Genomic DNA, 57671 nt, shown 5'->3' with positions numbered 1-57671 from the left:
ATACAGGAGAAGAAGAATGCCGAAGCCCACCAAGGGTGCCCGTCTGGGCGGCAGTGCCGCGCACGAGAAGCTGCTCCTCGCCAACCTCGCGAAGAGCCTCTTCGAGCACGGCCGTATCACCACCACCGAGGCGAAGGCCCGTCGGCTGCGCCCGTACGCCGAGCGTCTGATCACCAAGGCGAAGAAGGGCGACCTGCACAACCGTCGCCAGGTGCTCCAGGTCATCACGGACAAGGGCATCGTCCACACGCTCTTCACCGAGATCGGCCCGCGCTACGAGAACCGTCCCGGTGGCTACACCCGCATCACCAAGATCGGTAACCGCCGTGGCGACAACGCGCCCATGGCCGTCATCGAGCTGGTGGAGTCGCTGACCGTCGCGCAGCAGGCGACCGGTGAGGCCGAGGCCGCCACCAAGCGTGCGGTCAAGGAAGACGTCCTCAAGAAGGAAGAGGCCGTCGAGGCCCCGTCCGACGAGGCCGTCGAGGCTGTCGAGGACGCCAAGCCGGAGGCTGCCGCCGAGGGCAAGGACGCGTAAGCGTCTGCGGGGTGCTGTCCGGCCGGCGGCTGCGGCTTCGTTGTGGCTGGTCGCTCCCCCAAGTTCTCGGCTTCGCTCGAACAGGGGGGACCCCCACCGCGGCGGAGCCGCATATCGATGCAGCCCCGCGCCCCTTCGGGGCGTGTGAGCGGGCCCGTTCCCTTCAAGGGGCGGGCCCGCTTTCGCGTTGAACGACCGTGCACACCCTGTGTGAGGATCTGTTTGTGAGTGACGAAGTACAGCCCGGTCAGGTGCGGGTGCGCCTCGATCTGTCCTACGACGGGACCGAATTCTCCGGGTGGGCCAAGCAGGCCGGGGGACGCCGGACCGTGCAGGGGGAGATCGAGGACGCGCTGCGGACCGTCACCCGGTCCGGGGAGAGGACGTACGAGCTGACCGTGGCCGGGCGGACGGACGCCGGGGTGCACGCGCGCGGCCAGGTGGCCCATGTGGACCTGCCCGCGGGGCTGTGGGCCGAGCACCGGGAGAAGCTGCTGAAGCGGCTCGCCGGGCGGCTGCCGAAGGACGTGCGGGTGTGGGCGCTCACCGAGGCTCCGGCCGGGTTCGACGCGCGGTTCGCCGCGCTGTGGCGGCGCTATGTGTACCGGGTCGGGGACCAGCCCGGCGGAGTGGATCCGCTGCTGCGCGGCCATGTGCTCTGGCACGACTGGGCGCTGGACGTCGCGGCGATGGACGCCGCAGCGAAGTCCCTGATCGGGGAGCACGACTTCGCGGCGTACGCGAAGCGGCGCGAGGGGGCTACGACGGTCCGCGAGATCCTTGACTTCGGGGTGCGCAGGCGGGCGGACGGCGTCGTGGAGATCGAGGTGCGGGCGGACGCCTTCTGCCACAACCAGGTGCGGTCCATGGTGGGTGCGCTGCTGTTCGTGGGCGACGGGCACCGTGACGTGGACTGGCCGCGGCGAGTTCTGGACGCCCGGGTCCGCGACAGCGCCGTCCATGTCGTGCGCCCGCACGGGCTGACCCTGGAGGAGGTCGGCTACCCGGCTGACGGGCTGCTCGCGGAGCGACAGCGGCAGGCCCGCCGGGTGCGGGGCACGGTGCACTGAGAGGGCTCGGCCGGGGTGCGGCAGAGCCCTCTCGGCGGCGGGCGGTGTGCGCTATGCGTCGCTGAGGATGCCTTCCAGGGTGGGCTTGAGGAAGGGCTTGAGCGACTTGGAGTAGCCGGAGGTGATGTGGCTGTTGTCGTAGTAGACGAGCTGATCGCCGATCACGGAGGGGCAGACGTCCAGCGAGCAGAAGGCCGGCGTGGTGTCGATGATCTCGGCGCCGTGCTCCTCGGCCACCTTTCGCTCCATGGCGCGGAATTCGGTGTATTCGAGGGCCTGCCACTGCTTGCGGTTGCAGGGGGTGATGTCGTCGGTGTGGGTGGCCAGGCAGTCGGGGACGTTCTGGCCCGGCTGCGGGGTGTCGGTCATGTAGACGAGGCGGGCGCCGGTCTTCTCGAACACCTTGAACGCGGCCTCCGCGCCGTCGCGGGTGGCTTCCTGCCGGGCGCGGTCGGCGATGATCAGGACGTCGGGCTTGAGCTTCTTCAGCTCGGCGAAGGCGGAGTCACGCCAGCTGTCGCACTCCCGGTACTCGCGGCCCAGAGTGGGGCTGGCGATGTGGTAGATCTGCGGCGAGCAGCCGCCCTTGGCCATGGTGACCACCTTGACGTGGAGTTCGCGGCCGAGTTCGTCGTAGAGGTCGTTCCACTGCCAGGCGTGGGAGTCCCCCAGGAGGACCACGGTCTTCTTGCTGCCGCGGTCCCCGATGACGCAGCCGTCCCGCATCACGAACTTGGTGATCTCGGTGTTGTCGATGCAGCCCTTGGAGGCGTGGTTTTCGGTCGCCTTCAGCAAGGTGCTCTGCACCCTGGCGGACAGTTTCCGCTGGTGGACGGCCTTCTCGACGGACGCCGTGCTGGTGAATCCGGGGGCCGGCCGGGCCGAGGCGGGTGCGGTGGCCAGGTTCAGCGGCACGATCGCGGCGAGCACCATCGCCCCCGCGGTGCCGGCGGTGGTGAAGCCGCCGGCGAGGACGCCCTTCCAGGGGCGTGCCACCAGCTGCACGTTGTTCTTGAACCGGCGTTCCACGAGGTAGTGCATGGCGGTGGCGATGAGGAACGACAGGACGACGACCCGCATACGCTCCTGGAAGGTGAACTCGCGGTCGACGATGTGCGGCCACATCACCAGGATCGGCCAGTGCCAGAGGTACCAGCCGTAGCTGACGTTGCCGATGAAGTTGAACACCGGGTTGAACAGGACGCGTTCGGCGCCGAAGCCGGGGTTGGCGCAGCCGCCGGCGATGACCAGGAGGGCGCCGAGGACCGGTCCGGCCACCGCGTAGCCGGGCAGCGGGGTCTCGGCGGTGATCAGGAGCGAGGTCACCAGGATGGTGCCGAGCCCCAGCCAGCTGACCAGTGCCGCCACCGTGGTGTTCATGCGCGAGACGAACGGTGCGAGGAGGGCGAGCAGGACGCCGGAGGTGATCTCCCAGATCCGGGTGTGGGTGCTGAAGTAGGCGAGCGGCTGGTTCACGGGGGTCTGCGACCAGCCCATGTAGAACGAGCCGGCGATCACGGCGAGGAGGGCGACGCCGACCAGGGCGCGGTTGCGCACGATCTTGCGGCTGAGCCAGACCAGGGCGACCAGCACGATCGGGGCGACGAGATAGAACTGCTCCTCGATGCCCAGCGACCAGAAGTGCTGGTAGGGGGACTGGGTGCCGTCGTTGGCGAAGTAGTCGGTGCCGTTCTCGACCAGCCGCCAGTTCAGGAAGCTCAGGGAGGCGCTGAGGCCGTCGGCGACGAAGTCGCGGAACTTCAGGGGGCTGGCGTAGAGCCAGGCGATGGCCGCGGTGCCGACGATGGTGAGGGCCATGGGGGGCGCGAGGCGGCGGAAGCGGCGGGCCCAGAACTTGGTCAGGGACACCTTGCCCGTCTTGTCGATCTCGGCGAGCAGCTGGCTGCCGATGAGGAAGCCGCTGAGCACGAAGCTGACGTCCACGCCGCCGTGGATGTCGAGGATGCCGCAGTGCATGCTGACGACCATCATGATGGCGACGGCACGCAGGCCCTGGATGTCCGGCCGGTACTTGCGAAGGCGCTCTGCCTGCGCGGCCGATGAGCGGTGGCGGGTCACGGTTCTCCCGTAGCAGGTGGTCAGTGGGCCGTCAGGCAGGCGGCAGCCGTTCCGCTGACGCGCACCCCTTGGGCGGGAATGCGGATGCCGCACGACAGCCGCAGCTGGGCCGGCAGCTCGTTGTCCGCACCGACGTGGGAGTGGCAGCCCACGACGACTTCGCGCAGCAACGACTCGCTGCCGATCGAGGAGTCGTGGTCGACGACCGACTCGTGGATCCGGGTGCCTTCGCCGACGGTGACGCGTTCGCCGATGATGGAGCGGTCGATGACGGCGTGGGCCCCGACGACGGCGTGCGGGCCGACCGTGGAGCCGCCCGTGACGCGGGCGGTGGGGTCGATCGTGGCCGTGGGGTGGATCAGGGCTTCGGCGGGCGGTCCGACGAGCGGCGAGGTCGCCACGCCCGTGACCAGGTCGGCGGAGCCCTGCACGAAGGCCAGGGGCGTGCCGAGGTCGCGCCAGTAGTCGTCGGTGGTGTGGCCGAGGACGCGCGCGCCCCGGGCGACGAGCTGCGGGAAGGTCTCCTGCTCGACCGAGACCTCGCGGTCGGCGGGGATGGCGTCCAGGACCGAGCGGCGGAAGACGTAGCAGCCGGCGTTGATCTGGTCGGTGACGCACTCTGCCTGCGTCTTCGGCTTCTCCAGGAACGCCAGCACCCGGCCGTCGGCGTCGGTGGGCACCAGGCCGAAGGCGCGCGGGTCGGCGACCCGGGTGAGGTGCAGGGTCACGTCGGCGTCCCGGGCCTCGTGCTGCCGTACGACGTTCCGCAGGTCGACGCCGGAGAGGATGTCGCCGTTCAGGATCAGCACCGGGGCGTCGGGCGAGTCGCCGCGCAGCCGCTGTCCGGCGTTGCGGATCGCGCCGCCCGTGCCCAGGGGGACCTCCTCGACGGCGTAGGAGATCTCCAGGCCGCCGGAGAAGTCCCGGAACTCGTCCTCGAAGAGGGAGGCGAGGTAGGAGGTGGCGAACACCAGGTGCTCGACGCCCGCGTCCAGCAGCTTGGCCACCTGGTGGCGGATGAAGGAGGTGCCCGCGACGCCGAGGAGCGGCTTCGGGGTGTGGTTGGTGAGGGGGCGCAGACGGGTTCCCTTGCCGCCCACCAGGATGATGGCTTCTCGCATGGTTGCCTCGCTGGTCAGTCGGCGGTCCCGGGGCCCGCGTAGCCCGAGGAGAAACAGTTCTTGACGGCCCGCTCGGTGAGGGGGCGGCCGGCGAAGTCGAGCCGGGAGGCGGTCTTGTCGTCCGGCGGGGTGTTGGGGTCGTCGTCGAAGTGGATCGACCACCAGTAGACGCCGCTCATCCGGCGTTCCTGGACGACCTTGCAGACGGCCGTGTACCAGTTGGCCTGCACCTTGGGGTTGACGGCCCTGCGGGCGTAGAAGTCGCCGGGGGCGTGGTAGGCGCCCTTCATCGCGCCGATGCCGGCCTCGGCGACGGTGATCTTCGGCAGGGGTCCGGTGGCCTTCTTGTCGAGCCACTCGTTCCACCCGGCGACCAGGGTCTTCACGGGGGCGTTGTCCGGGACCTTGACGGGGAAGTAGGCGTCGACGCCGAGGTGGTTGACCGGCATGTTGATCCGGCCGGAGACGTAGTTGTCCCAGTTGGCGTCGTAGGAGATCTCACCGGAGAACGTCTTCTCGGCGGACGCGACGAGGTTGTCCCAGCCCGGCTTGCCCTCCATGGAGTTCAGCTCGGTGGCGATCACGAAGGTGTTCGCCTTCTCGGCCTCGGCGATCTTCAAGTAGGGGGCGAGGAGCTTCGCGTACGAGGCGAACCAGGCGGAGTCCGAGTCGGGCACGATGTTGCCGCGCCAGTCGCCCGTTCCAATGAGGGCGGTCTCGTCCATGACCGGGCGGATCGTGGTGCGGAAGCCCGCCTTCTGGAAGACCCGCAGGACCCGCTGGAGGCGTTCCGGGGAGGGGGTCTTGGCGCCGGTCGCGACGGTGTCGGAGGTGGGGCTCTTGGTGAAGAAGGGGAAGGAGATCGACACGGAGTTGGCGCCGAGGCCGACCAGGTACGCGGCCTGCTTGTTGGCCTGCTTCTCGATGAACTCGTCGGAACGTTTCTGTGGCTCCTCCTCCCAGTAGATCTGGACGCCCCACTGGGGCATGCCGGCCTTCCAGGGTTTGGCGACCTGGAGAGTGGAGGGCTTCGTCGCGTCCGTGGGCTTCCCGGACGGGCTGGGGGAGTCCGATTTCTCGGGGGAGCCGTCCAGGACGAGTCTGGGCAGGGCCGAGCCCGCCTCCCAGCGCACGGGGTGGTCGCCGAAGAGGAGGGGGGTGCCCAGGACGACGGTGAGGACGGTCACCGGGAAGATGGCGAGCAGGGGTAGGCGTGAGCGCATGGTCAGGTGTCTTCTGTCTTCAGTCTTGGCCCAGGGTCAGGCGGGCTTGGCGATCACGACGAACTTGTTCTCCTCGCGCCGGGCGAACTTCAGGAAGCCGCGCAGGCCGCCGAGTCCTTCGAGCACCGAGAAGACGGGGATGAGCGCGACCACCACGACCGGCTCCCACCACTTGCGCCGCCCGCTGAGCGAGGCGAGCGCGTTCAGCCGCAGCCCCTCCCAGTAGGTCCAGATGACGTAGGCGAAGTTCAGGGCCCACAGGATGACGACGGACTGGGTGGCGGGCGAGGTGTTCATGTCGTTGATCAGCCAGCCGAGGAGCAGGACGGCGCCGATGTGCTGGAGCGGGCCGAGGATCCAGGTGGTCACGCAGACCGACAGGAACCAGCGGTAGCGCAGCGGTACCTGGCGGTTGAAGCACAGGGCGACCAGGCCCCAGGCCCACCGCTCGCGCTGCTTGACGAAGTCGCGCGCGTTGGCGGGGGAGGCGCCGTAGCAGCGGCCGTTGAACCAGTCGCTGCGGCCGGGGTACTTGCGGCAGAAGGTCAGCGCGAGCCGGGCGTCCTCGACGATCTCCTTGGGGCCGAAGTCCCAGCCGATCTCCGCCTCGATGGAGGCGCGCAGCACCAGCAGCTCACCGTGGACCCCGGCCGCCGGGGTGCCCATGCCGGTCAGCGCGCGGAAGCGGGCGATGTCGTCGGCGGGGCGTACGGCGTCGGCGAGCCAGGTGAAGAGGCTGACCGCGTTCTCGCGCGGGTAGGTCAGGATGCCCTGCGCCATGTGCTTGGCCTCGTCGGGGTGGGCGCGGCGCTGGCGGTTGATGAACTGGGCGAGCGAGGTCGCGGTGTCGGGGCCGACGCCCGTGTCGTCGTCCATGTGGAGGACCCAGACGTAGTCGAGGGCTTCGCCTTCGGCGATGCGCAGCTCGTGGGCGTAGTGGTTGGCGCGGGCCTTGAAGCGGGTGCCGTTCGCCGGGACGTAGTCCTTCGGGACCGTGATGACCCGGATCAGCGGATGGGAGTCGGCGAGCCGGTCGATCTTGTCGGCCGCCTCGCAGCCCTCCTCGGTGAGGATGTCGACCCGCATGTACGGGAACCAGTCCGGCAGGTGCTCGACGTAGGACAGGACGGAACGTTCCAGCGCCGGGTAGGTGTCGTGGCGGCCGATGGTCGGGCACAGGACGATCATGAAGTCCTGGTCGGCCGGGGCGGGCGGGGTCATCCGGTCGCTGCGGCGGACCCGGCGGCGGATCAGCAGGGCGCCCTGGATGCCGACCAGCACACCGGCCACGGGCAGGGACCACACGACGGTGAGGATCCAGCTCAGCAGGGAGGAGCTGGGCTGGTAGCTCCACAGGCCGAAGAAGACCAGCAGGACAAAGGGCAGCAGGAACGGCAGGACACCCGGCTTCCAGGCGGCCGTACGCTTCGCGAGCTTCGCGCCTTGACGCGAGAACGAAGGGTCACCCTCTACCAGAGTCGACGTCATGACAGGTAAACAGGACTTCCCGTGAGATCGGTGGCGCGTTGAGGCAGCGACGGATCTCCGTTGCGGCGCGCGTGAGCGCACCGCTACGACTGGCTTGTTCCGGGTGCCATCCCCCTCAACGCCTTCGCTGGCGCCTCGGTCAGCGGAGCCTCTGCCCCCCCGGGCTCCGAACCACTGACCGAATAGGGGATCCACTCTCGCATATATGCACGAGATAAGGAACAGTTGTGAGGAAGGCGACATCAGTCGTTCACCGTGTGGCGCCTGGTGTGTGCCCCGTCCCGTGTGCTGTGCACGGGCCTCGGCCTATGCGGTGTGCGGCGCCTCGATCTCGCGCCCGCCCGTGATCACCCTCGCCGACCCGTAGGTCCGCTGCACATCCGCCGGGGCGTTCTTCTGCCGGGGCGTGGAGACGTTGTCGTACGTCAGTGCCTGGCCCCACACGGTCCACAGCACCCACGGTGTGCGGGCCAGGGTCCGGGGCTGCGCCGCGTTGAGCGGTACATGGAAGGACTCGGCGACGATCCGCGGCCTGCGGTACGCCTCGAGGCCGCGGTACCAGACCTCGGTCCAGGCGCCCGCGCCGAAGGGCCTGGCCGGGCTGTCGCTGTAGTCGTCGACGCCCACGACGTCGACGTAGTGGCCGCCGGGGTAGTACGCGTCGGGCTCGCGCCCGTACGTCCCGTCCCAGGAGTTCGGCGACCAGACGAAGATCAGGTTGTGCAGGCCGCGACGGCGCACGAGGTAGTCGTACGTCAGCCGCCACAGCCTGCGGAACGCCGCCGGGTCCTGCCCCGCCCACCAGAAACCGTGCCCCGGGACCGTGTTCATCTCGTGGTACGGCCGCAGCAGCACCGGCACCCCGCGGCCGGCCAGATAGCCCAGGTGGTCCGCGAGAAAGGCGAGGTCGTGCAGCAGCGCCCGGTGCTCGGCGCTGCCCTCGGTGACCACCCGGCCGAACCAGGCGGGGTCCGTCGCGCCGGGGGAGTTGCGGTGCAGCGTCTGCTGGAAGCCCTTGACCCGGCTGCCCGGATAGGGCTGATGGAAGGAGAAGCCGACCAGGCCCGCCGGGCCGCCCCCGTTGTGCGGCAGGGAGACCTCCGCACCGGAGAAGCACTCGCGGTGCGTGCCGGAGGGCCGGTACGAACCGTCGGCCGCCCGGGGCAGACCCGCCCACACGCCGACGGCGAGGTCCACGGCGTCCTCCACATAGCCCCAGGAACGCCGGCAGGACGGCCAGGCCGCCGAGTAGGAGCGGGCCTCGCCCACCGCCCAGCCGGGCCGGTCGTAGCCGGGGCCGAGGTCGAGCTCGACGAAGCCGGGCAGCCGCCCGGTGATGTCGCGGGCCTTGCGGTAGTAGTAGCCCGGCTGTTTGGTGCCCCGGTAGTCGCCGTACCGCGCGTTGTACCGCTCGTTGTGCAGCTCCACGTGCTGGCCGATCACCGTACGGCTCGGGCGGCCGCGGCGGGCGGCGTTCTCCAGCCCGGCCAGCAGCGTGTAGACGCGGCGCGCGGCGGGTGTCGCCGCGGGGTCGCGCCGGCGCAGATCGGTGGGGACGAGGCGGGGACCGTGCGCCCCGCCCTCGCCCTCGGGCCAGGCCCACACGCCCAGCGGGGCCAGCAGGGCCGCGCCGGCCGCGGCCGCTATCAGCCCGACGCGGGCACGTCTGTCCAGGTCCAAGGTGTCACGCCGGTGCGGTGCGTCACTCGCCGGCCGCGGCCGACGCCTGGGCCTCGCCGCGGCGGCGGATCTGCCGGAAGGTGAACTCGGCCAGGTCGTCCCCGGTCGAGAAGACCTTGGTGTCCTTGGTCGTCACGTTCTTGCCGTTGGTGAAACCGGCGATGGTGAAGTAGGCGTAGCGGCCGTAGGAATTGGTCGTCGAGCGGCAGACCGCCGAGTCGCAGAAGGCCGTGACGCCCTTGCCCGCGAGGGACTTCACGATGCCCTTCTTGTCGGTCTGGCCCTTCGCCTTGACGGCCTGGGCCTCCGTCTCGAAGACGGCGACGCCGACGGTGACCGCGACCCCGTCCTTGAGGTAGCTGACCCGCAGCAGCCGCGTGCAGTCGTTGCCGGTGAGGACCTTGGGCAGGGTGCCGCCCGCGGCCGAGGCGCAGTCCTTGGTGTCGGCGGTGGCGCCCTTCTTGTAGACGGTCTCGCCCATGGTCAGCTGGGTGCCCGGGAAAAGGGTCTCGGCGCTGAGCGGCGCCGTGTCCTTCTGCGCGCTGGATATGAAGTCCTTCGGGTCCAGCGGCGGCGGCGCGCTGGTCGGATCGAAGGACGGCGCGGGCGCGGCGGAGTCACTGGGCAGGGAAGCGCTCGCGGGCAGGTCGGCGGGCTGCCCCGAGGCGTTGTCGCCGTTGTCACCGTTCGCCGAGACCACGGCCATGGCGACGGCCGCGCCGACCACGACGGTGGCGACCGCGCCGCCGCCGATGAACAGCAGTCTGCGGCGCTTGTTCCGGGTCTCCGAGGCCTCCGCCAGGGCGGCCCAGTCCGGGGTCTGGCTGCCGCCGCTGTTCCAGGGCTGCTGAGAATGCGGTTTCCAGGGATCCCACTGGGACTGGGGTCCCCCCTGCCCATAGCTCATGGGGCGCATCCTAGACGGGGACCGGCGGTGCCGGTGCGCCCCTGCCGGGACCGATAGGGGACCTATCGGCGCAGGGTGGCGCATCTTCGCCGCCGGAGGTGTCGCAGGCCACTCGTTTTGACCCGTCCGAGGCACCCCGGTATCCTGCATGTTCGTTGTGTATTGGCTTGCTCATTCTCACGGGACGGGCCCTTACACCGGTCCACCGGGCCGATGACCAGCGACCAGCACGCGGTTTGCGTCACCGCAGTGCGGTCAGGGCTGTCGTGATCGTCTTCGGTGACCTTGTCAGGACCACTCACTGAAGATAGCGAAGGCTACGAACCGTGCGTACGTACAGCCCCAAGCCCGGCGATGTGACGCGTCAGTGGCACGTCATCGACGCTCAGGACGTCGTCCTGGGTCGTCTCGCCACGACCGCCGCCACCCTCCTCCGGGGCAAGCACAAGCCGATCTACGCCCCCCACGTCGACGCTGGTGACTTCGTCATCATCATCAACGCGGACAAGGTGCACCTCTCCGGTAACAAGCGGACCCAGAAGATGGCGTACCGCCACTCCGGCTACCCGGGTGGTCTGCGCTCCATCCGCTATGACGAGCTGCTGGACAAGAACCCCGAGAAGGCCATCGAGAAGGCCGTCAAGGGCATGCTCCCCAAGAACTCCCTGGGCCGTCAGATGCTCTCGAAGCTGAAGGTCTACAAGGGTGACCAGCACCCGCACGGCGCGCAGCAGCCGGTGCCGTTCGAGATCACCCAGGTCGCGCAGTAAGTCCGGCCACCCCCTAAGACTGAAGAGAATCTGAGGAGAATCGTGGCCGAGACCACTGCCGAGCAGCCGCTCGAAGAGCTTGACATCGACAGCTACACCACCGAGTCCGAGACGCCCGTCGAGGGCGAGTACACCTCGGAGTCCCTGGCCTCCCGCTTCGGCGAGCCCCAGCCGGCCGCCGGCCTGGGCCGCCGCAAGAACGCCATCGCCCGGGTCCGGATCGTTCCGGGCTCCGGCAAGTGGAAGATCAACGGCCGCACCCTTGAGGACTACTTCCCCAACAAGGTGCACCAGCAGGAAGTCAACGAGCCGTTCAAGGTTCTGGAGCTGGAAGGCCGTTACGACGTCATCGCCCGCATCGCGGGCGGCGGTGTCTCCGGTCAGGCCGGTGCGCTCCGTCTCGGTGTCGCCCGCGCGCTGAACGAGGCCGACGTCGACAACAACCGCGGCCCGCTGAAGAAGGCCGGCTTCCTGCGTCGTGACGACCGTGCGGTCGAGCGCAAGAAGGCCGGTCTGAAGAAGGCCCGCAAGGCTCCGCAGTACAGCAAGCGCTGACCGCAGCTGCCCGCTCGTACTCCGAACGCCCCGGCGGCACGCCACAGTGCCGCCGGGGCGTTCGTATATCACAGGCCAAGGGCGTATAACGGCACAAGACGCTCAAAGGCTTGTGTGATCGGATATCCAGGCATGCGATGCCTGGGATGCGGAGCCGCACCGACCCGGCAGCGAACCGTCGCATGCGCTACGGCTTCGAAACTGACGCTTCCTCAGGAGGACAAGTGGGACGACTCTTCGGCACGGACGGCGTGCGCGGTGTCGCCAACGCGGATCTGACGGCCGAGATGGCGCTCGGCCTCTCCGTCGCGGCGGCGCACGTGCTGGCCGAGGCGGGCAGCTTCGCGGGCCACAAGCCGACGGCAGTGGTCGGGCGGGACCCGCGTGCGTCCGGGGAGTTCCTGGAGGCCGCGGTGGTCGCGGGGCTGGCCAGCGCGGGCGTGGACGTGCTGCGGGTCGGTGTGCTGCCGACGCCAGCGGTGGCGTATCTGACCGGCGCCCTCGGGGCCGACCTGGGTGTCATGCTCTCCGCAAGCCACAACGCGATGCCCGACAACGGCATCAAGTTCTTCGCCCGTGGCGGCCACAAGCTCGCCGACGAGCTGGAGGACCGGATCGAGGGCGTCTACGAGGAGCACCGCACGGGCGCCCCCTGGGACCGACCCACCGGCGCGGGCGTGGGCCGGGTGCGGACCTACGACGAAGGGTTCGACCAGTACGTCGCCCACCTCCTCGGCGTGCTGCCGAACCGGCTCGACGGACTGAAGATCGTCCTTGACGAGGCGCACGGCGCCGCCGCCGGTGTCTCGCCTGAGGCGTTCTCCCGGGCCGGGGCGCAGATCGTCACCATCGGTGCCCAGCCGGACGGGCTCAACATCAACGACGGCTGCGGCTCCACCCATCTCGACCAGCTGAAGTCCGCCGTCGTTGAGCACGGCGCCGACCTGGGCATCGCGCACGACGGCGACGCCGACCGCTGCCTGGCCGTGGACCACACCGGCGAGGAGATCGACGGCGACCAGATCCTGGCCGTGCTCGCGCTGGCGATGCGGGAACGTTCCGCTCTGCGCTCCGACACCGTCGTCGCGACCGTGATGTCGAATCTGGGCTTCAAGCTGGCCATGGAGCGCGAGGGCATCCGCCTCGTGCAGACCGCGGTCGGCGACCGCTACGTCCTGGAGGAGATGAAGGAGCACGACTACGCCCTCGGCGGCGAGCAGTCCGGGCACGTCATCGTCCTCGACCACGCCACCACCGGCGACGGCACGCTGACCGGGCTGCTGCTGGCCGCACGGGTCGCGGAGACCGGCCGTACGCTGCGGGAGCTCGCGGCGGTCATGGAGCGGCTGCCCCAGGTCCTCATCAACGTGCCGGACGTGGACAGGTCCCGGGTGAAGACCTCCGCGGACCTCGCCGCCGCGGTCGCCGAGGCGGAGCGGGAGCTGGGCTCCGCCGGACGGGTACTGCTGCGCCCCTCGGGCACCGAGCCGCTGGTGCGCGTCATGGTGGAGGCGGCCGACATCGACCAGGCCCGCTCGATCGCCGCCCGCCTCGCCGACGCGGTGAAGTCAGCACTGGGGTGACCCTCGGCTCCACCGCGCCCGGCTGACGGCCGGCGCCACCCCGCTCACGAAGCCCCCGGCGCCCACCCGAAACGGCCGCCGGGGCCCCACCCAAGCAGACAACCGACCTCCGGGCCGCGTGGGTTGCCGACGCGGTGGTGTCGGTGCCGGGGTTCTTCTCGAAGGCGGTGGCCTGGGCCGGGCGGGTTTGGGGCGGGCCGGTGGTCGGGCGGAGTCTGTGCCGGGGAGTCGGCCGGGAGACTTGCCGGGCCGTCCGGGCGGGCAGTCGACGGGGCCGAGCCCGTTCGTTCGGGTGGAGGGCGGTGCCCTCGGCTGGGCGGTCCGCCGGGGCGGGAGCCCGGGTGGGGGTGTTGGTCAGGGGGATTTCTGGCGGCGGCGCTGTGCTGCCCACAGGAGTTTCTGGGCGAGCAGGGTGAGGGTGCCCGCGAGGACGATGCCGCCCAGGTTGGCGAGCAACTGCCAGACGGAGCCCCAGGTCTGCGAGTAGTCCGCGTAGCTGAAGGCCACCGCGGCGTTCGCGGCCGCCGGGACCGTGGTCACGGAGATCGCCACCCCGATCAGCGCGCCCGATTTGGCGGACGTCAGGGACAGGGTGCCGGCGATGCCGGCCAGGAACGCCACCACGAACGACATCGCGTCCGGCTTCCAGATGAACGCGGTGTTCGGCCGGGCCGCCTCCACCATCGACCTCTCGAACAGCCCGAGCACGTCCATCAGCCCGCTGAACCCGGCCGTCACCACCATCGCGACGGCGAACCCGGCGAGCAGCGCCCACAGCGACCGCCACACCAGGTGCGGCGCCCGCTGCACGAGCGCCGTCGAGATCCCCGCGAGCGGCCCGAACTCCGGGCCGACGGCCATCGCGCCGACGATCAGGATCGCGTTGTCCAGCATCACACCGCACGCGGCGAGCATCGTGGCCACGGCCAGGAACGCCACATAGGTGACGGTGAGCGTCGACTCCTCGTGGGTCGCCTCGGCGAGGTGTTCCCACAGCACCGCGTCCGCGCCCTCGCCGGGCGCCTCCTCCTCGGCCTTGTCGGCCCGCCTGGACAGGGACAGGTCGATGTTCTCGACGGCGATCGAGCCGGTCTCCTCAAGGCCCGACGCCCGCAGCGCGGTGAGCAGTTCGTCGCCCGCCTCCCGGGCCACGTCGCACAGGACGACGTCCCCGACGGGGTTGCGGGCGGCGCCGGGCAGCACCACGAGGTGCGTGGCGCCGACCGTCCGCTCGATGAGGCGCACGATGTCGTCGGTCGCGCCGGACGGGACGATCAGCCGGAGGTGAAGCATGGCGGCAGGGTAGCGGTCACAGTTTGCGCAGCCGCAGCCGCTGCACCTTGTGGTCCGGGCCCTTGCGCAGGATGAGGGTGGCGCGACCGCGGGTGGGGGCGATGTTCTCCACCAGATTGGGCTTGTTGATGGTCCGCCAGAGCGTGCGGGCGTAGTCCAGGGCCTCCTCCTCGGACACCTGCGTGTACTTGCGGAAGTACGAGGACGGGTCGAGGAAGGCGGTGGCCCGCAGCTTGCGGAAGCGGCTGAGGTACCAGCGCTCGATGTCCTCGGCGCCGGCGTCGACGTACACGCTGAAGTCGAAGTAGTCGGCGAGGCCGACCCGGGTGCGGCCGTCCGTGCCGGGCAGGGCCTGCTGGAGGACGTTCAGGCCCTCGACGATGAGGATGTCCGGGCGGCGCACGGTGAGCCGCTCACCGGGCACGATGTCGTAGATCAGATGGGAGTAGACGGGGGCGGTGACCTCGTCCTTGCCTGCCTTGATGTCGGCGACGAACCGGATGAGGGCGCGGCGGTCGTACGACTCCGGGAAACCCTTGCGGGACATCAGGCCGCGCGCCTCCAACTCCTTGGTGGGGAGCAGGAAGCCGTCCGTGGTGACCAGTTCGACCCGCGGGTGTTCCGGCCAGCGGGACAGCAGCGCCTGCAGGAGGCGGGCGACGGTGGACTTGCCCACGGCCACGGATCCGGCGACGCCTATGACGAACGGCGTGCCGGACTGCGAGCCCTGTTCGCCGAGGAAGGTGTTCAGGGCGCTTCTGAGCCCGTCCGTGGCACCGACGTACAGATTGAGCAGCCGGGACAGCGGGAGGTAGATGTCGCGCACCTCGTCGAGGTCGATGACGTCGCCGAGGCCGCGCAGCTTTTCGACCTCCTCGGCGGTGAGCGGCTGCGGCGTCTTGTCGCGCAGCGCGCTCCACTCGGCTCGGGTGAGGTCGACGTAGGGAGTCGCCTCCGGTCGGTGCCGGTGGGCGCTCCGGGGCATCGGGGAGACCGGAGAGATCACAGTCCATTGTTAACGGAGTTTGAACGGAACGCCGGGTGGGATGGGTCACGCGCGGGAGCGGCGCGCTATGACGGGCGGTCGTACGACGGTGGGAATTTCCGATTCCGGGCACGCGGTGCCGGTTTTGCGCGGGCTTCGGCCCGTAGGCTGCGGCCCATGTGCGGAATCGTGGGATATGTGGGGGCCCAGTCGGCGCTCGACGTCGTCATGGCCGGGCTGAAACGGCTGGAGTACCGGGGGTACGACTCGGCGGGCGTCGCCGTGCCCGCGGACGGCGGGCTCGCCGCCGCGAAGCGGGCCGGGAAACTCGTCAACCTGGAGAAGGAACTGGTCGAACGGCCGCTGCCGGCGGGGACCACGGGCATCGGACACACCCGGTGGGCCACCCACGGGGCGCCCACGGACGCCAACGCGCATCCGCACCTGGACAATGCGGGGCGGGTCGCCGTGGTGCACAACGGGATCATCGAGAACTTCGCGGTGCTGCGCGCCGAGTTGACCGAGCGCGGCCATGACCTCGCGTCCGAGACCGACACCGAGGTGGTCGCGCACCTGCTGGCCGAGGAGTTCTCCGTGACCGCCGACCTCGCCGAGGCGATGCGGCTGGTGTGCCGGCGGCTTCAGGGCGCGTTCACCCTGGTGGCGGTGCACGCGGACGAGCCGGACGTGGTGGTCGGCGCGCGGCGGAACTCGCCGCTCGTGGTGGGCGTTGGAGAGGGCGAGGCCTTTCTCGCCTCGGACGTCGCCGCGTTCATCGCCCACACGCGGTCGGCGATCGAGCTGGGTCAGGACCAGGTGGTGGAACTGCGCCGGGACGGCGTCACGGTGACGGGCTTCGACGGCCGTCCGGCGGAGGTCAGGTCGTACCACGTGGACTGGGACGCGTCGGCCGCGGAAAAGGGGGGTTATGACTACTTCATGCTCAAGGAGATCGCCGAGCAGCCCAAGGCGGTCGCCGATACGCTGCTGGGCCGCATCGACGCGGCCGGCTCGCTGAGCCTGGACGAGGTCCGGATCGACGCGGGTGAACTGCGTGACGTGGACAAGGTCGTCATCGTCGCGTGCGGTACGGCCTTCCACGCGGGGCTGATCGCCAAGTACGCCATCGAGCACTGGACGCGGATCCCGTGCGAGGTGGAGCTGGCCAGCGAGTTCCGTTACCGGGACCCGATCCTCGACCACCGGACGCTGGTCATCGCGGTCTCCCAGTCCGGCGAGACGATGGACACCCTGATGGCGCTGCGGCACGCCCGCGAGCAGGGGTCCAAGGTGCTGGCGATCTGCAACACCAACGGGTCGACGATTCCGCGCGAGTCGGACGCGGTGCTGTACACGCACGCCGGGCCCGAGGTCGCGGTCGCCTCGACCAAGGCGTTCCTCACGCAGTTGGTGGCCTGCTATCTGGTGGCGCTGTATCTGGCCCAGGTGCGGGGCACCAAGTGGGGCGACGAGATCGGGGCGGTCATCCGGGACCTGTCGCGGATCGCCGGGTCGGTCGAGCGGGTCCTGGAGACGATGGAGCCCGTGCGGGCGCTGGCGCGCACCCTCGCCGCGAAGAACACGGTGCTCTTCCTGGGGCGGCACGTGGGGTATCCGGTGGCGCTGGAGGGCGCGCTGAAGCTGAAGGAACTGGCGTACATGCACGCCGAGGGCTTCGCGGCCGGGGAGTTGAAGCACGGGCCGATCGCACTGATCGAGGAGGACCTGCCGGTGGTGGTCGTCGTGCCGTCGCCGCAGGCGCGGTCGGCGCTGCACGACAAGATCGTGTCCAACATCCAGGAGATCCGGGCGAGGGGCGCGCGGACGATCGTGATCGCGGAGGAGGGCGACGAGGAGGTGGCCCCGTACGCCGACCACCTGATCCGCATCCCGGTGACCCCGGCCCTGCTCCAGCCGATGGTGGCGACCGTCCCGCTCCAGGTGTTCGCCTGCGAACTCGCCACCGCCCGCGGCAACGAGGTGGACCAGCCGCGCAACCTGGCGAAGTCGGTGACGGTGGAGTAGCGGGCCCCTGCGCCGCGCGGCGCTCCGGCGGGCCGCGTTCATCCGGCGGGCACCGCCGGCGCGATGGCTTGCCTGTGCGATCTGTCGTGCCGATCTGCCGTCTGGCGTTGGCGTCCTGAGCCGCCGTCACGGAGAGCGGTTCGCCGTAGGGTGCTCGGCATGAGCATCATCGGGGTCGGTATCGACGTGGCCGAGATCGACCGGTTCGAGGCGTCGCTGCAACGGACGCCCGGACTGGTCGGCCGGCTCTTCCTGGACAGCGAGTTGCTGCTGCCGAGCGGCGAGCGCCGGGGCGCGGCCTCCCTCGCCGTACGCTTCGCCGCCAAGGAGGCCCTGGCCAAGGCGCTCGGCGCCCCGCCCGGACTGCACTGGACGGACGCCGAGGTGTACGTCGAGGACAGCGGGCAGCCCCGGCTGCGGGTGACGGGCACGGTCGCGGCCCGGGCCGCCCAGCTCGGCGTGAAGTCCTGGCACGTCTCCCTCAGCCACGACGCGGGCGTGGCGTCCGCGGTGGTGATCGCGGAGGGCTGACGATCGCCGCCCCACGGGGGCGCGGGTGCGGGCACGGGGGCATCCGGGGCAGACTCGAACCCATGCGTACTGCGTACAGCGTGGAGACGGTGCGGGCCGCCGAGCGTGACCTCATGGCGCGGTTGCCGAAGGGGGCGCTCATGCAGCGGGCCGCCGCCGGACTGGCGGCCGCCTGCGCCCAGTTGCTCGGACGCGTCTACGGCAGCCGGGTCGTGCTGCTGGTGGGCAGCGGGGACAACGGAGGTGACGCCCTGTACGCCGGGGCGCGGCTCGCGCGCCGGGGGGCGGGGGTGACGGCCGTGCTGCTCGCGGCCGACCGCACCCATCCCGCGGGGCTCGCCGCGCTGCGCCGCGCGGGCGGCGGCCTCGCCGCGCCCGGCGGCGGCGAGGCGGCCATCGAACGGGCCGACCTCGTCGTCGACGGCATCGTCGGGATCGGCGGGCGGGGCGGGCTGCGGCCCGAGGCCGCGGCCCTGGCCGCCGCCGCCGAGCGGTCCCGCGCCGCCGTCGTCGCCGTCGACCTGCCGAGCGGGGTAGAGGCGGACACCGGGCAGGTGCTGGGGGCCGCCGTCCGCGCCGACCTCACCGTGACCTTCGGGACGCACAAGCCCGGGCTGCTGATCGACCCCGCCCGGGAGCACGCGGGTACCGTGCGGCTCGTCGACATCGGGCTCGACCTGCCCGCCGAGCCGGACCTTGAGGCCCTGCAACACGCGGACGTGGCCCGGCTGCTGCCGGTGCCCGGGGCGGAGAGCGACAAGTACCGGCGCGGGGTCGTCGGGATCGCGGCCGGGTCGGCGCGGTATCCGGGGGCCGCCGTGCTCGCCGTGTCGGGCGCGCTGCGCGGCGGGGCCGGGGCCGTGCGGTACGTCGGGCCCGCCGGGGACGCCGTCATCGCCCGTTTCCCCGAGACCCTGGTCTCCGACCGGGGCCCGCACAAGGCGGGACGGGTGCAGGCATGGGTCACCGGGCCGGGCGCCGGGGACGACGCCGGGACCGTCGCGGAGGTGGTCGGGGCCGAGGTGCCGGTGCTCATCGACGCGGACGGGCTGCGGCTGGCCGACCGGGACGCCGTACGGGCCCGCATGGCGCCGACCCTGATGACCCCGCACGCCGGAGAGGCCGCCGCGCTGCTGGGCGTGGACCGCGAGGAGGTCGAGGGGGCGAGGCTGCCGGCGGTGCGCGAGTTGGCGGCGCGGTACCACGCCACCGTCCTGCTCAAGGGCTCGACCACGCTGGTCGCCGACCCGGACGGCGGGACCGTGCGCGTCAACGCGACGGGGACGGCATGGCTGGCCACCGCGGGCAGCGGAGACGTGCTGTCCGGGCTCGCGGGATCCCTGCTGGCCTCGGGCCTCTCCCCACGGGACGCGGGCAGCGTGGCCGCGTATCTGCACGGACTGGCGGGCCGGTTCGCGGCGGACGGCGCGCCGGCGGGGGCGCACGATGTGGCGGGGGCCCTCGCGCGCGCATGGCGCGACGTCCGAGCGGAGTCCGACAGCGGACCTGGCCGGTAGGCCGTGGCCGGGGGTCGTGTGGGCGGGGGTGTAGACCGGGCGGGGGAGGGCGTTGGGGCCAGCGGGTCTGTTTGCGGCGGGTGGGGGCGCGCGATGGTGCGGGGGCGCTCGCCACGGTCCGCCGGCCGGCGCGTGCGCGGAGCGGGCCCGGCTTTCGGATGTCGTCCGTCGGCCGGCGTAGCGGCCGTCGTTCGGCTGGGGCGGCCAAGGGCCGGAGTCGGTCGGGAACGGTGGGCCTCCGGGGGCGCGTGACGGTGTGTGGGGCGCGTGGTGGTGAGCGGGCGCGGGGCTGTGCCCCGGTACCACCGGTCGCCTCTGAGACACTGGAGGCGCCATGAAAGACACAACACCCCTGCCGACGGCGCCCCTGCGAGCCCGTGCCGAGATCGACCTGGCCGCACTGCGGTCCAATGTGCGCGCCCTGCGCGCCCTGGCACCGGGCGCCGCCCTGATGGCCGTCGTCAAGTCCGACGCGTACAGCCACGGGGCGGTGCCGTGCGCGCGGGCGGCCCTCGACGCGGGAGCGACCTGGCTCGGCACGGCCACCCCCGAGGAGGCCCTGGAACTGCGCGCGGCGGGGCTGCCGGGGCGCGTCATGTGCTGGCTGTGGACCCCCGGCGGCCCCTGGCGGCAGGCGATCGAGGCCGACATCGACGTGTCGGTCAGCGGGATGTGGGCGCTGCGCGAGGTCACGGCTGCGGCACGCGAGGCGGGCCGGCCCGCGCGGGTGCAGCTCAAGGCGGACACCGGCCTCGGCCGCAACGGCTGCCAGCCCGCCGACTGGGCCGACCTGGTGGGCGCCGCCCTGCGCGCCGAGGCGGACGGGCTGATCCGGATCACCGGGCTGTGGTCGCACTTCGCCTGCGCCGACGAGCCCGGCCATCCGTCCATCGCCGCCCAGCTCACCCGCTTCCGGGAGATGACGGCGTACGCCGAGGACCAGGGCGTACGCCCCGAGGTGCGGCACATGGCCAACTCGCCGGCCACGCTCACCCTCCCCGAGGCCCACTTCGACCTGGTGCGCACCGGGATCGCGGTCTACGGCATCTCGCCCAGCCCGGAGATCGGCACCCCCGCCGACTTCGGACTGCGTCCGGTGATGACGCTGGCGGCGTCGCTGGCGCTGGTCAAGCACGTTCCCAGCGGGCACGGCATCAGCTACGGCCACCACTACGTCACCCCGGGCGAGACGACCCTCGGCCTGGTGCCCGTCGGCTACGCGGACGGCATCCCGCGGCACGCCTCCGGCAGCGGCCCGGTCCTGGTCGGCGGCAAGTGGCGGACCGTCGCCGGGCGGGTCGCGATGGACCAGTTCGTGGTCGACCTCGGCGGCGACCGGCCCGAGACCGGCGCCGAGGCGGTCCTGTTCGGGCCCGGCGACCGCGGTGAGCCCACCGCCGAGGACTGGGCGCAGGCCGCCGGCACCATCGCGTACGAGATCGTCACGCGCATCGGAACCCGGGTCCCCCGCGTCTACGTGAACGAGGACCGGGACGGGTAGTCCGCACAGGGACCCGGGTCACATCGGTACCGGTGGACCCGGCCCGGTGACGCCCGGGCCGGCGGCACGCGGACCCGCAGCACCCACCAGCGAACTGTGCAGTACGGCGAAGACGGCGAAGAGGAGCGGTACGTGAGCGAGAGCAGCGCGAAGGCCGTCGCGGCGGCCGTCGCCTCCGCAGCGCAGGAGGCCGGCGGCTGGCGCAGGGCGACCGGCCTCGCGGGCGCCGCGATAGGCGTGCTGGCCGCGGGCGCGGCGGCCGGCGTCGCGATCGAGCGGATGACCGTGGGCCGGGGGGTGCGCCGCAAGGCACGGCTGGCGCTGGACGCGACGGGACCGTACGGCGCGCTGCGCGGCACCCCGGGCAAGGCGTACGCCGACGACGGCACGGAGCTGTACTTCGAGGTCGACGAGGTCGAACCCGAGGGCGGCCCGGCGCCCCGGCGGCGCCGCCTCTTCGGCCGCAAGGCGCCCGCCCCGGTCACCGTCGTCTTCAGCCACGGCTACTGCCTCAGCCAGGACTCCTGGCACTTCCAGCGGGCGGCGCTGCGGGGCGTCGTGCGGACCGTCTACTGGGACCAGCGCAGCCACGGCCGGTCCGGGCGGGGCATGGCACAGCTGCGGGACGACGTGCCGCTGACCATCGACCAGCTCGGCCGCGACCTGAAGGCCGTCATGGACGCGGCCGTGCCGGAGGGGCCGATGGTGCTGGTCGGACACTCCATGGGCGGCATGACGGTGATGGCGCTGGCCGCCCAGTACCCGGAACTCATCCGCGACCGGGTGGTGGCCACCGCGCTGGTCGGCACGTCGTCAGGGCGGCTCGGCGAGGTCAACTTCGGACTCCCGCTGGCCGGTGTGAACGCGGTGCGCCGGGTCCTGCCGGGCGTGCTGAAGGCCCTCGGGCAGCAGGCGGCGCTGGTCGAGAAGGGGCGCCGGGCCACGGCCGATCTGTTCGCCGGGATCATCAAGCGGTACTCGTTCGCGTCGCGGGACGTCGATCCGGCGGTCGAGCGGTTCGCCGAGCGGATGATCGAGTCCACCCCGATCGACGTGGTCGCCGAGTTCTACCCGGCCTTCACCGACCACGACAAGACCGAAGCGCTCGACTACTTCAAGGACATGCCCGTGCTGGTGCTGGCCGGGGTGCGGGACCTGATCACGCCGAGCGAGCACAGCGAGGCCATCGCCGACCTGCTCCCGGACGCGGAGCTGGTGCTGGTACCGGACGCGGGGCACCTGGTGATGCTGGAGCACCCCGAAGTGGTGACCGACCGGCTCGCCGACCTGCTCACCCGCGTGGGAGCCGTGCCGGCAGGGGCTACCGTAAGTGGCTATGGAAGCACCAGCAGCGCCGCACGACCCGGCTGACCCCCGTGCCGTAGAGATCACCGTCGACTCTCCCGAGCAGATGAGGGAGTTGGGCCGCAGGCTGGCCAAGCTGCTGCGCGCCGGCGACCTGGTGATGCTCAGCGGGGAGCTGGGCGCGGGCAAGACGACGCTCGCCCGTGGTCTCGGGGAAGGGCTCGGCGTGCGTGGGGCGGTCACCTCGCCGACGTTCGTGATCGCCCGGGTGCACCCGTCGCTGGGCGACGGCGCGCCGCTCGTCCACGTCGACGCCTACCGGCTGTCCGGTGGCCTGGACGAGATGGAGGACCTCGACCTCGATGTCTCGCTGCCCGAATCGGTGGTCGTCGTGGAGTGGGGCGAGGGCAAGGTCGAGGAACTGACCGAGGACCGGTTGCAGATCGTGATCCACCGGGCCGTCGGGGACACGACGGACGAGGTACGGCATGTGACCCTGGCCGGGCTCGGAGAACGCTGGCGGGCCACCGACCTCACGGCCCTCATCGCCTGACCGCACCGCCCCCTGACCTGGCGCCCCGCGCCCTACCGGGCGCTGCCTCGTGGGGTGTTGTGGTGCTCGGGGTAGTGCGGTGGGCGGGAGATGATCGCCGCTGCCGCGCATGCGGCGAGCAGGTCGCGCATGGGGAGCGGGGCCGGCTCGCGTGGCGGTGCCGTGCGGGGCTCGCGCGGTGGCGCCGTGGGTTCCGGGGCCGACATGGACGCCTCCTGACGAACGGGGGCGGACGCAGCCAGGCACTACCGGGTACTTAGGTACACCTAACTACGAGCTGACTACCATGTGACCACACGGACCCCATCAGGAGCAATATCTTCCCGACACAACGTCGGAACCTGCCACCCCTCAGGGGCGCGGGGAACTGCGCGAGAACCCACAACGCTCCCGCACACGACAGCGCACCTGTAGCCCCCCAGGGGCGCGGGGAACGGCGCAAAAACCCACGACGCTCCCGCACACGACAGCGCACCTGTAGCCCCCCAGGGGCGCGGGGAACGGCGCAAAACCCACAACGCTCCCGCAGGCGACAACGGACCCGCCCCCTGGCGGAGCCGCTAGCGGATCACCACCACGCGAACCCCGATCGTCGCGAACTTCCACATCGCCTCGCCGTCCCGCCGGGTCTCCCGGATACCCCCCGTCTTCACGGAGGCATCCGGCACCGACGGCGAATCCTTGACCGCGGCGCTGAAGCCGACGACCACGCCGCCCACACTGGTGAACCGCACCACGTGCTCGACGAGCGCCCCGTCGGTCCCGGTGATCGCCTTCGACCGGGACGTCACCGCGTACGAGCCCGGCTTCGGGTCCACGGTGCCCGGCGTCACCGCGAACGTGTGCTGCACCCTGCCGCTCGCGCCGACCAGCCACACCCGGTCGTCGTCCACCGAGTACACGACCCGTTCACCCCTGCCGGAACCGGCGGGCAGCGCGGCGGGGTCCTTCCTGTCCCGGGGCGCCTTGCTGGCGGCCACCGGGGGCGACGCGCTCGCGCTGGGCCTGCCGCCGAGCCCGGGCGGGACGTTCGCGGAGGCCTGGTAGGCGAGGAAGCCGACCGTTCCCACGGCCACCGCGGTGAGCCCGGCCACGATCGACGAGCTGGTCCCTGCCACGTCTGCCCACCTCTGCTTCGCGTCATATGTCGTACTTCGTGCAGACCGTAGCAGTCAGTGACCGCCCGACCGGGGCGGGCGTGCACGGGGCCCGCGGAGCCGTAGGCTGTTCGCGTGCTCTTGCTCGCTCTGGATACCGCCACCCCCGCCGTCACCGTCGCGCTGCACGACGGCGACGCCGTCATCGCCTCCTCCAGCCAGGTCGACGCGCGCCGGCACGGCGAGCTGCTGCTGCCGGCCGTGGACCGTGTCCTCGCCGAGGCGGGGCTCCGGCTGGACGCCGTCACCGGGATCGTCGTCGGCATCGGCCCCGGCCCCTACACCGGGCTGCGCGTGGGCCTGATGACCGCCGACACCTTCGGCCTCGCCCTGGGCGTCCCCGTGCACGGCCTGTGCACCCTGGACGGCCTCGCCTACGCGGCCGACATCGAAAAGGGCCCCTTCGTCGTGGCGACCGACGCCCGGCGCAAGGAGGTCTACTGGGCGACGTACGCGGATTCACGCACGCGGCTGACAGGCCCGGCCGTGGACCGGCCCGCGGACATCGCCGAGCGGGTGGCCGGGCTGCCCGCCGTCGGCGCGGGCGCGCTGCTGTACCCCGGCACCTTCCCGCAGGCCCACGAGCCCGAGCACGTCTCCGCCGCGGCCCTGGCCGCGCTGGCCGCCGAGCGGCTGGCCGCGGGCGAGCCGCTGCCCGAGCCCCGTCCGCTCTACCTGCGCCGTCCCGACGCGCAGGTGCCCAAGAACTACAAGGTGGTCACCCCCAAGTGACCGAGTCCGTGAAGCCCGCGCTGCGCGAGATGCGCTGGTGGGACATCGATGCCGTCCTCGGCATGGAGAAGGACCTCTTCCCCGAGGACGCCTGGTCGCGCGGCATGTTCTGGTCCGAGCTGGCGCACGCCCGCGGCCCGGAGGCGAACCGGCGGTACGTGGTGGCCGTCGAGGGCGACCGGGTCGTCGGCTACGCGGGCCTGGCCGCCCAGGGCGAACTGGCCGACATCCAGACCATCGCCGTCGCCCGCGACCACTGGGGCACCGGGCTCGGCCGGCTGCTGCTGACCGAGCTGCTGCGGGCCGCCACCGCCTTCGAGTGCGCCGAGGTGATGCTGGAGTGCCGCGTGGACAACGTCCGCGCGCAGAAGCTGTACGAGCGCTTCGGCTTCGAACCGATCGGCTTCAGACGCGGCTACTACCAGCCGGGGAACGTGGACGCCCTGGTGATGCGCCTGACGGACCCGTCCGCATCCACTTCCGTACGAGGAACCGAGAACAATGGCTGACGAACCTCTGGTCCTGGGGATCGAGACCTCCTGTGACGAGACCGGCGTCGGCATCGTCCGCGGCACCACCCTGCTCGCGGACGCCGTCGCCTCCAGCGTGGACGAGCACGCCCGCTTCGGCGGGGTGGTGCCCGAGGTGGCGTCCAGAGCGCACCTGGAGGCGATGGTCCCGACGATCGAGCGCGCCCTGAAGGACGCCGGCGTGCACGCGCGTGACCTGGACGGCATCGCGGTGACGGCGGGCCCTGGCCTGGCGGGCGCGCTGCTGGTCGGGGTCTCGGCGGCGAAGGCGTACGCCTACGCGCTGGGCAAGCCCCTGTACGGCGTGAACCACCTCGCCTCGCACATCTGCGTGGACCAGCTGGAGCACGGCGCGCTGCCCGAGCCGACCATGGCCCTGCTGGTCAGCGGCGGACACTCGTCGCTGCTGCTGTCCACGGACATCACCTCGGACGTCCGGCCCATGGGCGCGACGATCGACGACGCGGCCGGCGAGGCCTTCGACAAGATCGCCCGGGTGCTGGACCTCGGCTTCCCCGGCGGCCCGGTCATCGACCGCTACGCGCGCGAGGGCGACCCGGAGGCGATCGCGTTCCCGCGCGGCCTGACGGGACCGCGTGATCCCGCGTACGACTTCTCCTTCTCCGGTCTGAAGACGGCGGTGGCCCGCTGGATCGAGGCCCGGCGGGCGGCCGGCGAGGAGGTCCCGGTGCGGGATGTCGCGGCGTCCTTCCAGGAGGCCGTGGTGGACGTGCTGACCCGCAAGGCCGTACGGGCCTGCAAGGACCAGGGCGTCGACCACCTGATGATCGGCGGCGGGGTCGCCGCCAACTCCCGGCTGCGCGTCCTGGCGCAGGAGCGCTGCGAGGCGGCGGGCATCCGGCTGCGGGTGCCGCGGCCCAAGCTGTGCACGGACAACGGCGCGATGGTGGCCGCTCTCGGCGCGGAGATGGTGGCGCGCAACCGGGCCGCCTCCGACTGGGAGCTGTCGGCCGACTCCTCCCTGCCGGTGACGGACCCGCACGTCCCGGGCGAGACCACCGGCCACGCCCACACCCACTCGCACGACCATGTGCACGAGGTCAGCAAGGAGAACCTCTACTCGTGACGGTCGCTCTGATGTGGGAGGCGCGGGCGGCACAGGGCCGGGGCGGGGAACTCCTCGCCTGGGCCAGGGCACAGCACCCGTCCGGGAGCCCGCTGCGCCGTGAGACCTTCCGCGCCCCGCAGGACCGGGTGCTGCTCATCACCTGGTGGGACGCACCGTACGACGCCGACCTCCCCGAACTCCCCGACCCGCCGTCCGACTTGGTCTCCCGCCCGGTCCACCGCTGGCGCTTCGAGTCGGTCGGCGAGGACTGACCTCACCCGCCGGCCCGGGGCCGCCCCCGGGTGTGACCTGGGAGCCCGGGTTCCGGCCGGCGGCCTTTCCCGACTGCTGGGCAGGGTGGAGGCCCGGCGGGCCCTCGCCGGACCGCCGTTGCCGTGGCGTGAGCGGCCGGGTGTCAGTCGTGTTCTCGTGTCTCGCAGTGCAGGCGTCGGTCGGGTCCGAGGGGGCGCACCGGGCCGGTGAGTGTCAGGTGGGCGGTGTGCCGGATGTCCGCGCTGGATGTGGCCAGGCGCAGTTCCAGTGCGCCCGGTTCGACCACCCGGGTGCCCGCGCGGTCGGTGAAGGCCGAGAGGTCGGCGTGGAAGCGGAAGGTCACCCGGCGGGACTCGCCGGCGGCCAGGTCCAGCCGGTGGTAGCCGATCAGGCGGACGTCGGGCCGGGTCACCGAGGCCACCGGGTCGTGCAGATACAGCTGGACGACCTCCGTGCCGTCCCGGTCGCCGGTGTTGCGGACGGTCACCGACACGTCGTACGCGCCGTCCGTGCCGATCTCCGCCTTGGGTCCGTTGAAGTCCTCCCAGGCGAACGTCGTGTACGAGCGGCCGTGGCCGAAGGCGTACAGCGGGGTCGGGTCCAGGCTGCTGACCTCGCCCGCCAGGCCCAGCGGCGGCTGGAGATAGGTCCACGGCTGGCCGCCCGGGGTCTGCGGCACGCTCACCGGGAGCCGCCCTGACGGGTTCACCCGGCCGGACAGCACGCCCGCGACCGCCGGGCCGCCCTCCGCGCCAGGGAAGAAGGCCTGCACCACCGCCCCGAGCCGGTCCCGCCAGCGGCCCAGCGCGTAGGGGCGGCCGGTCAGCAGCACCAGGACCACCGGGACGCCGGTGCCCACCAGCGCGTCCAGCAACTCGCCCTGGACGCCGGGCAGCCGCAGGTCGGCCACGTCGCAGCCCTCGCCCGAGGTGCCCCGGCCGAACAGCCCGGCCCGGTCGCCCAGCACCGCCACGCACACGTCCGCCTCCGCGGCTCGCGCCACCGCCTCCTCGAAGCCGGCCGTGTCCGGGTCCGACACCCCGCACCCTTGCGTGAACGTCACCTTGGCGTCCGGGAGTTCGGCGCGCAGCGACTCCAGGACGCTGGGGATGTCGAGGCCCATCGGCACCTCGGGATGGTGCGGGAGCACATGGGACGGGAACGAGTAACAGCCGAGCATCGCCAGCGCGTCCGCCGCGCGCGGCCCGATGACCGCGATCCGGGTGTCCGGGGCCAGCGGCAGCAGCCCGTCCGGGTTGTCCAGCAGCACCACCGACTCCTCGGCCAGTCGGCGGGCCAGGGCGCGGTTGGCCGCCGAGTCCAGGTCGACCGGCCCGGCCGGCTCCGGCCGCCAGTCCTCGTCCAGCAGGCCCAGCTCGCACTTCTGCAGCAGCACCCGGCGGGCCGCCCGGTCCACCAGCGACTCGGGAACCAGCCCCTCCCGCACGGCGGCCACCAGCGGCTTTCCGTAGCACTTCAGGGTGGGCAGCTCCACGTCGATGCCGGCCTCCAGGGCTGCCCGGGCCGCCTCCGCGGGGCTGCCGGCCACCCGGTGCAGCGTCTCAAGGAAGCCGATGCCGAAGTAGTCGGCCACCACGGTGCCGGTGAACCCCCACTCCTCGCGCAGGAGTCCGGTCAGCAGCCGCGGGTCGGCCGATGCCGGGACGCCGTCGGTCTCGTTGTACGCCGCCATCACCGAGCGGGCGCCGCCCTCGCGCAGCGCCATCTCGAACGGCGGGAGCGTGACGTCCGCGAACTCCCGTACGCCCGCCCGCACCGGGGCCAGGTTCCGGGCGCCCGCCGAGGACGCGTACCCGGCGAAGTGCTTGAGCGTGGCGATCACCCCGGCCGACTCCAGTCCGCGCACATAGGCCGTGCCGACCGTGCCGACCAGGTACGGGTCCTCGCCGATCGTCTCCTCCACCCGGCCCCAGCGCGGGTCGCGGACCACGTCGAGGACGGGCGCGAGGCCCTGGTGGACGCCGACCGAGCGCAGGTCCTCGCCGATGCGCCGGCCCAGCTCCTCGACCAGGGCGGGGTCGAAGGTCGCACCCCAGGCGAGCGGGACCGGGTAGGCGGTGGCGCCCCACGTGGTGAAGCCGGCCAGGCACTCCTCGTGGGCGACGGCCGGGATGCCGAAGCGGCCCGCGGCGGCGATGCGCCGTTGCGCGCGGGCCAGCGCCTGCGCGCCCAGCGCCGGGTCGACGGGGGCCGTGCCGAAGGAACGGGTCAGCTGGCCGAGGCCCAGCGTGATCAGCTCGTCCCAGTCGTAGTCGGCGGTCATCTCGCGCTGGAGGGGCGCGACCCCGTCGCCGTCCGTGGCGGCGCCCACCCACACGCCGTACAGCTGGGCGGTCTTCTCCTCCAGCGTCATCCGGGAGAGCAGGTCGTCGACGCGGTCGGCGGCGGCCAGGGCGGTGTCCCGCCAGGGAGCGGTGGTCATGTAACTCCTGTCAGAGAGGGGGAGAGGCTGCCGCGGGCCGGTCGTCCTCACTTGCCGCCCACGCCCATCAGGCCGCCCACCAGGGCGCGCCGGGCCACCAGGTACACGGCGAAGACCGGGATGCCGGAGAGGACGACCGAGGCGAGCAGGGCGGGGATGTTCACGCCGAACTGGCTCACGTAGTTGAACAGGCCGAGGGTCAGCACGCGCGGGCCGTCGGACTGGGTGAAGATCAGCGGGAAGAGGAAGCCGTTCCACGCCTGGAGCGCGGAGTAGATCACCACGGTGCTGATGCCGCCCTTGGCCATCGGGATGACCAGCTGGAACAGCATCCGGGTGGCCGAGGCGCCGTCCAGGGCCATCGCCTCGTACAGCTCCTCGGAGACGTCCCGCAGCGTGCCGGTGAGGATCAGCATCGACACCGGCATCGCGAAGGCCGCGGTCGGCAGGATGATCGCGAGCAGGCTGTCGTACAGGTTGAGCTTCGCGATCATCAGATAGAGGGGCACCACGACGGCCTGTGCCGGGATGGCGACCCCGAGCAGGAACAGCCGGAAGGCCGCCGTCGACCACCGGCTCCGGGTGCGTACGGCCACATAGGCGAGCGGGACGCACAGCACGAGGACGATCACCACGACCGCCGCCGCGACGATCGCCGTGTTCGCCAGGAAGTGGCCGAAGCCGTTGTGCAGGACGGTGTTGTAGTTGTCCAGGGTCGGACGGGCGGGCGGCTTGAGGGCGTTGTTGCCGAGCGCCTGGTCCTGGTGGGTGAGCGAGGCCGAGATCATCGCGTAGATCGGGACGATCACGATCACCAGCCAGATCACCGAGCCGAGGCCGGCGAGCGGGTTGGAGCGCCTGCTCCAGTGCCGGCGGCGGCGTCCGGCGGGCGGCCGGACCGGCGGCCGGTCGGTCCTCACGGGACGGGGCAGCGTATCGTGTGACACTCCGTCACATTCCTTCCCGGGTGCTGCGCATCGCGCCGAAGCCGGACAGCCGCACGAGCAGCAGGGACAGCCCAGTGGCGGCCACCACGAGGAACGTCGCGATGGCGCTCGCGTAGCCGAAGTCGTAACTCTTGAAACCCGCCTCGTACATCAGGTACGGCAGGATCGCCGTGTCGGTGCCGGGACCGCCCTGGGTGAGGATCAGCACGGTCTCGAAGTACGTCAGCGAGCCGACGACCATCAGCACGCCGGACGTCGTCGCCGTGTTGCGCAGCTGGGGCAGGGTGATCGAGAAGAACTGGCGGTAGCGGCCGGCGCCGTCGATCGCCGCCGCCTGGTACAGCACCTCGGGGATCTGCCGCGCCCCGCCCTGGTAGATCAGGGTGTGGAACGGGATGAACTGCCAGCCGCCGACGAACACGATGGCGAGGAAGGCGCCGTTGGTGGAGCCCAGGGTGTCCGTGCGGATGATGCCGAAGTTCGGGTCGAGCAGGGCGTAGAACAGCAGCGAGATCGCGGTCGAGGAGAGCAGGAACGGCACGAAGAAGACCGCGGACAGGACCGCCCGGTTGCGCTGCCGGCCGGCCGCCCAGACGCCGAGCAGCAGGGAGATCACGGTCTGGAAGACCCAGCTCGCCACGGTGAGCAGGACGGTGACCGTCAGGGACTGGGTGAGCCGGTCGTCGCCCAGCAGCTTGCGCCAGTTGGCGAGGCCCACCGGTTCCGGGTCGCCCAGGCCGTTCCACTTGGTGAAGGACAGACAGAAGGCCAGCACCATGGGGGCGACCGCGAAGAACGCGAAGAACAGCACGCCGGGCAGGGCCCAGGAGACGTGCGGGCGGCCCGCCCTCGTCCCCGGGCCGCCCTTCGCCGTGCTCGTGCTCACTTCAGTCCCTTCAGCGCCGACACGAACTGGGCCGGCGAGGACTTCCCGACGAACAGCTTGTTGATCTCGGTGAGCATCGGCGTGGAGACGTTCGGGTCCACGGCCTGGTCCCAGCTCAGCGTGAACGCCGGGGCCTGCCGCACCATCTCGTACTGGAACTTCGCGAACTCCGGGTTCGGCGAGGCGTCCAGCAGCTTCTCCGCGTTCGCCGTGGCCGGGATGTCACCGTTGGCGATCAGATCCTTGGCGTAGGACTGCGAGGCGCACTCGCGCAGGAACGCGATCGCGGCGTCCTTGTTGGACGTGCGGGCGTTCACGGACCAGTAGTTGGTGGGGTTGCCGACGACGTTGCGGATGTCGCCGGCGCCGCCCTCGATCTTCGGGAAGGCGAACCAGCCCAGGTTCTTCCGGGCGAAGTCCGGGAACTTGCCGAGCTGCGTCGAGTACTCCCACGAGCCCATCAGATGCATCGCCGCCTTGCCCTTGGCGAACACGGCGGGCGCGCCGCCGTTGGTGTACGCCACCGAGCTGAAGCCCTTGCCGAAGGCACCGTCGTCGATGAGCTGCTTGACCGTCTCGGCGGCCTTGAGGACGGCCGGGTCGCTCCAGCCGGCCGCGTCGCCGTTCTTGACACGGTCGAAGACCTCGGGGCCGCCGATGCGGTCGACCAGGTACTCCAGCCACATCAGCTCGGGCCAGATGTCCGCGCCGCCGAGCGCGAACGGGGTGATCCCGGCCTTCTTCAGCTTGGCGTTGATGTCGAGCAACTGGTCCCAGGTGGTGGGCGGCCGGAGCCTGTGTTCGGCGAAGACGGCCTTGTTGTAGAAGAGGATCACGGGTTGCATGCCGCGCATCGGTATGCCGTAGTCGCGTCCGTTCAGGCCGCCGGCCGCGAGGACCGAGGGCAGGAAGCCGTCCTTGAGGACCGCGTCGGACGCGATGGTGTCGGTGAGGTCGACCACCTGGTCGGCCTCCTGGTACGCCTTGATCGAGCCGCCGCCCCAGTTGAAGAAGACGTCGGGGGCGTTGGGTGAGCCCATCGCGGTGCGCAGCTTGGCCGGGTAGTCGGCGCCGGGCACCTTCTCCAGCTTGATCCTGCCCTTGGTCTGCTGGGCGGCGGACGACGCGTTGAACCGGTCGACGGCCTTGGTCTGCACCTTGACCGCGTCGTCGCCGTACACGAACGCGGTGAGCGTGCCGCCGCCGCTGCCGGAGCCGCCGGAGGAGCCGCAGGCCGAGAGTCCGGCGGTGAGCAGGGTGGTGGCACCGGCGCCGAGCACCCAGCGCCTGCTGAAGGTACGCCCGCCGTTGGACGTCTGGGACTCCATCACAGCACCTCTCGTCCGAATGTTTCGAATGATGTATCGAATGTTCCGGGAAGGTATGGCCCGGCGAGGGCTTCGTCAAGAGGTTGCGCAGGGATTACGATCGCGGGCATGAAGCCTGGGAAGTCCGCAGAAACACAGACCGCGACGCTCGCCGAGATCGCCCGCGAGGCGGGAGTGTCCGCTCCGACTGTTTCGAAGGTCCTCAACGGCCGCGCCGATGTCGCCCCGGCGACACGGACCCGCGTGGAGGAACTGCTGCGCGCCTACGGCTACCGCCGCCGCCGGGCCGAGGCATCCCGCTCGCCCCTGATCGACCTGGTCTTCCACGAACTGGAGAGCGCCTGGGCCATGGAGGTCATCCGGGGCGTGGAGAACGTGGCCAGCGACGCCGGTCTGAGCGTCGTGCTCTCCGAGTCGGCCGGGCGGCTCACCCCCGGCCGGACCTGGGCCGACCAGGTCGCCGCGCGCCGCCCGCACGGCGTGGTCCTCGTGCTGTCCGGACTCGACGAGTCGCAGCGCGCGCTGCTCACCAGCCGCTCGATCCCGTTCGTGGTGATGGATCCGGCGGGCGACCCGGGCGCCGACGTGCCGTCGATCGGCGCGACCAACTGGCAGGGCGGCCTGGCCGCCACCCGGCACCTCGTCGAACTCGGCCACACCCGCATCGGCGCGATCAGCGGGCCGTCCCGGATGATGTGCAGCCGGGCCAGGGTCGACGGCTACCGGGCCGCGCTGGAGACCGCCGGGCTGCCGGTCGACTCCTCCCTCATCGTCACCGGCGACTTCCACCACGAGGCGGGCTACCGGCTGGGCCTGGAACTGCTGCGCCGCCCTGACCGGCCCACCGCCGTCTTCGCCGGCAACGACCTCCAGGCGCTCGGACTGTACGAGGCCGCGCGGGAGCTGGGGCTGCGCATCCCGGAGGACCTGAGCGTGGTCGGCTTCGACGACCTGCCCGTGGCCCGCTGGGTGGGGCCGCCGCTGACCACCGTCCGCCAGCCCCTGATGGAGATGGCCGAGGCCGCGGCCCGGCTGGTCCTCGACCTCGGCCGCGAGGAGCAGTCACCCGTGGCGACCCGCGTGGAACTGGCCACGAGCTTGGTGACTCGCGCCAGCACCGCCCCACCGGCGGCGCCTTAGCGTCGCTCGACCGCACCGACGGCGACGCCGAGCCCCCGACTCCGCAGGGGACTTGGGACCACGCACCCCGACCACGTCCCCCTTCGAGACGACTCAGCCGCGGGCAACGCGGGGCGAAGCCAGTGGGGTGAGGATCGGCCGGGCCGGGGCGGGTGTGTCGTCGGTCCGGAGCGGCCGGGGCCGTCGGGTGCGCCTGGTGTTGCGTCGACCGCTGGGGCGGATCGCCCATCACCACGGGGAGTTGAGCGCTGCCATCCGTGCGTGTCCGGTGGCAGGGGAGTCGGTGGTGGAATCGACGGTGGAGGTCGGCTGGGAAAGCCGGGTGCTGGGCGGGGCCCAGTGCATGCTTGGGGCGTAGCCCGACTCCCTGCGGCGGGCCGCGGCATCGCCTCTTCCGTGGGAGCCCCCTGGTGGACTGAGTTCTGGCGGCCGTCCTGGCAGGGAGCCGGTGGTGGGCGTGTTGTTGTATTGACGGGGGTTCCCGCCGCCCGCACACTGCTCCGAAGCCAGTCGGTTATCGAACCGAAACGTTCGGAGGCGCCCGCATGAGATCTCTGAGAACGGGCTTATCCCTGGGGTCGCTGCTCACCGGCGTCGCGGCGCTCGGCGCCCTGCTGGTCGCGACCCCCGCAGCGCACGCCGCCGACCCCCCGCTGCGCGACCTCGGCGCCGCGAAGGGCAAGGTCATCGGCACGGCGGTCACCGGCTCCAAGCTGACCGGCACCTACGGTGACATCGCCGGGACACAGTTCGGCTCGCTCACCCCGGGCAACGCCATGAAGTGGGGGTCGGTCGAGCCCACCCAGGGCACCTTCAACTGGGCCGAGGCCGACCAGATCGTCGCCTTCGCACAGGCCCACGACCAGCAGGTGCGCGGCCACACCCTGGTCTGGCACAGCCAGAACCCGAACTGGCTGACCAACGGCAGCTGGACGCGCGCCCAGCTCAGCGGCCTGCTGCAGAACCACATCAACACGGAGGTGGGACGCTACAAGGGCAAGATCGCCGCCTGGGACGTGGTCAACGAGCCCTTCAACGAGGACGGCACCTACCGCTCGACCCTCTGGTACAACGGCCTCGGCACCGACTACATCGCCAACGCCCTGACCTGGGCGCACGCCGCCGACCCGGCCGCCAAGCTGTACATCAACGACTACAACGTCGAGGGCGTCAACGCGAAGAGCACCGCCCTGTACAACCTGGTCAGGTCCCTGAAGCAGCAGGGCGTGCCGATCGACGGCGTCGGCCTCCAGGCCCATCTGATCCTCGGCCAGGTCCCGTCCACCCTCCAGCAGAACATGCAGCGCTTCGCCGACCTGGGCGTGGACGTGGCGATCACCGAACTGGACGTACGGATGGCACTGCCGGCCGACAGCGCCAAGCTGGCCCAGCAGGCCGCCGACTACAAGTCCGTCGTCGCGGCCTGCGCGGCGGTGACCCGCTGCGTCAACCTCACGGTCTGGGGCTTCACCGACTCCGACTCCTGGGTGGAGAGCACCTTCCCCGGCTACGGGGCGGCGACGCCGTACGACGCGAACTACGCGCCGAAACCGGCGTACTACGGCATCGCGCAGGCGCTCGGCGGCGGTGGCGGCCCGACCGAACCGCCGACCGGCGCGTGCACGGCGGCGTACGCGGTGACCAGCCAGTGGAACACCGGCTTCACCGGGCAGGTGACCATCTCCTGCTCCGGCGCCGCGCTGTCGTCCTGGAAGGCCACGTGGGCGTTCGGCGCCGGCCAGCAGATCACCCAGGCGTGGAACGCCACCTGCACCCAGTCCGGTTCGGCGGTCACCTGCTCGAACGCGTCGTACAACGGATCGGTGCCGGACGGCGGTTCGGTGACATTCGGCTTCAACGCCGCATGGAGCGGCAGCAATCCGCTCCCCACGGTCACGTTGACGTGACCGGTCGAGAGTCCGGGGGCTGAGCCAGGGCCGGATTCGTGAGATTTTCCCAAGAAATCGGTCCCGCGGCCCTCCCCCTAACAGTCCGCTAATAATTCGGACTTACGTTCTTCTTGTGACCGGACACGACGAGAACGGCGACGAGGACAGACGCACGGGCCGGCGGTCGAGAGCGCTCAGGGCCGCCGGTCTCGCGCTCGCCGGCGCGCTGGTGCTGGGGATCGGGGCGGCGGGCTGGGTCTACTGGCACCTCAACCACAACATCAAGAGCGTCGACATCAACAGCGCGCTCGGAGACGACCGCCCGGCGAAGCCGCTCGTCACCCCGTCGGCGACCGCCGGGCCGACCGCGTCACCGCTGCCCACCGAGGCGGTGAACATCCTCGTCCTGGGCTCGGACTCGCGCAGCGGCAAGGAGAACCGGGAACTCGGCGGCGGCGACAGTTCGGGGGCCCGCTCCGACACGGCGATGGTGGTGCACATCGACGCGGGCCGCACCCGGGCCACCGTCGTCAGCATCCCCCGCGACACGCTGGTGACCCGGCCGTCCTGCCCGCTGCCGTCCGGGGGTTCGACGGCGGTGGCGTACAACGCGATGTTCAACAGCGCCTACTCCGTGGGCGGTCCGGTGTGCGCCGTGAAGACGGTCGAGTCGCTCACGGACGTGCGCATGGACCACTTCATCGAGATCGACTTCTCGGGCTTCGCCAAGCTGGTCGACGCCCTCGGCGGCGTCGAGGTCACCACCGACGAGGACATCGACGACGACCAGAGCCATCTGCACCTGAACAAGGGCACCCATCACCTCGACGGCACCGAGGCGCTGGCCCTCGCCCGCACCCGGCACGGCATCGGCGACGGCAGCGACCTGGGCCGGATAGGTCTCCAGCAGAAGCTGGTGAAGGCCCTGCTGGAGCAGATGGCCGCCACCGACCTGCTCGGCGACCCCACCCGGCTCTACCGGGTCGCCGACGCGGTCACCGCGAGTCTCACCACGGACACCGGGCTCGACTCCCTGCCCGAGCTGATGCGCCTCGGCCAGAGCCTGAAGGGGCTGACGGCGGACCGGGTGACGACGGTGATGATGCCGGTGGTGACGGCGCCGTACGACCACAACCGGGTGGTGGCCCGCGAACCGGCCGCGACCGACCTGTGGGCGTCCCTGCGCTGAGCCCCCTTGCGCCGCCCCCTGTGCCGAGCAGGGCCGCCGAGTGCGATTTCGTAACCTGAAATAACAACTCTGTTCATTCGCAACCGCGTTCACCCCGAACCGGTTGCGCACTACAGTGACTCAGCCGCTGTGGAACGGCTGTGTGGTCGCCTGGGGGACAGACGCCGACCCGGCCGCGCGCGGCAACTCGACTGACATGTCATCCGACCGTGGGGGGTCGACAACTTGAGACTGTTCACGCGCCGCCGTGCCGCGGCGCTCGCGACCGCGGCGGTGCTCGCCGCGGTGGGCACCCTGGCGACCGCGCCGGGCGCCGCCGCCGACGACGCGGGGCCCTGGCCCGGCACCGAAGGCAAGATCCTCGTCGACGGGGGCACCCTGATCGACCCGGCGACCGGCAATACCAGCCAGATCCCCAATGTGGGGGGCGACCACGCCGCCTGGGCACCGGACGGCAGCCGGCTGATCACCAGCTCGGGCCGGATCTCCAGCTTCCGCCCCAGCGGCTCCGCCAAGATCACCCTGCCGTGGGCCGAGGGTGTGCGCTCCAGCGCTCCGTACGAGGACCTGGCCTTCGGCTGGAGCGGCGGCTACGTCGTCTTCTCCACCGGCGGTCAGCTCGTCTACGGCCCCTCGGACGGGTCGTGGGCCCCGAAGCCGCTGCTGACCAACGCCCTGGAGCCGTCCACCGTCTGCGACACCCACCCGACGGTGAGCACGACGGGCCTGGTCGCCTTCCAGCGCAGCACCAACGGCTGCGACGACAACGCCGGCGTCTACGTCTACGACGGGTCAGCGCGGACGGTCAAGCGCGTCCTCGCCGACGCCCGGCAGCCCGACTACTCGCCCGACGGCACCAAGCTGGCCTTCGTCCGCCCGGACGCCGACGGCAACACCCAGATCTTCACGGCCGACGCCGACGGAACCGGCGTCAAGCAGCTGACCACCGGTCCGCGGCAGTACGCCAACCCGTCCTGGTCGCCGACCGGCACCCGGATCGTCTTCGACGCCCACACCTCGCCGAACAGCGACGACGTGCACACCATCGAGTACGTCGACGTGGCCACCGGCGAGCTGACCAAGGTGGCGGGCGGTGCGGGCCGGCGCATCGGCGACAACCCCAGCTGGCAGCCGCTGCGCAAGAACACCACCGGCCGGGTCTGGGGCGCCGACTCCTACGCCACCAACGCCGCCTCCTCCCGCTGGAGCTGGAACACGGTCGGCACGAGCCGGCCCGGCCTGCTGGACGCGAAGTCCGCGGTGCTGGTCAACCGGGACGACTCGGCGTACTCGCTGACCGCGCCCGCACTGGCCGGCAAGAAGCAGGGCCCGGTGCTGATGACGCCGAAGACCGGGCTGTCGACGGCGGTGAAGAACGAGCTGAAGCGGGTGCTGAAGCCGGGCGCGAACGTCTGGATGCTGGGCGGCACCTCCGTCCTGTCCGGCGACGTCGCCGCGCAGCTGCGGACCCTCGGCTACGTCCCGAAGCGGATCTCCGCAGCGGACCGCTACGCGACCTCCGTCTCGGCGGCCAAGGTGGTGACCACCAGCCCGAAGTACGTCTTCCTGGCCAGCGGCACCGACTACAAGGCGGCCCTTCCGGCGGCCGCGGCGGCGGGCGCCGACGGCCCGGCCGCCGCGGGCAGTCTCGTCCTGACCAGCGGCAACACGCTGTCCTCGGCGGTGAAGTCGTACCTCAACAGCCTGAACCCCGACAAGACCATGATCATCCCGGTCGGGTCGGCGGCGAAGTACGCGGTGACGCACACGTACCTCTCCAAGTGGCCGTCGACGTACTACTACTACCCGGTCACGGCGGGCACCGCCGAGGCCCTCTCGGTGGCCGTCGCCAAGCTCTGGTGGACCACGCCGCGCACGGTCGCCGTCGCCTACACCGGCTCCTGGCGCGACGGGATCTCCGCGGGCGCGGCGATGAACGTCTACGGCCCGATCCTGTGGACGTCCCGGCCCGGCCTGTCCGACGACACGAAGAGCTACCTGCTGCGCCAGTCCGCGGGCACCCACTCCGTCATCGCCTTCGGCGACACCGGCTCGGTCACCCTGGGCGGGCTGAACACGGCCGGCTCGTCAATCAGCGTCGGCGGGAACGACTTCGTGTACCGGCCGTTCTACAACGGCGTCGAGGGCGCGGGCACGCAGTCCTTCGCGCTGCGCGCCGGCGGCGACGGGCCCGCAGCCGCCCCGGCCAAGTCCGGCCGGCCGGACGCCGAGCCGGACCTGGACTCGCTCAGGACGGCCCGGCACCAGTAGCGGTCGCCGTCGCGGGGGCCCCGATCAGCATGGTCGGCGCCCCCGCGACGCGCGTGAGGAACACCGTCGCCGCGTTCGGCCCCTGCGGCCTGACTTTCCTGCGCAGTTCGTCCGGCTCCACCGCCGACCCCCGCTTCTTCACGGTCAGCGTCCCGACCCGACGCTCCCGCAGCAGCGCCCTCAACTTCTTCACGTTGAAGGGGAGCCGGTCGGTGATCTCGTAGGCCGTGGCGTACGGTGTCGCCCGCAGCTCGTCCGCGGTCACATAGGCGATGGTCGCGTCGATCAGCCCGCCGCCCAGCTCCGCGGCGACCTCGGCCACCAGGTGCGCGCGGATGACGGCGCCGTCGGGTTCGTACAAGTACCGCCCCACGGGCCGCACTTCGGGGTCCGGCAGGCCCCGGCCGAGCAGGGTGCGCGGACCGGGCAGCAGGGTGGCCCGCACGGCGCCCGGTGTCCCGGTGCCGAACCAGAGCACCGCCTCCTTCACCTCCCCGCCGTCCGAGATCCACTCGGCCTCCGCCCGGTCCGGGATCGCCTCGTGGGCGATCCCCGGCGCGATCTTCAGCGCGGCCGTGCGCGCCGCCGACGCCGCGCCCACCGCCCAGGACAGCGGTGGCGAGTAGCCCTCCGGGTCGAAGATCCGCCCACCCGCCGCCCGGCCGCCGCCCGTCACCGACGTGCCCCGCGCGGCTCCTCCCGTTCGGCCGCCGCGCCGGGCCGGGTCGACGAACACGGCGTCCCAGCCGGAGGTGTCGACCCCGGTGACATCCGCCTCCCGCACCTCGATCAGCTCCTCAAGGCCCAGGGCCGCCGCGTTGGCGCGGGCGACCTCGACCGTCAGCGGATCCCGGTCCACGGCGAGCACCCGGATCCCGGCGCGGGCGAACGCGATCGCGTCGCCGCCGATGCCGCAGCACAGGTCGGCGACGGAGCCGACGCCCAGGTCGCGCAGGCGTGCCGCCCGGTACGTCGCCACGCTGGTCCGGGTCGCCTGCTCGACCCCGTCGGGCGTGAAGTACATCAGGCCCGCGTCCGCGGCCCCGAACTTCGCCACCGCCCGCTGCCGCAGCCGGGCCTGGCCGAGGGCCGCCGAGACCAGTTCGGCCGGGTGCGCGCGGCGCAGCCGGGTGGCGACGGCGAGTTCGTCGCCGGGCCGCGTGTCGCGTACCTCGTCGAGGAGGGCACGGCCCTCGGGGGTGAGCAGTGAGCGGAAGGGGAGCAGGTCGTTCACCGGGTCATTGTGGGCCAGTCGGTGGATGCTGCGCCCGCGGCGGCGGTGTCGGACCCGATCGGCGGCCGGCGGCTGCGAGGATCCGGCACCATGCGAGTAGTAGTACAAAATGACAAAATTAGCGCACATCGTGGCAGGCCGTCCGTCCGGGGCGGCATCGCCCTGCTCGCCGTCACCGCCGTCGTCTCCGGCTGCACGGCGCCAGGCGGTGACGCGGACGTCCGCCCCGCCTCGGGCCGGCAGCCGCACCAGGCGCCCCCCGCCCCCCGCCTGGACGACTACGACGCCCGGCGCGGCGCCGACCGTGCCACCCTGGCCGCCGCCGCCCGCCGCTGGGGCCTGGACGAGGTACCCCTGACGCCCCCGCCGCCCCCCGCGCACAAGCCGCGGATCACGGCCCGCGACGGCTTCGAGGTCGAGGACCAGGAGGAACTGGGCCTGCCCCCGGTCTTCACCACGATCCCCACCCGGCAGAAGGTGGTCTTCCTCACCATCGACGACGGCGCCGAGAAGGACCCGGCGTTCCTGCGCATGATGGCCGACCTGAAGATCCCGTACACCGCCTTCCTCAGCGACTACCTGGCCAAGGACGACTACGGCTACTTCCGGACGATGCAGTCGCAGGGCATCACGCTCAACAACCACACCCTCCACCACCCCTACCTGCCCGGCCTGTCCTACGAGGAGCAGCGGGACGAGATCTGCGGCATGCAGGACATCCTGGAGAAGCAGCTCGGCAAGCGCCCGACCGTCTTCCGCCCGCCGTACGGCAACTACAACCGGGACACCCTGGTCGCCGCCAAGTCCTGCGGGATCAAGTACGCGCCGATCTGGGACGAGGAGGTCTTCGTCGACCACTGGGAGTACCGCGAGTGGGACCGCGGCCTGCACCCCGGGGACATCGTGCTCACCCACTTCCGGGGCCGCTCCGACTGGGACGGGTCCATGACCGACATGGTCCGGCGGTTCCTGAACAAGGTCACCCGCGAGGGCTACGCGGTGGCCCGCCTGGAGGACTACCTGTGAGGCGCCAGGGGCGGCCCACGGCGGCGGCACGGTGCCGGACGCCGGCCGCCGCCCTGGCCGGCGTCCTGCTCCTGGCCGGCTGCGCCCAGTCCGTCGACCCCATCGAACGGCTCGGCAAGAAGGCCGCCCAGGGCGTACGGTCACACGGTCCGGCCACCCGGCAGCCCTACCGCCAATGGGGCCTGAGCGCCCCGCTCGCCCCGGCCCCCAAACCCGCCGCGCGCCCCCTGCCGGCCGGCACCGCGGGCCGCCCCCTGCCCCCGGTCGTGGACCATGTGACGACATCCGACCCGGTCGTCTTCCTCACCTACGACGACGGCGCCGAGCGGGACCCCCGGTTCATCGACATGGTCCGCGACCTGCGGCTCCCGGTCAGCTTCTTCCTCACCGACAGCGTCGTCGGCCCGGGCTACGGCCACTTCGCCCGCCTCCGCTCGGTCGGCGCCGACGTCCAGAACCACACCCTCGACCATCCCGCCCTGCGCGGACTGCCCTACGCGGGGCAGCGCGCCGAGATCTGCGGCCAGCAGGACAAGCTCAGGTCCCGCTTCGGCATCCGCCCCCGCCTCTTCCGCCCGCCCTACGGCACGTACGACACGACGACCCTCACCGCGGCGGCCGACTGCGGCATCGCCGCGGTGATCCTGTGGCGGGCCGAGATGGGCGCCGACACCCTCGACTACGTCCGGGGCGACAAGCGCCTGCGCCCCGGCGACATCATCCTGGTCGGTCCCGACGAGTCCACCGGACCCACCCTCAGGGAGCGCACGACGCGCCTGCTCCGGCGGGTCCAGGCCGCCGGTCTGACCGTGGGCCGCCTGGAGGACTACCTGTGAGCCGTCGGGGCCACCTCGGCGGACGCGCCGCCGCGGATTGGCACTCCGCTTGACCGAGTGCTAATCGCAGTCATAGTCTCGGGTCTGGCACTCCCCCATGGAGAGTGCCAACAACGCGACGGGCAGGTCCGGCACCCGCGACGACGGATCGACCTGGTCGCCACCTCAGACAGTTAACCCCGTGAGATCTCCGAAGGGGGAGGTCGGATCGTGACGACCGCCAGCTCCAAGGTTGCCATCAAGCCGCTTGAGGACCGCATCGTGGTCCAGCCGCTGGACGCCGAGCAGACCACGGCCTCGGGCCTGGTCATCCCGGACACCGCCAAGGAGAAGCCCCAGGAGGGCGTCGTCCTGGCCGTGGGCCCGGGCCGCTTCGAAGACGGCAACCGTCTTCCGCTCGACGTCAGCGTCGGCGACGTCGTGCTCTACAGCAAGTACGGCGGCACCGAGGTGAAGTACAACAACGAGGAGTACCTCGTTCTCTCGGCCCGCGACGTGCTCGCGATCATCGAGAAGTAATTCACCCCGAAGCACTCGTGCTGTGAGCTGCGCCCCTGGCCCCGCCATCAAGAAGCCGGGTGCCCGGGGCGCAGCGTCTTTATCACCAGAATTCCGAGAGGGCTCCCGCTGCCATGGCGAAGATCCTGAAGTTCGACGAGGACGCCCGTCGCGCCCTTGAGCGCGGCGTCAACAAGCTGGCCGACACGGTGAAGGTGACGATCGGCCCCAAGGGCCGCAACGTCGTCATCGACAAGAAGTTCGGCGCCCCCACCATCACCAACGACGGCGTCACCATCGCCCGTGAGGTAGAGATCGAGGATCCGTACGAGAACCTCGGCGCCCAGCTGGTCAAGGAGGTGGCGACCAAGACCAACGACATCGCGGGTGACGGCACCACCACCGCCACCGTGCTGGCCCAGGCCCTGGTGCGCGAGGGCCTGAAGAACGTCGCCGCCGGTGCCTCCCCGGCCGCCCTGAAGAAGGGCATCGACGCCGCCGTCAAGGCCGTCTCCGAGGACCTGCTCGGCTCGGCCCGGCCGATCGACGAGAAGTCCGACATCGCCGCCGTCGCCGCGCTGTCCGCCCAGGACCAGCAGGTCGGCGAGCTGATCGCCGAGGCGATGGACAAGGTCGGCAAGGACGGTGTCATCACCGTCGAGGAGTCCAACACCTTCGGCCTCGAACTGGACTTCACCGAGGGCATGGCCTTCGACAAGGGCTACCTGTCGCCGTACTTCGTGACGGACCAGGAGCGCATGGAGGCCGTCCTGGAGGACCCGTACATCCTCATCAACCAGGGCAAGATCTCCGCCATCGCGGACCTGCTGCCGCTGCTGGAGAAGGTCATCCAGGCGGGCTCCTCCAAGCCGCTGCTGATCATCGCCGAGGACGTCGAGGGCGAGGCCCTGTCGACCCTGGTCGTCAACAAGATCCGCGGCACCTTCAACGCCGTCGCGGTGAAGGCCCCGGGCTTCGGCGACCGCCGCAAGGCGATGCTGCAGGACATGGCGATCCTCACCGGCGCCACCGTCATCTCCGAAGAGGTCGGCCTCAAGCTGGACCAGGTCGGTCTTGACGTGCTCGGCACCGCCCGCCGCGTCACCGTCACCAAGGACGACACCACCCTCGTCGACGGTGCCGGCGACAAGTCGGACGTCGAGGGCCGCATCGCTCAGATCAAGGCCGAGATCGAGAACACCGACTCCGACTGGGACCGCGAGAAGCTCCAGGAGCGCCTTGCGAAGCTGGCCGGCGGCGTGTGCGTGATCAAGGTCGGCGCCGCCACCGAGGTGGAGCTGAAGGAGAAGAAGCACCGTCTGGAGGACGCCATCTCCGCGACCCGCGCCGCGGTCGAGGAGGGCATCGTCTCCGGTGGTGGCTCCGCGCTCGTCCACTCCTCCAAGGTCCTCGACGGCAACCTCGACAAGTCCGGCGACGAGGCCACCGGTGTCGCGGTCGTCCGCAACGCCGTCGTCGAGCCGCTGCGCTGGATCGCGGAGAACGCGGGCCTTGAGGGCTACGTGATCGTCTCCAAGGTCAAGGAGCTGGACAAGGGCAACGGCTACAACGCCGCCACCGGCGAGTACGGCGACCTGGTCAAGGCCGGCGTCATCGACCCGGTGAAGGTCACCCGCTCCGCCCTGGAGAACGCCGCCTCCATCGCCTCCCTCCTGCTGACGACCGAGACCCTGGTCGTCGAGAAGAAGGAAGAGGAAGAGCCGGCCGCCGCGGGCCACGGCCACGGCCACGCCCACTGACACCCGGCAGAAAAGGCCCGGCACCCGAAAGGGCGCCGGGCCTTCGCGTTGCCCCTCGCGGTCACTGCTCCAGCTGGTCGAGCGCGCCCAACTGCTGCATCAGCCCCAACTGGTCGTGCTGCCACCATGTCTCGGCGATCCGGCCGTTCGCGCCGAACCGGAAGACGGTGGTACCGGTCGTGGTCACCCGCCTGCCGGTGGCGGTGATCCCCAGGAACTCCCCCCGGTGCGTGGCGTTCCAGGTCCAGCGGGCACAGGCCCGGTCGCCCTGGACGATCAGGTCCTCCACGGTGAAGGCGGCCTCGAAGGCGGCCCGCCACATCCGGTACTCGGCGCGGACCGAGTCCAGCCCGATCGTGTCCTGCGGATTGAGCGGATCGTGGCTGTGCACGTCCTCGTCGAGCAGGTCGTTCAGCGGCCCCAGCTCACCCGGCGCCGCGAGCGTCGCGAAGAAGCGCCGCACCGTCTCCGCGCCCAGCGGCTCGTCGCGTACGACGTCCAGATCGATGAACGTCGGCATCTCGTCGCACAGGGCCACCAGCTGCTGGTAGACCTTGCCCGTCTCGGGAAGGTTCGAGTTCCGCATCGCGTCCGCGTACGACGGGAACTCCACGATCTCGACGATGTGCGACGCGTCGGACCGGTCCTTGCCGACCAGGTCGTATGTCGCGGTCCGCTTCCCCTTGGTCTGCTCGACCCATGTGTCCAGCAGCCGGTTCATCTCGTCGAACCGGCTCGTCCTGCACTCGATGAGCTGTACGAACGTCATGACGCCGCCTCCGGCCCCCCTGGGTCCGGTTCCCTCCCGCCCATCTTCCCACCCGAGCGGCGCCCTCACCTTCGGCGCGCGAGGGTCCGCCGTGGGCTCACCGCGGGCCGTACCTGCGCCCGGTGCGGGAGCTGATGCCGCCCACCAGTCCGCGCGGTGCCACCTTCGCCAGCCCCATCAGCGCCTTGTACCGCGGATCCGGAATGGACAGCGTCCTGCCACGCGCCAGGTCCGCGAGCGCCGCCGCGACCAGCTTGTCCGCGTCCAGCCACATCCACCCGGGGATGTTGTCCGTGCCCATACCGGCCCGCTGGTGGAACTCGGTGCGCACGAACCCGGGGGCCAGCGCCATCAGGCGGACGCCCGTACCGGCCAGATCCTTCGCGACCCCCTGGGTGAACTGCACGACCCACGCCTTGGACGCCCCGTACGTGCCCCGCGGCACGAAGGCCGCCACCGAGGCCACGTTCACGATGCCGCCGCGCCCGCGCTCCCGCATCGCCTCGCTCGCCGCCGACGTCAGCCGCAGCACCGCCTCGATGTGCACCTTGAGCATCCGCAGCTCGTCGGCCATCGGTACGTCCAGATAGCGGCCCTTGTTGCCGAAGCCGGCGTTGTTGATCAGCAGGTCGACGGGGTTCTTGCGGTCGCCGAGCCGGGCGGCGACCGCTTCGATGCCCTCGTCCTGTGCCAGGTCGGCCGTCAGCACCTCCGCCTCGATGCCGTGCCGGTCGTGCAGCTCGGTCGCCTGTTCGCGCAGCCGTCCGGTGTCCCGCGCGACCAGGACCAGATCATGCCCGTCCGCCGCCAGCCGCCGCGCGAACGCGGCGCCGATCCCCGCCGTCGAACCCGTAATCAGAGCCGTTGTCATGGCCCAAGAGTAGTTACCCGCGAAAACGGCACCCGTTCCGTGCGCGCGGCCCTCCAGCCGGTGCGACGCTCGTTCGCGGGCCGCCCGTCGCGGCCGCTCAGACGCCCTGGCCGCCGTGCTTCGCCACGTACGCACGGGCCGCGGCCAGGGCCTCCGGGTGCAGGGCCGGGCCCGCCGCGAGGACGCGGGGCAGCAGCTCCCGCTCGGTGGTCTCCGCGCGGAACAGCACGGCGACCGTCACATCGTGGTCCGGCCGGTACACGATCCGCACCGGGTCGCCCGCCTTGATCTCACCCGGCTCGATCACCCGGAGGTAGGCACCGGGCGCACCCTTCCGCGTGAACCTCCGCACCCATCCCCGCTCGCCCAGGTGAGCCTGGAACGTCCGGCACGGGATGCGCCCGCAGGTGACTTCGAGCACGACGTCCGGGCCGATGCGCCAGCGCTCGCCGATCAGCGCGCCGGAGACGTCGAGACCCCGCGTCGTCAGGTTCTCCCCGAAGGCGCCGTTGGCGAGCGTCCGGCCCAGCTCGCCCTCCCAGTCGTCCAGGTCCTCGCGCGCGACCGCGTACACCGCCTGGTCGTCGCCGCCGTGGTGGCGCAGGTCGCAGACCGCGTCCCCGGCGAGGCCGCTACCGTCGCTGCCCTTCGGGCCCGGCGCGGCCACCCGCACCGGCCCGTCCACCGGACGCTTGTCGATGCCGGTCAGCCCGTCCGGCTGGTCCGTGTAGTCGACGGTCTTCGGGCGCCCCACATTCACCGAGAGAAGCTGCATGCCGGGCACCGTACGGCAGCGCGCTCAAAGCGTCGACGCAATATCGGGCACTGCGCCCAAGGTCGGCTTATGCTCGAAGGGTGATCGAGCCCCGTCATCTGCGCGCCCTGCGCGCCGTCGCCACCACCGGCTCCTTCTCGGCGGCCGGCCGGGAGCTGGGTTGCACCCAGCCGGCCGTCAGTCAGCAGATGAAGGCCCTGGAGACATCGGTCGGCACCCCGCTGCTGGTCCGCAGCGGGCGTGAGATGCGTCTGACGGAGGCGGGCGAGGCGCTGGTGCGGCACGCGTCGGGGATTCTCGCCGGGCTGACCGCGGCCGAGGAGGAGGTCGCCGCGATCGCCGGGCTGCGGGCCGGCCGGGTCCGCCTGGTGTCCTTCCCGAGCGGCAGCTCCACCCTCGTCCCCACCGCCCTCGCCGCGCTGCGCGCCGCCCACCCCGGCACCCGTGTCTTCCTCGAGGAGGCGGAGCCCCCGCACTCGGTGGATCTGCTGCGCGCCGGCGACTGCGACGTGACCCTGGCGTTCCGGTACGCGGACGCGGCGGGCGCCGAGGAATGGGACGACCTCGTCGTACGGCCGCTGCTGACGGACCGTCTGGTGGCGCTGGTGCCCGAGCGGCACCGGCTCGCGGGCGCGCGGTCCGTCGCCATCGGCGACCTCGCCGCGGAACCGTGGATCGCGGGCTGTCCGCGCTGCCGCGGCCAGCTGGTCGAGGTGTGCGAGGGCGCGGGCTTCACGCCCCGCATCGACTTCGCCACGGACGACTATCCGGCGGTGGTCGGCCTGGTCGGTGCCGGACTCGGCGTGGCCGTCCTGCCGCAGCTCGCGATCGAGTCGGTCCGTCCGCGGGGCGCGCGCACGGTGGCGCTGGAACCGGCGGTACGCCGGGAGATCGTCGCCCTCACGCTGCCGGACCTCGCGCATGTCCCGGCGGTGGCGGCGACGCTGGAGCAGTTGGCGCGGGCCGCCCGCCGGCAGTGAGGGGTACGGGCGCGGGCAGGCGTGCGCGTGCCGCCACGCCCAGCAGCGGGGCGCAGCGGTATGGGGTTGCAGAAACGTTCCTTCAGGTGTTGGGTGCGGTGTCCCCGCTGGTCGACGAAGCCGACACCAGCCGGTTCCGCGCCCTTCCCATCAGCTCCTCGCGCTCGTCCTCGGTCAGGCCGCCCCACACGCCGTACGGTTCGCGTACTGCCAGCGCATGCGCCGCGCACTCCGCGCGGACCGGGCACCTCATGCAGACCTCCTTGGCCGAGTTCTCGCGAGCACTCCGAGCCGCCCCGCGCTCACCCTCCGGGTGGAAGAAGAGCGAACTGTCGACCCCACGGCAGGCAGCCAGCAACTGCCAGTCCCACAGGTCCGCGTTCGGTCCGGGAAGGCGGGAGAAATCTGCCATTACGTGACCCCTTGTCGCCGTTCTGGGCGGATACGGTGCCAACGACCGTACATGTCCGGTCTAAGAAGATGAAAATATGACTCATTGCGAATCTAGCCCCAGACACCGTGAAATGGGAAGAAAAGGGGCTAAATGGGGCATAGGTTGTGATGAAAACCTGAGAGTCTGTCGGGCATGTATGCACCGTGTGCGCGCCCTCACGTAGAGTGCCGAAGATTGCACGCAGCCCCGTAACTCTTTCGAGTGACCGTCGTTGAGAGTGCGGAGGCGGTTGAGAACACAAGCGCTCGGGCAGGCGTCCGAGACGGTCGACCGCACAGGTGACGATTCCGTACCAGCCTGGAGGCTCAAGGTGACGCGCATCAGCTGCGGAGGGCGGCCATGACATCCGTCCTCGTCTGCGACGACTCCCCGCTTGCCCGAGAAGCGCTCCGCCGCGCGGTCGCGACCGTGCCCGGCGTCGAGCGTGTGACGACGGCGGCCAACGGCGAGGAAGTCCTCCGCCGCTGGGGTGCCGACCGCTCGGACCTCATCCTCATGGACGTACGCATGCCCGGACTGGGCGGCGTCGAGACCGTGCGGCGGCTGCTGTCCGCCGATCCCGGGGCCCGCATCATCATGCTCACCGTCGCCGAGGACCTCGACGGCGTGGCACTCGCGGTCGCCGCCGGCGCCCGCGGCTATCTGCACAAGGACGCCTCGCGCGCCGAGTTGCGCGCCACGGTGACGCAGGCGCTCGCCGACCCGACCTGGCGGCTCGCCCCGCGCCGGCTGCGCTCGGCGGAGATGGGCGCCGCGCCCACCCTCACCGCGCGCGAGATCCAGGTGCTCGAAGGCATGAGCCACGGACGCTCCAACGCCGAGATCGGCCGCGAGCTGTTCCTGTCCGAGGACACCGTGAAGACCCACGCCAGGCGCCTGTTCAAGAAGCTCGGCGCCTCGGACCGCGCACACGCGGTGGCGCTCGGCTTCCGCTGGGGACTGGTCCGCTAGGTCCTGTCGTCAAACTCCCGTCGTTCGCCCGGAGGGCGGGCCCTGCGGCGTCAGGTGCGTGCTCTCGGGGTGCCGGGCGCAGGTCCTCGTACTGGACGTACTTGGGCCTGTGGCCGGTGCGGCGAGAGTGCGTGCATGGCGTCGCGGGGCAGGCGGGGGTTTGACGACAGGGCCTAGGTCCTGTCGCCGGGTGTGCGGACGCCCTGGTGGCCCAAGGGCCGCTCAGGGCTTCGCGGTCGGTGAATGGCGGGCCGTCCGTGGCTGGTCACGCGGTTCCCCGCGCCCCCTCGGGGGCGCGGACCCCGGTCCGGGCGGCACCGTCCGGCGGGTGCCCGCTGCTCGTTTCGCCGCGGATGCCGCATCCTTGAGGTGTGGAGTCTCTCGGGGACGAGTCGGTCGAGCGGAAGGGGAGGGCGCAGGAGATGAGTGCCGGCGCACCTGCTCATAACGCTTCGGTGCACAACCATCAGCACGATGCGACGGACCGGACGGCCGCAGGGCACCATGGTCCGATGCGCGACGACGAGGCGGGCACGGCCCATGGGGCGATCGGTGCGCTCGTGCATCGCGCCGTCGACGGGGACGAGCAGGCCACGCACGATCTGCTCGCCCATGTCCACCCACTGGCGCTGCGCTACTGCCGCACCCGGCTGTCCCGGCTCCCCGGCGACGCGCGCCACTTCGTCGAGGACCTGGCGCAGGAGGTCTGTGTCGCCGTCCTCCTCGCGCTGCCCCGCTACCGGGACACCGGCCGCCCCTTCGAGGCGTTCGTCTTCGCCATCGCCTCGCACAAGGTCGCCGACCTGCAGCGGGCCGCGATGCGCCACCCGGGCTCCACGGCCGTCCCCTCCGACGAGATGCCCGAGCGCCCGGACGACTCCCTGGGCCCCGAGGAGCGGGCCCTGCTCAGCAGCGACGCCGAGTGGGCGAAGAAGCTGCTGGCCAATCTTCCGGAGAACCAGCGCGAGCTGCTGCTGCTGCGGATCGCGGTGGGCTTGACCGCGGAGGAGACCGGTCAGATGTTGGGAATGTCACCCGGTGCGGTACGGGTGGCGCAGCACAGGGCCCTCAGCCGCCTGCGGGCGCTGGCCGAGCAGTAGCCGCCCGCGGCCACGGACCAGTGTCTGAACGGGCCGGACGCACGGTCCGTACGAACATACGAAGCCCGGGGCCGCCCCGGACCGTGGAAACCGTGGAATGGGACGGTCGCGCTTCCCGTTAGCATGGACATCCGCACCGATCAAGGCCATTGGGGAAGGTGTCATGACTGCCAACGTCGACGGAGTGCCCGGTAAATTCGCGACACTCGGGCTGACCTACGACGACGTGCTGCTGCTGCCGGGCGCATCCGATGTGCTCCCGAGCGCGGTCGACACCTCGTCCCGCATCTCCCGCAACGTCCGGGTGAACATCCCGCTGCTGTCGGCGGCGATGGACAAGGTGACCGAGTCCCGCATGGCGATCGCGATGGCCCGGCTCGGCGGCGTCGGTGTGCTGCACCGCAATCTCTCGATCGAGGACCAGGTCAACCAGGTCGACCTGGTCAAGCGGTCCGAGTCCGGGATGGTCACCGACCCGATCACGGTGGGCCCGGAGGCCACCCTCGCCGATGCCGACGCCCTGTGCGCCAAGTTCCGGATCAGCGGCGTCCCCGTCACCGACCCACAGGGCCGGCTGCTCGGCATCGTCACCAACCGGGACATGGCCTTCGAGAGCGACCGCTCGCGTCGGGTCCGCGAGGTCATGACGCCGATGCCGCTGGTCACCGGCAGGGTCGGCATCTCCGGGGTCGAGGCGATGGCGCTGCTGCGCCAGCACAAGATCGAAAAGCTTCCCCTGGTCGATGACGCGGGTGTGCTCAAGGGCCTCATCACGGTCAAGGACTTCGTCAAGGCCGAGCAGTACCCGAACGCGGCCAAGGACGCCGAGGGCCGGCTGCTCGTCGGCGCCGCGGTCGGCGCCAGCCCCGAGGCCCTGGAGCGTGCCCAGGCACTCGCCGAGGTCGGCGTGGACTTCCTGGTCGTCGACACCTCGCACGGCCACAACAGCAACGCGCTCAGCTGGATGTCGAAGATCAAGTCGAGTGTTTCCGTCGACGTGGTGGGCGGCAACGTCGCCACCCGGGACGGCGCGCAGGCCCTCATCGACGCCGGTGTCGACGGGATCAAGGTGGGCGTGGGCCCCGGTTCGATCTGCACGACCCGCGTGGTGGCCGGCATCGGCGTGCCGCAGGTCACCGCCATCTATGAGGCGTCCCTCGCGGCCCGTCCGGCCGGTGTCCCGCTGATCGGCGACGGCGGTCTGCAGTACTCCGGCGACATCGGCAAGGCACTGGCCGCCGGTGCCGACACGGTGATGCTGGGCAGCCTCCTCGCGGGCTGCGAGGAGTCACCCGGGGAGCTGCTGTTCATCAACGGCAAGCAGTTCAAGTCGTACCGCGGCATGGGTTCGCTGGGCGCCATGCAGTCCCGCGGCCAGGCCCGCTCGTACTCGAAGGACCGCTACTTCCAGGCCGACGTCGCCTCCGACGACAAGCTCGTGCCCGAGGGCGTCGAGGGCCAGGTCCCCTACCGCGGCCCGCTGGCCAATGTGCTGCACCAGCTGGTCGGCGGCCTGCGCCAGACCATGGGCTATGTGGGCGCGGCCACCATCGAGGAGATGGAGTCCAAGGGCCGCTTCGTCCGGATCACCTCGGCGGGGCTCAAGGAGAGCCACCCGCACGACATCCAGATGACGGTCGAGGCGCCCAACTACAGCCAGCAGTGACCCACGCGCGCGTGCACCGCGCGTGACGTTCTGAGACGTTTTGAGTGCGGCCCCGGATCTTCCGGGGCCGCTCTTGTCGTGCCCGAGCGCGCCCTCGCCGTATCCGGGAGCCGGGCGATGTCCGACATCTGAGCGGGGGCGGTGTGCGGCACCTGAGCGGGGGCGGTGTGCGGCCCGTCGGCGATACTGGAAGACGCTGAACGCATCAGGGAAAGGCCACAGACGTGACTGAGATCGAGATCGGGCGCGGCAAGCGCGGCCGCCGGGCGTACGCCTTCGACGACATCGCCGTCGTACCGAGCCGCCGTACGCGGGACCCGAAGGAGGTCTCGATCGCCTGGCAGATCGACGCCTACCGCTTCGAGCTGCCCTTCCTGGCCGCCCCCATGGACTCCGTCGTCTCCCCGGCCACCGCGATCCGCATCGGCGAGCTGGGCGGCCTGGGCGTGCTGAACCTGGAGGGGCTGTGGACGCGGTACGAGGACCCGCAGCCGCTGCTCGACGAGATCGCCGCCCTGCCCGCCGAGGAGGCGACGCGGCGGCTCCAGGAGGTCTACGCGGCCCCCATCCAGGAGGAGCTGATCGGCGCGCGCATCAAGGAGGTGCGTGACTCCGGCGTGGTCACGGCCGCCGCGCTGTCCCCGCAGCGCACCGCCCAGTTCTCCAAGGCCGTGGTGGACGCGGGCGTCGACATCTTCGTCATCCGCGGTACGACGGTCTCCGCGGAGCACGTGTCCTCCTCGCACGAGCCGCTGAACCTGAAGCAGTTCATCTACGAGCTGGACGTCCCGGTGATCGTCGGCGGCTGCGCCACCTACACGGCGGCCCTGCATCTGATGCGTACCGGCGCGGCCGGTGTGCTGGTCGGCTTCGGCGGCGGCGCCGCGCACACCACGCGCAACGTGCTCGGCATCCAGGTGCCGATGGCCACGGCGGTCGCGGACGTGGCCGCCGCGCGCCGGGACTACATGGACGAGTCCGGCGGCCGGTATGTGCATGTGATCGCGGACGGCGGTGTCGGCTGGTCCGGGGACCTGCCCAAGGCGATCGCCTGCGGCGCGGACTCGGTGATGATGGGGTCCCCGCTGGCCCGCGCCACCGACGCGCCCGGCAGGGGCCACCACTGGGGCATGGAGGCGGTCAACGAGGAACTGCCGCGCGGCCAGAAGGTGGACCTCGGCACGGTGGGCACGATCGAGGAGATCCTCACCGGCCCGTCCCACAGCCCCGACGGTTCGATGAACTTCTTCGGTGCCCTGCGCCGGGCCATGGCGACCACCGGTTACAGCGAGCTGAAGGAGTTCCAGCGGGTGGAGGTCACCGTGGCGGACTCGCAGCACCGGCGGTGAGGTGACACCGCGCTCGACCTGAGACGCCGACACGGGCTCGGCCGCCCCTAGCGGGGGTGGCCGAGCCTTTCCGTATGCCCAAGTGGCCTTGTGGGGGCGCGGGTTGTGTGCGAGGGGCGCGCGGTTGCGTTCGGGGCGAATATGGGCTGAACGGGCGAACCCAGCAGGTAGCGTCAGTGATCGGCGACCCCGTTCTCTGGGGCGCCCCCTTCCAAGGACACGGTCCGGACCCCGCCCTCGGGGCCCGGCCCGAATTCCGACGGACCGCCCTACCGGGCCTCTGGGCGGCATCGTGGAAGGGGGCGCGCCCATGGGCCGTCACCGCAAGCCCACCCGCTGGGACCGCGTTCGGCTTCGGCTGGTGAAGTTCCGGAGGAGGTGGATCTTGCGGATTTACGGCCGGTGAGCGGCCGCCCCCATGAGATCTAGGGGCGGACACCCGTAAACCGGCCAGGAGCCCGCTGCAGTGGCCGCTGCGGTGGGCTCCACCTTTTTGTACGGTACCGGATTCGCTGTGGGGCGGTCCGGTTCCGGAGGAGGTGGATCTTGCGGATTTACGGAGGGGGAGCGGCCACCCCTATAGAGACGGGGTGGACACTCCGTTCACCTTCAGGAGCCCGCTGCAGTTCCCGCTGCGTTGGGCTCCACCCTTTACGACCGGGGTGAGCGGCCGCCCCCAGGAGAATTAGGGGCTGACACCCGTAAACCGGTCAGGAGCCCCCTGCAGTGGCCACTGCGGTGGGGCTCGGCCCGATTTCGTACGCTACCCGTCGGTCGGCGCCCTGTGCCACCGGCTCTGGAGTGAGCCCCCTCCGCGTGCGCCCCCTTCACAACCGGTGCGCCGCTCCCGTGGGTGTGGCGCCCCGTGTGTCCAGCAGCAGTTGAGCCTTCACCGACAGGCCCTGCATGTCGTACGTGCGGTGCTGCTGGAGGAGGATCGTGAGGTCGGCGTCGGCCGCGGCCTCGTACAGGGAGTCGGCGCGCGGGACCGGGCGGTCCAGGACGCTCCAGGACGCGATGTGGGGGTCGTGGTAGCTGACGGAGGCGCCCAGCTCCATCAGCCGGATCGCGACCTCGTGGGCCGGGGTGCCCTGCTGGTCGGCGAGGTCGGCCTTGTAGGTGACGCCCAGCAGGAGCACGCGCGCGCCGCGGGCCGACTTGCCGTGCTCGTTGAGGAGGACGGCGGCCCGCTGGACGACGTACCGGGGCATGCGGCCGTTGACCTGCTGGGCCAGTTCGACCATGCGCAGCGGGCGGCCGGCGTGGCCGGTCAGGTCCTGCGGGACGCCGTGGCCGCCGACACCGGGGCCGGGCCGGAACGCCTGGAAGCCGAACGGCTTGGTCTCCGCGCAGCGGATGACGTCCCACAGGTCCACGCCCAAGTCATGGCACAGGACGGCCATTTCATTGACGAGGGCGATGTTGACGTGCCGGAAGTTCGTCTCCAGCAGTTGCACCGTCTCCGCCTCGCGCGGTCCACGCGCGCGTACCACCTTGTCGGTCAGCCGTGCGTAGAACGCCGCGGCGGACTCGGTGCAGGCCGGGGTGAGGCCGCCGATGACCTTGGGCGTGTTGGCCGGGGTGTGGTCGCGGTTGCCGGGGTCGACACGGCTGGGCGCGTAGGCGAGGTGGAAGTCGCGGCCCGCGCGCAGCCCCGAACCCTTCTCAAGCAGGGGCCGCAGGAAGTCCTCGGTGGTGCCCGGATGCACCGGCGACTCCAGGATCACCGTGGTGTGCGGGCGCAGCCGGGCCGCCAGGGTGCGGGCGGCGGACTCCACCTGGCTCAGGTCGAGCCCGCCGTCCACGCCCCGGGGGGTCGGCGCGCAGATCACCGCGGTGCGCACCCGGCCGAGCCCGGCCGGGTCGGTGGCGGGCCGGAAGCCCCCCGAGAGCATCCGGCGCAGTTCGGCGGGGCTGAGCGAGCCGGTCTCCGGCCCGGTGGCGTAGCCGAGCGTGGCGATGCCGGCGGCGACGGCTGCCTGGGCGAGGGGCAGGCCGTAGGGGCCGAGTCCGATGACGGCGAGGTCTGCGGGCATGCGTGGGCCGTCCTTCCCAGTAGCCGAAGCGGGACAGGTGCGCAAGCCCGGTGGACAGGACGGGCGAGCGCAATGTCACACTAGGAGTAAATATGACCGTGATGTGGGATTGTCTTCTTGTGTCTTGCGGTGGTCTTCCGCTGGTCACGCGGTCGTTGTCCACAGGCTGGGGGCGAGTGGTGGCTGAAGTCGGGCAAGCCGGTCAGAATTTGGGCATGAGGAGGGGACGAACCGGGCTTCGCCCACCGGGTGCGGCCGACGCGACCGACAGCGGGAGGCAGCGGTGAGGACAGCGGCACTGGGGCCGGCGCAGCGCGCGGAGTCACTGGCGCGCATGGCCGAGCGCGAGCTGGACATATTGGTGGTGGGCGGCGGAGTGGTCGGCGCGGGCACCGCGCTGGACGCGGTCACCCGCGGACTGTCCACCGGCCTGGTCGAGGCGCGCGACTGGGCGTCGGGCACGTCCAGCAGGTCCAGCAAGCTGATCCACGGCGGCCTGCGCTATCTGGAGATGCTGGACTTCGCGCTCGTCCGCGAGGCGCTGAAGGAGCGCGGCCTGCTGCTGGAACGCCTCGCGCCGCACCTGGTCAAGCCCGTGCCGTTCCTCTACCCGCTCCAGCACAAGGGCTGGGAGCGGCTGTACGCCGGTTCGGGCGTCGCGCTCTACGACGCCATGTCGATGGCACGCGGCCACGGCCGGGGCCTGCCGATGCACCGGCACCTGAGCCGACGTCAGGCACTGCGGGTCGCCCCCGCCCTGCGCAAGGACGCCCTGGTCGGCGCCCTCCAGTACTACGACGCCCAGATGGACGACGCCCGTTATGTCGCCACCCTCGTGCGGACCGCGGTGTCGTACGGCGCGAAGGCCGCCAACCGCGCGCGAGTGACCGCCTTCTTGCGTGAGGGCGAGCGGGTGGTCGGCGTCCGGGTGCAGGACGTGGAGGCGGGCGGGGAGTACGAGATCCACGCCAAGCAGGTCGTCAACGCCACCGGTGTGTGGACCGACGACACGCAGGCGATGGTGGGGGAGCGGGGACAGTTCCACGTCCGCGCCTCCAAGGGCATCCACCTGGTCGTGCCCAAGGACCGCATCCACTCCACGACCGGACTGATCCTGCGCACGGAGAAGTCCGTCCTGTTCGTCATACCGTGGGGGCGGCACTGGATCGTCGGCACCACCGACACCGACTGGGACCTGGACAAGGCCCACCCGGCCGCGTCCAGCGCGGACATCGACTACCTGCTGGAGCACGTCAACTCGGTGCTCGCGGTGCCGCTCTCCCGCGACGACGTCCAGGGCGTGTACGCGGGACTGCGTCCGCTGCTCGCCGGTGAATCCGACGCGACCAGCAAGCTGTCGCGCGAGCACACCGTGGCGCACCCGGCGCCGGGCCTCGTCGTGGTCGCCGGCGGCAAGTACACGACGTACCGGGTGATGGCGAAGGACGCGGTGGACGAGGCGGTGCACGGCCTCGACATGCGGGTCGCCGAGTGCGTCACCGAGGACGTCCCGCTGCTGGGCGCGGAGGGCTACCGGGCGAGGTGGAACGCGCGGGCGCGGATCGCCGCCCGCGCCGGGCTGCACGTGGCCCGCGTGGAGCACCTGCTCAACCGGTACGGCTCGATGGCGGAGGAGGTCCTGGACCTGGTCGCTGCCGACCCCTCGCTGGGCGACCCCCTGCAGGGCGCCGACGACTATCTGCGCGCGGAAGTCGTGTACGCCGCCACGCACGAGGGCGCGCGGCACCTGGACGACGTGCTGACCCGCCGGACCAGGATCTCCATCGAGACCTTCGACCGCGGTACACGCAGCGCCCGTGAGGCGGCCGGACTCATGGGGGCCGTCCTCGGCTGGGACAAGGACCAGATCGAGCGTGAGGTCGAGCACTACGAGAAGCGGGTGCAGGCCGAGCGGGAGTCCCAGCTGCAGCCGGACGACCTCACCGCGGACGCGGCGCGGCTGGGGGCGCCGGACATCGTGCCGCTCTGAGCCGGCCGGGGCGACTTCACTCGAACGGGTGCGGTGAGCCGGGATCTCCGTGGGCGGCCCGCCCGTTTCAACAGGTGCGAGGGCGGAAGTCGGCCGGGAGCGGGGCGGGTTCGCGGCTCGGTTCCGCCGTCGCGACCCGTCCCGGCGCGGCGGGCCGGGAGTATGGCGGCAGGGGAAGGAATCGCAAGGAAGCGGAGGGAGGAGCGGAGGACCCGGGGCATCCGGAGGGGCACCCTGGGCGTCGGGCACTTGTCGGGTGAGGGACAATGGAGGCTCTGTCAGGGCGGGTTGCATGAGGGGACGCATGTCGGAGGCGGAGCGGGCGGGGACATCCCGTCAGGACAAGAGCGAACGTCTCCTCGCCGGGCGGTACCGGTTGGGAGAAGTGCTCGGCCGCGGCGGCATGGGTACGGTGTGGCGGGCCGAGGACGAGACCCTGGGCCGGACCGTCGCCGTCAAGGAGCTGCGGTTCCCGTCGAACATCGACGAGGAGGAGAAGCGGCGCCTGATCACGCGGACCCTGCGCGAGGCCAAGGCGATCGCACGGATCCGCAACAACAGCGCGGTCACCGTCTTCGACGTGGTCGACGAGGACGACCGGCCGTGGATCGTGATGGAACTGGTGGAGGGCAAGTCCCTCGCCGAGGTCATCCGGGAGGACGGCCTGCTGGAGCCCAAGCGTGCGGCGGAGGTCGGGCTCGCGATCCTCGACGTGCTGCGCTCGGCGCACCGCGAAGGCATCCTGCACCGCGATGTGAAGCCGTCCAACGTGCTGATCGCCGAGGACGGCCGGGTCGT

At 71.5% G+C, this 57671-nt stretch carries 50 protein-coding genes (1 of these 50 only partly in view); 30 read left to right on the top strand and 20 right to left on the bottom strand.

What is annotated here, in order from left to right:
• Positions 1–16: 16 nt before the first annotated feature.
• Together rplQ and truA are read left to right on the top strand one after the other, a co-directional pair.
• Positions 17–538 carry a 50S ribosomal protein L17 gene (gene rplQ / locus ACIRFL_RS03685; RefSeq protein WP_404023553.1) on the top strand — a complete coding sequence of 174 codons (522 nt, stop codon included), beginning with the start codon at positions 17–19 and terminating at the stop codon, positions 536–538.
• A 224-nt stretch (positions 539–762) separates the two neighbouring features.
• Positions 763–1608, top strand: a complete 846-nt coding sequence (gene truA, locus ACIRFL_RS03680; protein ID WP_404023552.1) for a tRNA pseudouridine(38-40) synthase TruA — start codon at positions 763–765, stop codon at positions 1606–1608.
• A gap of 51 nt (positions 1609–1659) precedes the next feature.
• Here the strand turns inward: truA and ACIRFL_RS03675 are convergent, their stop codons facing one another.
• The 6 genes from ACIRFL_RS03675 to ACIRFL_RS03650 all read right to left on the bottom strand — a co-directional run bounded on the left by ACIRFL_RS03675 (position 1660) and on the right by ACIRFL_RS03650 (position 10106).
• Complete coding sequence (locus ACIRFL_RS03675) at positions 1660–3687, bottom strand: acyltransferase family protein (RefSeq protein ID WP_404023551.1); 2028 nt, start codon at positions 3685–3687, stop codon at positions 1660–1662.
• Between the two features lie 20 nt (positions 3688–3707).
• On the bottom strand, positions 3708–4808 hold the full coding sequence (locus tag ACIRFL_RS03670; RefSeq protein WP_404023550.1) for a sugar phosphate nucleotidyltransferase: 1101 nt from the start codon (positions 4806–4808) through the stop codon (positions 3708–3710).
• A gap of 14 nt (positions 4809–4822) precedes the next feature.
• On the bottom strand, positions 4823–6031 hold the full coding sequence (locus ACIRFL_RS03665; protein ID WP_404023548.1) for a glycoside hydrolase family 113: 1209 nt from the start codon (positions 6029–6031) through the stop codon (positions 4823–4825).
• 36 nt (positions 6032–6067) lie between these two features.
• Positions 6068–7519 carry a glycosyltransferase family 2 protein gene (locus tag ACIRFL_RS03660; RefSeq protein WP_404023547.1) on the bottom strand — a complete coding sequence of 484 codons (1452 nt, stop codon included), beginning with the start codon at positions 7517–7519 and terminating at the stop codon, positions 6068–6070.
• 306 nt (positions 7520–7825) lie between these two features.
• On the bottom strand, positions 7826–9199 hold the full coding sequence (locus tag ACIRFL_RS03655) for a glycoside hydrolase family 26 protein (protein ID WP_404023545.1): 1374 nt from the start codon (positions 9197–9199) through the stop codon (positions 7826–7828).
• 22 nt (positions 9200–9221) lie between these two features.
• Positions 9222–10106 carry a hypothetical protein gene (locus ACIRFL_RS03650; protein WP_404023544.1) on the bottom strand — a complete coding sequence of 295 codons (885 nt, stop codon included), beginning with the start codon at positions 10104–10106 and terminating at the stop codon, positions 9222–9224.
• A 326-nt stretch (positions 10107–10432) separates the two neighbouring features.
• Between ACIRFL_RS03650 and rplM the strand changes: the two genes are divergently transcribed.
• The 3 genes from rplM to glmM all read left to right on the top strand — a co-directional run bounded on the left by rplM (position 10433) and on the right by glmM (position 13014).
• Entirely contained in the window at positions 10433–10876 is a 444-nt protein-coding gene (rplM, locus tag ACIRFL_RS03645; protein ID WP_404023543.1) for a 50S ribosomal protein L13, read from the top strand.
• 42 nt (positions 10877–10918) lie between these two features.
• A complete protein-coding gene (gene rpsI, locus ACIRFL_RS03640) occupies positions 10919–11431 on the top strand; it encodes a 30S ribosomal protein S9 (RefSeq protein ID WP_404023541.1) in 513 nt (170 codons plus the stop codon).
• 224 nt (positions 11432–11655) lie between these two features.
• Positions 11656–13014: a phosphoglucosamine mutase gene (gene glmM, locus ACIRFL_RS03635; protein ID WP_404023539.1), complete on the top strand. Its 1359-nt coding sequence runs from the start codon at positions 11656–11658 to the stop codon at positions 13012–13014.
• Positions 13015–13368: 354 nt separating this feature from the next.
• Here glmM and ACIRFL_RS03630 read toward each other — a convergent pair whose 3' ends face one another.
• Both ACIRFL_RS03630 and coaA read right to left on the bottom strand, forming a co-directional pair.
• Complete coding sequence (locus ACIRFL_RS03630) at positions 13369–14307, bottom strand: DUF389 domain-containing protein (protein WP_404023537.1); 939 nt, start codon at positions 14305–14307, stop codon at positions 13369–13371.
• Positions 14308–14323: 16 nt separating this feature from the next.
• Positions 14324–15292, bottom strand: coding sequence for a type I pantothenate kinase (coaA, locus tag ACIRFL_RS03625; RefSeq protein ID WP_404023536.1), 969 nt, complete (start codon positions 15290–15292; stop codon positions 14324–14326).
• A gap of 177 nt (positions 15293–15469) precedes the next feature.
• Here coaA and glmS point away from each other — a divergent pair, with 177 nt between their 5' ends.
• From glmS to tsaE, 6 genes are all read left to right on the top strand, one after another.
• Positions 15470–17317, top strand: coding sequence for a glutamine--fructose-6-phosphate transaminase (isomerizing) (gene glmS / locus ACIRFL_RS03620; RefSeq protein WP_404023535.1), 1848 nt, complete (start codon positions 15470–15472; stop codon positions 17315–17317).
• 159 nt (positions 17318–17476) lie between these two features.
• Complete coding sequence (locus ACIRFL_RS03615; protein ID WP_404023534.1) at positions 17477–17848, top strand: holo-ACP synthase; 372 nt, start codon at positions 17477–17479, stop codon at positions 17846–17848.
• A gap of 62 nt (positions 17849–17910) precedes the next feature.
• Complete coding sequence (locus ACIRFL_RS03610) at positions 17911–19365, top strand: NAD(P)H-hydrate dehydratase (RefSeq protein WP_404023533.1); 1455 nt, start codon at positions 17911–17913, stop codon at positions 19363–19365.
• A gap of 334 nt (positions 19366–19699) precedes the next feature.
• The gene (alr, locus tag ACIRFL_RS03605; protein ID WP_404023531.1) at positions 19700–20866 is read left to right on the top strand and encodes an alanine racemase; all 1167 of its coding nucleotides are present in this window, start codon (positions 19700–19702) and stop codon (positions 20864–20866) included.
• A gap of 132 nt (positions 20867–20998) precedes the next feature.
• Positions 20999–22237, top strand: a complete 1239-nt coding sequence (locus tag ACIRFL_RS03600) for an alpha/beta fold hydrolase (RefSeq protein WP_404023530.1) — start codon at positions 20999–21001, stop codon at positions 22235–22237.
• On the top strand, positions 22203–22724 hold the full coding sequence (gene tsaE, locus ACIRFL_RS03595; RefSeq protein WP_404023529.1) for a tRNA (adenosine(37)-N6)-threonylcarbamoyltransferase complex ATPase subunit type 1 TsaE: 522 nt from the start codon (positions 22203–22205) through the stop codon (positions 22722–22724). Before ACIRFL_RS03600 ends, tsaE begins: the two co-directional genes overlap by 35 nt.
• Before the next feature lie 32 nt (positions 22725–22756).
• Here tsaE and ACIRFL_RS03590 read toward each other — a convergent pair whose 3' ends face one another.
• Together ACIRFL_RS03590 and ACIRFL_RS03585 are read right to left on the bottom strand one after the other, a co-directional pair.
• Positions 22757–22930: a hypothetical protein gene (locus ACIRFL_RS03590; RefSeq protein ID WP_404023528.1), complete on the bottom strand. Its 174-nt coding sequence runs from the start codon at positions 22928–22930 to the stop codon at positions 22757–22759.
• A 354-nt stretch (positions 22931–23284) separates the two neighbouring features.
• A complete protein-coding gene (locus ACIRFL_RS03585) occupies positions 23285–23842 on the bottom strand; it encodes a hypothetical protein (RefSeq protein ID WP_404023527.1) in 558 nt (185 codons plus the stop codon).
• Between the two features lie 114 nt (positions 23843–23956).
• On the opposite strand from ACIRFL_RS03585, the gene tsaB reads away from it, so the two are divergent.
• From tsaB to ACIRFL_RS03565, 4 genes are read left to right on the top strand one after another with little or no spacing between them, the layout of a single operon-like run.
• Positions 23957–24613, top strand: a complete 657-nt coding sequence (tsaB, locus tag ACIRFL_RS03580) for a tRNA (adenosine(37)-N6)-threonylcarbamoyltransferase complex dimerization subunit type 1 TsaB (protein WP_404023526.1) — start codon at positions 23957–23959, stop codon at positions 24611–24613.
• Positions 24610–25122 (top strand): ribosomal protein S18-alanine N-acetyltransferase, encoded by a 513-nt coding sequence (rimI, locus tag ACIRFL_RS03575; RefSeq protein ID WP_404023525.1) that lies wholly within the window; start codon positions 24610–24612, stop codon positions 25120–25122. Before tsaB ends, rimI begins: the two co-directional genes overlap by 4 nt.
• Positions 25115–26230 carry a tRNA (adenosine(37)-N6)-threonylcarbamoyltransferase complex transferase subunit TsaD gene (gene tsaD, locus ACIRFL_RS03570; RefSeq protein WP_404023524.1) on the top strand — a complete coding sequence of 372 codons (1116 nt, stop codon included), beginning with the start codon at positions 25115–25117 and terminating at the stop codon, positions 26228–26230. The genes rimI and tsaD overlap by 8 nt, the downstream gene beginning before the upstream one ends.
• Entirely contained in the window at positions 26227–26484 is a 258-nt protein-coding gene (locus tag ACIRFL_RS03565) for a hypothetical protein (RefSeq protein WP_404023522.1), read from the top strand. The genes tsaD and ACIRFL_RS03565 overlap by 4 nt, the downstream gene beginning before the upstream one ends.
• A 143-nt stretch (positions 26485–26627) precedes the next feature.
• Here ACIRFL_RS03565 and ACIRFL_RS03560 read toward each other — a convergent pair whose 3' ends face one another.
• From ACIRFL_RS03560 to ACIRFL_RS03545, 4 genes are all read right to left on the bottom strand, one after another.
• Positions 26628–28928, bottom strand: a complete 2301-nt coding sequence (locus tag ACIRFL_RS03560) for a glycoside hydrolase family 3 N-terminal domain-containing protein (RefSeq protein ID WP_404023521.1) — start codon at positions 28926–28928, stop codon at positions 26628–26630.
• 47 nt (positions 28929–28975) lie between these two features.
• Positions 28976–29875, bottom strand: coding sequence for a carbohydrate ABC transporter permease (locus ACIRFL_RS03555; protein WP_404023520.1), 900 nt, complete (start codon positions 29873–29875; stop codon positions 28976–28978).
• Between the two features lie 4 nt (positions 29876–29879).
• The gene (locus tag ACIRFL_RS03550; RefSeq protein ID WP_404023581.1) at positions 29880–30695 is read right to left on the bottom strand and encodes a carbohydrate ABC transporter permease; all 816 of its coding nucleotides are present in this window, start codon (positions 30693–30695) and stop codon (positions 29880–29882) included.
• 62 nt (positions 30696–30757) lie between these two features.
• Positions 30758–32089, bottom strand: coding sequence for an ABC transporter substrate-binding protein (locus ACIRFL_RS03545; protein WP_404023519.1), 1332 nt, complete (start codon positions 32087–32089; stop codon positions 30758–30760).
• Positions 32090–32197: 108 nt separating this feature from the next.
• On the opposite strand from ACIRFL_RS03545, the gene ACIRFL_RS03540 reads away from it, so the two are divergent.
• The 4 genes from ACIRFL_RS03540 to ACIRFL_RS03525 all read left to right on the top strand — a co-directional run bounded on the left by ACIRFL_RS03540 (position 32198) and on the right by ACIRFL_RS03525 (position 38578).
• Complete coding sequence (locus tag ACIRFL_RS03540) at positions 32198–33229, top strand: LacI family DNA-binding transcriptional regulator (protein ID WP_404023518.1); 1032 nt, start codon at positions 32198–32200, stop codon at positions 33227–33229.
• Positions 33230–33774: 545 nt separating this feature from the next.
• The gene (locus tag ACIRFL_RS03535) at positions 33775–35136 is read left to right on the top strand and encodes an endo-1,4-beta-xylanase (protein ID WP_404023517.1); all 1362 of its coding nucleotides are present in this window, start codon (positions 33775–33777) and stop codon (positions 35134–35136) included.
• 115 nt (positions 35137–35251) lie between these two features.
• Entirely contained in the window at positions 35252–36307 is a 1056-nt protein-coding gene (locus ACIRFL_RS03530; protein WP_404023515.1) for an LCP family protein, read from the top strand.
• Between the two features lie 225 nt (positions 36308–36532).
• Positions 36533–38578 carry a cell wall-binding repeat-containing protein gene (locus ACIRFL_RS03525; RefSeq protein WP_404023514.1) on the top strand — a complete coding sequence of 682 codons (2046 nt, stop codon included), beginning with the start codon at positions 36533–36535 and terminating at the stop codon, positions 38576–38578.
• Here ACIRFL_RS03525 and ACIRFL_RS03520 read toward each other — a convergent pair.
• On the bottom strand, positions 38556–39920 hold the full coding sequence (locus ACIRFL_RS03520; RefSeq protein WP_404023513.1) for a methyltransferase domain-containing protein: 1365 nt from the start codon (positions 39918–39920) through the stop codon (positions 38556–38558). The two genes, ACIRFL_RS03525 and ACIRFL_RS03520, sit on opposite strands and share 23 nt — an antisense overlap.
• Between ACIRFL_RS03520 and ACIRFL_RS03515 the strand changes: the two genes are divergently transcribed.
• The 4 genes from ACIRFL_RS03515 to groL all read left to right on the top strand — a co-directional run bounded on the left by ACIRFL_RS03515 (position 39903) and on the right by groL (position 43932).
• Positions 39903–40838, top strand: a complete 936-nt coding sequence (locus tag ACIRFL_RS03515) for a polysaccharide deacetylase family protein (RefSeq protein ID WP_404023512.1) — start codon at positions 39903–39905, stop codon at positions 40836–40838. The two genes, ACIRFL_RS03520 and ACIRFL_RS03515, sit on opposite strands and share 18 nt — an antisense overlap.
• Positions 40835–41674: a polysaccharide deacetylase family protein gene (locus tag ACIRFL_RS03510; RefSeq protein WP_404023511.1), complete on the top strand. Its 840-nt coding sequence runs from the start codon at positions 40835–40837 to the stop codon at positions 41672–41674. The genes ACIRFL_RS03515 and ACIRFL_RS03510 overlap by 4 nt, the downstream gene beginning before the upstream one ends.
• 210 nt (positions 41675–41884) lie before the next feature.
• Positions 41885–42193, top strand: coding sequence for a co-chaperone GroES (gene groES, locus ACIRFL_RS03505; protein ID WP_132856129.1), 309 nt, complete (start codon positions 41885–41887; stop codon positions 42191–42193).
• A 113-nt stretch (positions 42194–42306) separates the two neighbouring features.
• A complete protein-coding gene (groL, locus tag ACIRFL_RS03500) occupies positions 42307–43932 on the top strand; it encodes a chaperonin GroEL (protein WP_404023510.1) in 1626 nt (541 codons plus the stop codon).
• Positions 43933–43993: 61 nt separating this feature from the next.
• Here the strand turns inward: groL and ACIRFL_RS03495 are convergent, their stop codons facing one another.
• The 3 genes from ACIRFL_RS03495 to ACIRFL_RS03485 form a co-directional block, all read right to left on the bottom strand.
• The gene (locus ACIRFL_RS03495; RefSeq protein WP_404023509.1) at positions 43994–44701 is read right to left on the bottom strand and encodes an ester cyclase; all 708 of its coding nucleotides are present in this window, start codon (positions 44699–44701) and stop codon (positions 43994–43996) included.
• Positions 44702–44798: 97 nt separating this feature from the next.
• Positions 44799–45572, bottom strand: coding sequence for an SDR family NAD(P)-dependent oxidoreductase (locus tag ACIRFL_RS03490; protein ID WP_404023508.1), 774 nt, complete (start codon positions 45570–45572; stop codon positions 44799–44801).
• 97 nt (positions 45573–45669) lie between these two features.
• Positions 45670–46347 carry an MOSC domain-containing protein gene (locus ACIRFL_RS03485; protein ID WP_404023507.1) on the bottom strand — a complete coding sequence of 226 codons (678 nt, stop codon included), beginning with the start codon at positions 46345–46347 and terminating at the stop codon, positions 45670–45672.
• Positions 46348–46427: 80 nt separating this feature from the next.
• On the opposite strand from ACIRFL_RS03485, the gene ACIRFL_RS03480 reads away from it, so the two are divergent.
• Positions 46428–47327, top strand: coding sequence for a LysR family transcriptional regulator (locus tag ACIRFL_RS03480; RefSeq protein WP_404023506.1), 900 nt, complete (start codon positions 46428–46430; stop codon positions 47325–47327).
• Positions 47328–47409: 82 nt separating this feature from the next.
• On the opposite strand, the gene ACIRFL_RS03475 is transcribed toward ACIRFL_RS03480, so the two are convergent.
• Positions 47410–47739: a WhiB family transcriptional regulator gene (locus ACIRFL_RS03475; protein WP_404023505.1), complete on the bottom strand. Its 330-nt coding sequence runs from the start codon at positions 47737–47739 to the stop codon at positions 47410–47412.
• Positions 47740–48120: 381 nt separating this feature from the next.
• On the opposite strand from ACIRFL_RS03475, the gene ACIRFL_RS03470 reads away from it, so the two are divergent.
• From ACIRFL_RS03470 to ACIRFL_RS03455, 4 genes are all read left to right on the top strand, one after another.
• Positions 48121–48732, top strand: coding sequence for a response regulator transcription factor (locus ACIRFL_RS03470; RefSeq protein WP_003948568.1), 612 nt, complete (start codon positions 48121–48123; stop codon positions 48730–48732).
• A gap of 512 nt (positions 48733–49244) precedes the next feature.
• Positions 49245–49832: a sigma-70 family RNA polymerase sigma factor gene (locus ACIRFL_RS03465; protein ID WP_030641278.1), complete on the top strand. Its 588-nt coding sequence runs from the start codon at positions 49245–49247 to the stop codon at positions 49830–49832.
• A gap of 163 nt (positions 49833–49995) precedes the next feature.
• Complete coding sequence (gene guaB / locus ACIRFL_RS03460) at positions 49996–51498, top strand: IMP dehydrogenase (protein ID WP_404023504.1); 1503 nt, start codon at positions 49996–49998, stop codon at positions 51496–51498.
• A gap of 224 nt (positions 51499–51722) precedes the next feature.
• Positions 51723–52847, top strand: a complete 1125-nt coding sequence (locus tag ACIRFL_RS03455) for a GuaB3 family IMP dehydrogenase-related protein (RefSeq protein ID WP_404023502.1) — start codon at positions 51723–51725, stop codon at positions 52845–52847.
• Between the two features lie 827 nt (positions 52848–53674).
• On the opposite strand, the gene ACIRFL_RS03450 is transcribed toward ACIRFL_RS03455, so the two are convergent.
• On the bottom strand, positions 53675–54883 hold the full coding sequence (locus ACIRFL_RS03450) for a nucleotide sugar dehydrogenase (protein ID WP_404023500.1): 1209 nt from the start codon (positions 54881–54883) through the stop codon (positions 53675–53677).
• A gap of 283 nt (positions 54884–55166) precedes the next feature.
• Between ACIRFL_RS03450 and ACIRFL_RS03445 the strand changes: the two genes are divergently transcribed.
• Both ACIRFL_RS03445 and ACIRFL_RS03440 read left to right on the top strand, forming a co-directional pair.
• A complete protein-coding gene (locus ACIRFL_RS03445) occupies positions 55167–56873 on the top strand; it encodes a glycerol-3-phosphate dehydrogenase/oxidase (protein WP_404023499.1) in 1707 nt (568 codons plus the stop codon).
• Between the two features lie 304 nt (positions 56874–57177).
• Positions 57178–57671: the 5' end (the start) of a serine/threonine-protein kinase gene (locus ACIRFL_RS03440; protein ID WP_404023498.1), read on the top strand. Its footprint extends 1636 nt past the window's final position; only the first 494 of its 2130 coding nucleotides appear in the window; it begins with the start codon at positions 57178–57180; its stop codon lies beyond the right edge, outside the window.

Origin of the sequence: Streptomyces sp. NPDC102462 (genome assembly GCF_044765425.1) — a bacterium.
In the GTDB taxonomy this organism is placed as follows: Bacteria; Actinomycetota; Actinomycetes; order Streptomycetales; family Streptomycetaceae; genus Streptomyces.
The sequence above is the reverse complement of the archived record's forward strand: the minus strand, read 5'-3'. Positions and strand labels throughout refer to the sequence as shown.

Excerpts from the sequence above, each read along its gene's own strand:
- ACIRFL_RS03650 (WP_404023544.1), bottom strand. The coding sequence starts at position 10,106 with ATGAGCTATGGGCAGGGGGGACCCCAGTCCCAGTGGGATCCCTGGAAA.
- ACIRFL_RS03495 (WP_404023509.1), bottom strand. The coding sequence starts at position 44,701 with ATGACGTTCGTACAGCTCATCGAGTGCAGGACGAGCCGGTTCGACGAG.
- tsaE (WP_404023529.1), top strand. The coding sequence starts at position 22,203 with ATGGAAGCACCAGCAGCGCCGCACGACCCGGCTGACCCCCGTGCCGTA.
- ACIRFL_RS03535 (WP_404023517.1), top strand. The coding sequence starts at position 33,775 with ATGAGATCTCTGAGAACGGGCTTATCCCTGGGGTCGCTGCTCACCGGC.
- ACIRFL_RS03490 (WP_404023508.1), bottom strand. The coding sequence starts at position 45,572 with ATGACAACGGCTCTGATTACGGGTTCGACGGCGGGGATCGGCGCCGCG.
- ACIRFL_RS03450 (WP_404023500.1), bottom strand. The coding sequence starts at position 54,883 with ATGCCCGCAGACCTCGCCGTCATCGGACTCGGCCCCTACGGCCTGCCC.
- ACIRFL_RS03470 (WP_003948568.1), top strand. The coding sequence starts at position 48,121 with ATGACATCCGTCCTCGTCTGCGACGACTCCCCGCTTGCCCGAGAAGCG.
- rplQ (WP_404023553.1), top strand. The coding sequence starts at position 17 with ATGCCGAAGCCCACCAAGGGTGCCCGTCTGGGCGGCAGTGCCGCGCAC.
- ACIRFL_RS03615 (WP_404023534.1), top strand. The coding sequence starts at position 17,477 with ATGAGCATCATCGGGGTCGGTATCGACGTGGCCGAGATCGACCGGTTC.
- ACIRFL_RS03665 (WP_404023548.1), bottom strand. The coding sequence starts at position 6,031 with ATGCGCTCACGCCTACCCCTGCTCGCCATCTTCCCGGTGACCGTCCTC.
- alr (WP_404023531.1), top strand. The coding sequence starts at position 19,700 with ATGAAAGACACAACACCCCTGCCGACGGCGCCCCTGCGAGCCCGTGCC.
- coaA (WP_404023536.1), bottom strand. The coding sequence starts at position 15,292 with ATGCCCCGGAGCGCCCACCGGCACCGACCGGAGGCGACTCCCTACGTC.
- ACIRFL_RS03590 (WP_404023528.1), bottom strand. The coding sequence starts at position 22,930 with ATGTCGGCCCCGGAACCCACGGCGCCACCGCGCGAGCCCCGCACGGCA.
- ACIRFL_RS03475 (WP_404023505.1), bottom strand. The coding sequence starts at position 47,739 with ATGGCAGATTTCTCCCGCCTTCCCGGACCGAACGCGGACCTGTGGGAC.
- groL (WP_404023510.1), top strand. The coding sequence starts at position 42,307 with ATGGCGAAGATCCTGAAGTTCGACGAGGACGCCCGTCGCGCCCTTGAG.
- ACIRFL_RS03670 (WP_404023550.1), bottom strand. The coding sequence starts at position 4,808 with ATGCGAGAAGCCATCATCCTGGTGGGCGGCAAGGGAACCCGTCTGCGC.
- ACIRFL_RS03485 (WP_404023507.1), bottom strand. The coding sequence starts at position 46,347 with ATGCAGCTTCTCTCGGTGAATGTGGGGCGCCCGAAGACCGTCGACTAC.
- ACIRFL_RS03630 (WP_404023537.1), bottom strand. The coding sequence starts at position 14,307 with ATGCTTCACCTCCGGCTGATCGTCCCGTCCGGCGCGACCGACGACATC.
- ACIRFL_RS03545 (WP_404023519.1), bottom strand. The coding sequence starts at position 32,089 with ATGGAGTCCCAGACGTCCAACGGCGGGCGTACCTTCAGCAGGCGCTGG.
- ACIRFL_RS03610 (WP_404023533.1), top strand. The coding sequence starts at position 17,911 with ATGCGTACTGCGTACAGCGTGGAGACGGTGCGGGCCGCCGAGCGTGAC.
- glmS (WP_404023535.1), top strand. The coding sequence starts at position 15,470 with ATGTGCGGAATCGTGGGATATGTGGGGGCCCAGTCGGCGCTCGACGTC.
- ACIRFL_RS03515 (WP_404023512.1), top strand. The coding sequence starts at position 39,903 with ATGCGAGTAGTAGTACAAAATGACAAAATTAGCGCACATCGTGGCAGG.
- ACIRFL_RS03465 (WP_030641278.1), top strand. The coding sequence starts at position 49,245 with ATGCGCGACGACGAGGCGGGCACGGCCCATGGGGCGATCGGTGCGCTC.
- tsaD (WP_404023524.1), top strand. The coding sequence starts at position 25,115 with ATGGCTGACGAACCTCTGGTCCTGGGGATCGAGACCTCCTGTGACGAG.
- ACIRFL_RS03660 (WP_404023547.1), bottom strand. The coding sequence starts at position 7,519 with ATGACGTCGACTCTGGTAGAGGGTGACCCTTCGTTCTCGCGTCAAGGC.
- ACIRFL_RS03560 (WP_404023521.1), bottom strand. The coding sequence starts at position 28,928 with ATGACCACCGCTCCCTGGCGGGACACCGCCCTGGCCGCCGCCGACCGC.
- ACIRFL_RS03540 (WP_404023518.1), top strand. The coding sequence starts at position 32,198 with ATGAAGCCTGGGAAGTCCGCAGAAACACAGACCGCGACGCTCGCCGAG.
- guaB (WP_404023504.1), top strand. The coding sequence starts at position 49,996 with ATGACTGCCAACGTCGACGGAGTGCCCGGTAAATTCGCGACACTCGGG.